Source organism: Paraburkholderia atlantica (genome assembly GCF_009362785.1).
In the GTDB taxonomy this organism is placed as follows: Bacteria; Pseudomonadota; Gammaproteobacteria; order Burkholderiales; family Burkholderiaceae; genus Paraburkholderia; species Paraburkholderia atlantica.
Genome location: NZ_WHNQ01000032.1, coordinates 1 through 56,658 on the forward strand (window position 1 = coordinate 1; position 56,658 = coordinate 56,658).

Consider the following 56,658-nt stretch of genomic DNA (forward strand, 5'->3'; position numbering starts at 1 on the left):
GCCGCGATTCAACATCGCGACGATCGAGCCGATGATCTCGAGATGGCTCAGCTCTTCGGTGGCGATATCGAACAGCATGTCCTTGCGCCCGGGGTCTTCTTCGGCAACGGCCTGCGTGAAGTAGCGCATCGCGGCGGCCAGTTCGCCTTGCGGCCCGCCGAACTGCTCGAGCATCAGATTCGCAAGCCCGGGATTGGTCGTGCCGACGCGGACCGTGTATTGCAGCCTTTTGTTGTGCATGAACATCGTGACCTCCATTGGAGTTGGTACTGTGGGTCTTCCATCCGCCGTGCCACGCATGCGGAGCGCCGTTCGTCGCGAGCGGCGCGTGGATCGCCGCGCATGCCGCGTTCCTGGCCGGCTCTCGCATCGCGTCGTTGGCCGGCCCGCGATGGCGTGCGCAGTGGCCGATGGCGTCTACCCCATGCCGCGCGCTGATCGTCATCGGCATGTCCGTGGCCTTCGGCATATGGACAGCCGGCATCGGTTGGAGCAGCATGGTCGCCTGGGGAGGCTTGAAGCAGCGGGCGAATGCACCAGGAACTTGCATGTGAGCGAGGCACTCGACTCAGATACTCGCGCTGCTACGCGCACGAGCGAGGCAACCAGTCGTCCTACTGCAGGAGGAAACAAATGCTGACGCAGAAAACCAAGGACATCGTAAAAGCGACAGCCCCGGTTTTGGCCGCGCACGGCTATACGATCATTCAACGTTTCTACAGACGGCTCTTCGAAGCGCATCCCGAACTGAAAAACGTTTTCAACATGGCGCATCAGGAGCAGGGGCAGCAGCAGGAAGCGCTCGCGCGCGCCGTGTACGCGTACGCCGAGAACATCGAGGACCCCGGCAGCCTCGCCGCGGTGCTGCGCAATATCGCCAACAAGCACGCGAGCCTCGACGTGAAAGCGGAGCACTATCCGATCGTCGGCGAACATCTGCTCGGTGCGATCAAGGACGTGCTCGGCGACGCCGCGACCGACGACATCATCTCCGCGTGGGCGCAGGCATACGGCAATCTCGCGGACGTACTGATGGGCATGGAGTCCGAATTGCACGAAACGCGCGCGGCGCAGCTCGGCGGCTGGACCGGATGGCGCACGTTCGTCGTCAAGGAGAAGCGGCCCGAGAGCAGCGTCATCACGTCATTCATTCTCGAACCGAAGGACGGACAGCCGGTCGCCAACTTCGAGCCGGGCCAGTACATCGGCATTGCGGTCGACGTGCCCGCGCTCGGCCTGCAGCAGATCCGGCAATACAGTTTGTCCGACGTGCCGAATGGCCATAGCTATCGGATCTCGGTCAAGCGCGAGAGCGGCGAGGCCGGGCGGCCGGCGGGCTATGTGTCGTCGCTGCTGCACGATCACGTGAAGGTCGGCGACGAGGTGAAACTGGCCGCGCCGTACGGCACGTTCTACATCGATGTGCATGCGAAGACGCCGATCGTGCTGATCAGCGGCGGCGTCGGTCTGACGCCGATGGTCAGCATGTTGAAGCGCGCGATTCAGGACCCGCAGCGGCGCGTCGTGTTCATTCATGGTGCACGCAACGGCGCGGTGCACGCAATGCGCGACCGTCTGCAGCAGACCGCCGCCACCCAGCCGAATTTCCGCGCGATCGTGTTCTACGACGCGCCGCTCGATACCGACGTGCAGGGCCGCGACTACGACAACGCCGGTTTCATCGACCTCAGCAAGCTGCGCGACGAGATCCTGTTGCCCGACGCCGACTACTACATCTGCGGTCCGGTTCCTTTCATGCGGCTGCAGCACGACGCATTGAAAAACATGGACATTCACGAGTCGAAAATTCACTACGAGGTGTTCGGACCAGATCTATTCGCTGAATGACGCATACGGCGCGTGCCGCGCGACGGCTGCCGCGGAATCGACAAGCTGGAATGCAGTCACCGAGACGGGGAGTGCGGCATGAAAGTGCACCATCTGAACTGCATTTCGACCTGCCCGTTGTGCGGCATGCTGTTCAACGGGCAACCCGCATCGTTGATCCGCCGCGGGCGTCTGGCCTGCCATTGTCTGCTCGTCGAAAGTCCGGCGGGGCTCGTGCTCGTCGATACCGGTTTCGGTCTGCGCGATGTCGCCGATCCTTATTCGCGCCTCGGCAAATTCTTTTTGAGGCTGCTGAAGCCAGAGTTCCGGAATGAAATGACGGCGATCAGGCAGATCGAGCGGCTCGGCCTCGACCCGGCCGACGTGCGCCACATCGTGGTGACACACCTCGATTTCGACCATGCGGGGGGGCTCGACGACTTTCCGCATGCGACCGTGCATATGCTCGCGAGCGAGCGTCAACACGCGGCACAGCAGAAGACCTGGCTCGACCGGCAGCGCTACAGGCCGCAGCAGTGGTCGTACCAGAACATGTGGCGCGTGCATTCGCCGCAATACACCGAGCGCTGGGAAGGCTTCGCGAAGGTCCATCCGATCGAGGAACTCGCGAGCGAGATCGCACTAGTGCCGCTACGAGGCCATACCTATGGTCACGCGGGCGTCGCGGTGCACGGCGACGGCGGCTGGTTGCTGCTCGCGGGTGACGCCTATTTCGACACGGGCGAACTCGACCCGGTGCGTCCGCATTGCGCGCCCGGCTTGCGCTTCTATCAGTGGATGCTCGAAAAGGACCGCGCGGCACGACTGTACAACCAGCGCCGACTGCGCGATCTGGCGAAGCGCGCGAGTCCCGGGTTGAGGATTTTTTGCAGCCACGACGTCGACGAATTCGAGCGGCTTGCCGGCCGTTCGGTGGCGGTGCCGGCGGAGCAGATGGCGGGATGATCGGGCGACACGCGTTTCGCGTAGCGAACTGTCCGCGGCGCAGGGCTTACGGACAGCCTGCGGTGCGGACGTGTTTCCTATACTGATCTTGTCCTCCGCTTGGACTCGTGGGGACAGCGTTCTCAAATGCGCTTGCGGCGACCATGCCGGGTAAAGGCTGGTCGCTTTTTTTGCGAGCGCAGTCTTCATCGATCGGGCCGCCGCAGCAGCGCGGCCGTGAGCAGGCCGGCGCCGAGCACCACGTAGACGTTGGCGAGCGAGCGACGCGACAGGTGCGCCTCGAATCCCGGCGTGAGCCTGTTGGGCACCACCTTGTAGTCGACCACATACGCGCTTGCCACGGTCGCGGCGGCGGCTACCGCGGTGGCGCCGGGCCGTCGTGACGGGACAGGGCCGGCCATCCGGTCAACGAGCTGCTCGAACAGCAATGCCCAGAAGATGGCGGCCGCCTGATGGATCGCGAAGCCGGTCACCGTATGGCGGATGCTGAAGCCGCGTTCGCGCAGCGCGCGTTGCGGCCACATGGAGTGGGTGACCGCATTGATCGGCGCGAGCGGGCTGCCCGATGCGTCGGTGGATGCCGCCGAGGCCGTCGCCGCCGACAGGCATCCAGCCAATAGCCCCGATGGGACGGCCCGGCGTAGCGTCGCACAGGCGGCCTGATACCACGGCGAACCGATTTTGTACTCGCGCATTTTCATGGCAGCGCTCCAGTGCGGGCGCGCAAACGCACGCCCGATGATCGCGGACAGAGGTATGCGCAAGGAGCAGCATCGCGCGTTCCGCACCGACGGGACGGCGCATCGGCCGGAGCCGACTGCGCCGATTTCCCCCACAGTCAGTGCCTTAGCTGCAAGTGAAACTGCTTGCCGAGTTCACGTCTCCGCTCGTGTAGCGGGCCACCTTCGGATACGCGCAGAGCGGACGCGTGCGCCCGGCACCCCAACTGGTCGGCACTTCGCTATTCGGAATCGCGTTGCTGGTGTCGCGAGCCGTCGCGATGACCCGGTTCGGCGCTTGCCCTTGCTCGACCCATGCCACCATCGGCGTCAGCATGTCGAACTGATCGGCCGTCGGACCGCCGCTGCAGTGATTCATCCCTGCTACCGTAAAGAGCCGCGCGAAATTGCTCGCGTCTCCCCCACTAGCCGTCGACAAGCGCTGATACCAGTCGGTCGTATCGTTCGACGAGAACACCGGATCGCTCGTTCCGTGATAGACGATCAACTTCGCGCCCCGGCTCCGCAGACCGCTCAAATCAGTTTCGTTCGGCGGCGTCATGAATGACCACGAAGACTCGGAATAGACCCCGCTCGTTGCGAAGATCTTCGGCGCATCACTGTCCATGCTGAAGTTCAGACCGTAGGCACCCATCGAACTGAGGATCGAAGCGCTTTGCGGCGGCGACGTAAACACGAAGGCTGCCGCGGCCGGATCAAGACTGATGGAATTGCCTTGCTTCCACGCGGCCCAGCCTGATCCGCTGATACCGACGTCATACGGAAAGCTCGCATAGAGCGCCGTACCAGCGCTGTTTTTCGCCCCAGAGAACATGTTTCCAACGGCCAGCTTTTGAGCCGCCGTAAGACAGCTGCCGTCGCGACCATTGCTCGAACACGTCGGTACGTCAGTGGCCAGATTGAAGTTCGCCTGGCACGCTTTGATGTCCTGGACCATTCCGTCCGCCACACCATCGAGCGAATCACACTTCGCGATGATCTTCGATGCGATCAGCTGCCTTTCGGTAGCCGTCAAGCCGGTGGTGATATCGGCAATGCCGGACGAGGTCGTACCGGTCGCGACGGTAGCGAGCTGTTGCGCGCTCCACAACTCCCCGATCGCCGCCTTCGGCAAATGAAAACCGGGGTCACCGGCAATGATGCCGTCGTAATCCGCGAAAGATCTGGATGCGGCGACCATCGCATGACGGCCGCCGTTCGAGCAGCCTTCGAAGTAGCTGCGGTCGGGGCCCTTGCCATAGGCCAGCCTGATCACCTGCTTGGCCATCGGCGTCAGCGTAGCAACGGCGTTATAGCCATAGTCGAGACGCGCCTGGGGATCGAGACCGAACAGCGGGTTTTGCGACCCGGAATGACCGGCATCCGAACTGATCACGGCGAAGCCCATGTTAAGAGCGTTGTTCAGCGGGCCACCGCCACTGAGCACCCCCGTAGCTGGTGTCACATTGCCGTCGAGACCACCGTTGGCCTGATAGAAAAAGCGACCATTCCACGCGATTGGCAGCCGCATTTCAAAACCGATCGCATAAGTCTGGCCGTCGACGGCGCTCGTGCGTTGATTCATTTTCCCTTCGATCACGCAATGTTCTGGGACGGACTTTCCCGCCACCTTGAGCGTTCCTGCCGGCACGTCGGTGACGGAGGTGAAGGTCGTGTTGGCAAACGTCAACCTGGCGGCGAGCGCGGCGCAGTCTCCCGACAGCGTCGCGGGTTGTGCCGCGGACAGCCGAGGCAATTGCGTCGCATTGGTGGAGAGCGAGTCGGAACCGCCGCCGCAGGCCGCCAGCATCGCGGACACCGCCGATACGCACAGAGCAATTGAGGTTCGTTTCATTTGCGACCCCCATCAGAACATGTGTTTGATGCCGACCATCACGCCCGTTTGACCCATGCCCGCGCCCGGCGTGGTTCCGCTACCGCCGCCACTGACCGAGTAGCGCGCCTTCGCACTGTTCGCCAGATACGCAGCCTGCGCGTAGACCGACGAACGCTTGCTCAGCAGATAGGTGGTGCGTAACGTTCCCATCGTGGCGCGGGTATCGTGGTCGCTATTGATGACGCGAAACACTTCGCCATCGAGGAGGAATGCAGGCGTGACCATGTATGAAGCGCCGAGGAAGAACAGGTCCGAACGGATATTGGGTACGGCCGGCGACTGGGTCACAACGCGGCGTCCAATCCAGCCTGCGCCGATCTTCGCGCCTGCGTACTGTGCATAGGCGCTCAGTTGCGTACGGGCGTCCTTGTCCGCGGCGTTGATCAGAGGTGTTGGCGCAATACCGTCGAAGAAGTTGGCGGCTGCGGTCGCGCCGCCGCGTTGCTCCTCGTACGACGCGGCAGCGCCGAAATATTGCGAGTCGTACTTGAGCATTGCGGACCAATCGCGGCATTCCGTGGCGTGGCCCGGAACGGAGCCGGCACAGGTTCCTTGTCCCGGCGAGTTGCCGGTACCCGCAGCGTCCCGTCCGAATGAATAGCCCACGCCCAACGTGAAGCCTTTGTACGAGCCGAGATAGGTGATCGAATTGTCGGTGCGCGCGTTGGGCACATAGGCATCCAGCGAGCCCATGCCGTAAATGTCCGGACCGATGATGTCGGCGCCTTGAATCGCCAGATAGGTCATCGTGTACTGACGGCCGAACGCGAGCGTCCCATACGGGCTCTTCACGCCGACGAACGCCTGGCGTCCAAACAGCCGGCCGCCCTGTCCAGAACTGCCGTCGCGAAGGTTGAAGCCGCTTTCGAGAGTGAAGACAGCGCTGTAGCCGCCGCCTAGATCTTCGTTGCCACGCAACCCCCAGCGTGAGGGGAACTCTCCGGTAACGGATGGCATGCGAACGATGCTGTCGCCGTTCGCGTTCGCGTGCGACACATACTCGATCCCTGTGTCAACGATGCCGTACAACGTGACGCTCGATTGCGCCAAGGCTCCTGCGCTCATTGCGCAGAGCGCACCGAACATGAGGACGTGAGTCGACTTCAATTGCATGGTGATATCTCCGGACCTGTTGTTTGCTTTTTTTGTTGAACTGCGGTTGTGGATCTTGGGTACGACTCGGTCTTTCGCTCGGGGCCGGCGCAGCAGCATGTGCATGGCTGCTTAATATCAGGTGGGCTGATATTGTGGATAAAATTAAGCGCGTCCTGAAAGACGCGCCCGTCCGTCCGTCGTGATAGTTCCGTATTTGATATCAGGCACCCTGACAACGCAAGCGCGAAGTGTTCGGTAGATTCCCTAGGGTTCGGAGGCGCGGAATTGGCCGCTATCGAAAAAGTGAACGGGCCGGTCGAGCGGTGTCGGCTAATGTCGGCAATGCCGGATTGTCGATTTCGCAGGCGATCAGCCGCGCCGCAGCGCCACTCGCTTCGTCGCCGAGCGCGGCACGGTGAAGAAGCGAGCGCACGGACAGTTCGCGCATGCCGCTGCGCACCGCGAGGTTCAGCATCTCGTCGATCCAGGCCGATGCTTGCGGCATGGCGTGCGCGACCGCCAGACCGCACAGCACATCGAGTGCGTAGCCCTTGCCCCAGAGGTAAGCATCGGGAAGGCGAGAGCTACGCGCAATCGCGTCGATCAGGATTTCGACGGCGCGTCGCGGTTCACCTCGCGCAATCGTCACACGTCCGATGCCGCGACCGGCGATGCCTTCCCAGCAGGGGTCACCAAGCTGACACCCTAGCGCGAAAGCATGTTCGAAGCGCTCAGCGGCGCGGTCCACGTCGCCGCACGCCAGATCTACTTCGGCTCGCAAAGATTGGGGCCACGGCACAAGTGCAGTCCAGACCTGTTGCGCGAGCTTGACCGCTCGATCGAGTGCGTCGCCTGCTGCCTGCACGTCGCCGCACAGTAGTAACGCGCGTCCCGACATCGACAGCGCGAAAGCGAGTTGCTTGAGGTCGCCGACGTTGTCGGCGAGCCTCTCGGCGTCGCGAAGGGTCGCGATCGCCGCGGCATAGTGCGCGGTGTCGCTGAGCGCAGATCCGCGCACAACAGCGATGCGCGCCTGTTCTGCGCGATCGTCGCCGGCGAGCGGCACCGCTTGTCGTAGAAACACCAGCGCCCGCTGATAGCGGCCGCGCAGAAACTCGATATAGCCCAGCTCGCGGCAAGCGGCCGCCGCGTCTGACGGCGAGGCGTCCTGACCGATCGCAAGCGCCTCGTGCAGCGCCGTGGCGCCTTCCTCGTCGCGCCCCCGCGCGGCGTGCACGAGCGCGCCGCCTAGCGCAACGCGCGCACGCGTACGTAATGCAGCATCGCCGATGGCGTCGGCGTCGACGATCCCCCGCCGCAGGCATTGCAGCCCGGCATCGAGCGCGCCACCGCAGATCGCGGCCTCGCCCGCCGCAATCTGCGCCACGGCCGCGGCGCGACCGGTAGCAGGCCGGGCGGTCGGTGCGGCAGTGGCGGTTCGTATCGCGGCTTCGAGCGTCGCGCCCGGCTGCACGCCAAGTTCGCGCTCGAACAGGTCGCGGCACGCAGCAGCCTGGCGCGCGGCCCCTACACCGTCGCCCGCAGCGGCGAGGCAGCGCACGAGCAGCGCCTGAAAGTTCTCGTCCAGTGGATTCTGGCGCACCAGCCGACCGGCCAGATCAGCCGCCTCGGTTACGGCGCCGGCGGCCAGGCGGGCCAGCGCGGCCTCGCGCAAGACCGCCTCAGCGGTCGCCTGAAAGTGCCGCCGTTCGGCCGCGAGCCAAACCTCGAACGTCGGGCTCCCCGAAAAGCGCTTCCCTTCGAGCAATTCGCGCTCGAGACCGGGCACGCACAGCGCTTGCGCCCATGTTCCTTCGGCCACCACGTCGATATCGATGTAAGTCGCCGGCGCTAACGAAAGCTCCGGCATGTCGCCGCGCAAGCCCGCGGTGCCGAGCAGGCGTCGGAGTTCACTCAGATTCCAGCGTAGTGCGGCCAGCGGGTCATCGGCGTCCTCGAACAGAAGCCGCGCCAGTTGTTGGCGACTCACGCGGATATCGCCGCGAATCAGGTACGCGAGCAGGCCCCAGACCTTGTGGCCGCGCGGTGCCGGCACTACCTCGCCATCCCGCTCGATTCGCGGCGCGCCGAGAAGGTGGATCGCAAGGCCCATGAGTCGCTCAGCGCTCAGGGCCTGCAGGCGGGCAGGGGTGCATCAGGCTTCGGCGGTCGTCGGATCGATGATTGTCATGGCCTGTGCGACGCTGTCTGCCGGAAATCCGCCGCGTCGCGCATGTTCCCTGACGAGTTCCTCGCTCGCTGCGTTGTAGACGCAGTAGATCTTGTCGCTTGTCACGTAACTTTGCACCCACTGAACGTCAGGGCCGAGTTCCTGCAGGATGCTGCATGACTTCTGAGCGATGGCGCGCAATTCAGCGGCCCTGGAAGCCCCGATTCCGGGGATGGCTCGTTCTATAACGAATTTGGGCATGACCGACTCCGTTCAAGTAAAGGGAAGCTTCAAATTACGCGGCATGCGTGTGAGCGAGCGTGTGAGGAAGCCAGTCGCGGCAAACTGCGATCGATTCTGAGACCGGCCATTCGACGCGAAGCTCCTAAGCGCGACGCGCGGAGGCGACCCACTGTACAAAGGTGCGAATTGCACTGGACGTCGCATGCTCCGCGAGATGGGCGACATAGAAGCCGTAGCCAGGCAACGCCAACGGAAGCACTTTCACGAGCGCACCGCTCAGCAATGCCCGCTCCAATACGATGTCGCTGCACAAAGCGATTCCCTGGCCGGCGAGCACAGCGTCAATCGCATGGAGTTCTTCCCGAAAGCTCAAATCTCGCTTGCTGCGAAGAGGCGTGAATGCGGACACCGGAACACCCGAAGCAGAAAACCAGCGCGGCCAGGAAGGTGCGTCGGGATCTCCGTTCGTCCACTCGTAATGGATCAGAGGAAATCGAAGCAAGTCCATCGCCGCAATTGGGCGTGTATTTTCTGCCTTAAGCAGGCCGGGGCTAGCGACAGGGTAGAACGCATCTCGCGCGAACTCTTTACATACCAAACCTTTTGGCGCCGCGTGTGCGTAGCGTATCGCGACGTCTGCTTCGCCCGCGTCCAGGTCGAGGACCGCATCGGTACCGATAATCTGCAGCGGAATATCGGGGTGAGACTCGTGCCATTGCGACAGCCGCGGAACCAGCCAGCGACTCGCGAAGGCGTTCGGGCTCGTGATCCGCAACGCGATGGTGCCGCCCATTTCCGCGACCGTGGAAAGCGCATCCGCGAACGAATCGAAGCCCGTGCGCAGCGCTGGATACAGAAGTTGTCCGGCAGCGGTGAGTCGAATGGGCCGCGGCCGACGCGCAAAGAGTTGCCGGCCACACGCTTCTTCCAGCGTGCGGATCTGGTGACTCAGAGCAGTTGGCGTGACGTTGAGTTCTTGCGCGGCGTCCTTGAAACTGCGATGCCGCGCAACCGCCTCGAACGCCTGCAGCGAACGCAGAGGAGGCAACTTTCGCATCTGTTCAGTCTAGATGAAATTCCCTCATCTAAAAGCTGAATTCTTTCATTTTGCTTCGGCGCGTGGAGAGTGCAACCATCGAGCGACCGAACCTTGAAATTCGGCTCAGTGCCAGCGAGCGCGAGGGAGGCAAGATGAGCACCCAAACAACGTCGTCACATATCCTGAACGGCGAAAGCCACGCTGCCTCGCGTCAGGTCGAGCAATTGCGTTGCACGCTTCGCGGCACGCTGGTCATGCCTGACGATCCGGACTACGACGACGCGCGCCGGGTGTGGAACGGGACAGTCGACAAGCGGCCGGCAATGATCATCTATTGTGCTGACGCCGACGACGTGGTCGCAGCCGTGCGCTTTGCCAGGTCGATTGATTCGCGGGTCGCGGTGCGCAGCGGCGGCCACAACGTGGCGGGTCTTTCGGTCTGCGATGCCGGTATTGTTATCGACCTCTCGCGGATGAAGCAGATTGACGTCGACGCCGATCGGCGCGTGGTGCGCGCGGAGGCCGGCCTCAAGCTCGGCGAGTTCGATCGGGCCACATTGGCCCACGGCCTCGCGACGACAACAGGTGTTATCAGCGACACGGGCCTTGCCGGCCTGACGTTGGGCGGCGGTTTCGGCAAGCTTGGCCGTAAATACGGGTTGACTTGCGACAACCTCGTCGCCGTCGAAATGGTCATGGCTGACGGGAAAAAACTGCTGGCGACCGACAGCAAACATCCCGACCTGTTCTGGGCCGTGCGGGGCGGTGGCGGCAACTTCGGCATCGCGACAGCTTTTTACTTACGGCTCCACCCGCTGGACCCCGAGCTGCTCGTTTGCTCGTTGCTATACCCGTTCGAGCAGGCACGCGCCGCATTGCGCTTTTATGATCAATTTGCGCGCAATGCGCCGGATGAGGTGAGCGCGGATGCTGCATTCGTCACCAATCCTTCCGGCGAGCGATTCTTCAGCATAACGGCTTGCTATGTCGGTGCGCCCGAGGCCGGTCGACAGGTTCTCGAGACACTGATGGAGTCCGGTTCATCCGTCGACCGCCGCCTCGAGCGCTTGCCCTATCTCCAGATTCAGTCAAATGGTGACGGGGCGTTTCCGCGGGGCCGGAGGTACTACTGGAAGGCGCAGTTCCTGAAAGAGATCGACGACGGCGCGATCGACGCGGTATTGGGTGCCTATCAACGTTCGCCTTCGCGGTCATCGCTGCTGGTGTTTCAGCATGTAGGGGGAGCCATTGCCCGCGTCGCCGGGTCCGCGACCGCCTACCAGCATCGCGACGCCTGCTTCGACTGCTTTCCCGTTGCCATGTGGGACGAACCAGCAGAAGATGCGGTGAACGTCCAATGGGCGCGCAGCATATGGGAAGCGCTAAGGCCGTACTCATTCGGCGGTGTCTATGCAAACAACCTCGGTGATGAAGGCGACGAACGCGTGAAGGAAGCCTATGGCGACAATTATTCGCGGCTGGCTTCCATCAAACGCCAGTACGATCCCGACAACTTCTTCCGCATGAATCAGAACATTGCTCCTGCCTGAGTACCTTCACGCGGCGTGCAATAGTCGGCGATCGCAACATTCCCCGTAGTTGGAGCGGGAATGCAGGATGCGAGAGCCACAGAACTTGTGTTGCCGGCGCTGGGGAGCGAACAACCAACGAATCGGCTTGGGCCCCGGTATGAAGCAAACAGGATGCTGCTATGAGTAATCTGACTGAAAGCGTCGCACGACACGTTGTATTTGCTATTGCTGGGTTCTCGATGTGCAGCGGCGCCGCCAGTGCTGCCTGCCCCGCGTACGTGGAACTGTCTTCCGGCACCGTCTTCGATCTGGCGAAGCTGATCGCAGACAATGGATCACCGTCGGCAGCGCTGGAAAAGGCTCGCGCCGATCTTGCGCAAGTGAGCCGCGCCGGGGAATGTTCAACGATCGAGCACACCCGTCGTCACGCAGAGTGCGTGGAAATCGTCGAAGCGACCCACAGAGCAGTAGCTGCTTTGGAACGTTGTGCACGGTAATTCGCCTCGACGCGTGCTCCGGTCCGAGCGCCGGCCATTCGACTACGCTATGGTCCGGCGCACTACGCTTCTCTAGTGTCAAAGATCAGAAGATCTACACCTGCCTGCGCGAAGTTGCCGAGGTCTGCCGCAGTCGCCTGTCCTTCGGGCGAGTCAAATGCCGACTTGATGGCGTCGACCGAGTCGAAGCGAAGCATGGCGACGAGATGGTAAGGCGAGTCGCCTTGCGCCAACACCACCGGCCCCGCACTGATCTCGTAACTTTTCAAGCCCGGCAGGGTCTTCGCCAGTGGCGCATGGGTCGACGCGTAATAGTCATCGAACGCTTTGGTATCGATTGGTTTTTTGTAAAGCGCGACAAGCTGGGCCATGGTTCTGTCTCCTGTAAGTGGACCTTGAAAGGATGGTTTGCTTCTCGAACTGGGCGCAGACGCGTAACACCGTCTGCCGTCGAGCCGATGGACAGCTCGTTGAGTCTATGACACCCCCGCGAGAGTTCAAGCCAGCTCTGAGTGCTGCCGCTCAGTGAATCGCGCAATGCGTCGATCAGCTCGGGTCGTGTCAGTTGCTCCGCTGGTGGCTCAGCGATTTGCCCGACGCCGCAGCCGGGAACATGACGTGCTAACCCATCAAGACTTGATATTTCTTGACCAGACGGGTGGACTCATGAGCAATGAAGCCAAAAGCGCTGCATATCCGTACGCATCGGGTGGATGGGGTTCCGTCAAGGCGGTCGCGACGATCCTGCTTCGTGAAAAAGCACCGCTGAAGGATAGCCAGGTTCTGATGCATCAAAACAAGCCCGACGGTTTCATGTGTGTCAGCTGCTCGTGGGCGAAGCCGGCCGATCCGCATACGTTCGAGTTCTGCGAAAGCGGCGCGAAAGCCACTGCGTGGGATCTGACGGCCAAACGCGTAACGCCGGACTTCTTCGAGGTCCACACCGTCAGCGAGCTTGCGAAGTGGCATGACCACGATCTCGAGGAAGCGGGGCGGCTGACCGAGCCGCTGCGCTACGACCCGGCCACCGACCGCTACGTGCCAGTGTCATGGCAGCAGGCATTCGATGCGATCGGCGCCGAGCTGCGCACGCTCGACCCGGACAGCGTGGTGTTCTACACGTCGGGCCGCGCATCGCTGGAAACCTCGTACATGCTGCAGCTTTTCGCGCGCATGTACGGCACCAACAATCTGCCCGACAGCTCGAACATGTGCCACGAGAGCACCAGCGTCGGGCTCAAGGAAGCGATTGGCGTGGGCGTCGGCACGATCTCGCTCGACGACTTCGAGAAGACCGACCTGATGTTCTTCTTCGGCCAGAACGTCGGTACGAATAGCCCGCGCATGCTGCATCAGTTGCAGGAGGCGCGCAAGCGCGGCGTGCCGATCATCACGTTCAATCCTCTGCGCGAGCCGGGGCTGCTTCATTTCGCAAACCCGCAGTCACCGGTCGACATGCTCACACCCACCGATACGCAGATCAGCACCCAATACCACCAGGTGAAGACGGGTGGCGATACCGCCGCGATCCTCGGCATCTGCAAGCTCGTCATCGAAGCGGACGATCGCGCGGTCAGCACGGGCGGCGCGCGCGTCGTCGACGTCGATTTCATCCGCGAGCATACGAACGGCTACGAGCCATTTGCGCAGTACGCGCGCGCGGCGAGCTGGGACGACATCGAGCGTGTGAGCGGCTTGCCGCGCGCCGCGATCGAAGCGGCCGCCGACGAATACATGAAGGCGAACGCGGTGATCATCCACTACGGCATGGGTCTCACGCAGCATCGGATGGGCGTGCAGAACGTGCGCATGCTGAGCAATCTGCTGCTGTTGCGCGGCAATGTCGGCAAGCCGGGCGCGGGGCCGTCGCCGGTGCGCGGCCATTCGAACGTGCAGGGTCAGCGCACCGTCGGCATCACAGAAAAGCCGGAACTCGCGCCGCTCGATCAGCTGGCCAGGCAGTTTTCGTTCGAGCCGCCGCGCGAGAAAGGCATGAACATCGTCGAGGCCTTCGAGGCGATGCTCGACGGCAAGGTCAACGCGATGATCAATCTCGGCGGCAACCTCGTGCGCTCGGTGCCCGACCGGGTGCGCACCGAACCGGCGTGGGCCGCGCTCGGGCTGACCGTCAATGTGGCGACCAAGCTCAACCGCAGCCACCTGGTGCATGGTCAGCGCTCGTACCTGCTGCCGTGCCTGAGCCGCATCGAGATCGACCGGCAGGCGGGCGGCGCGCAGGCGGTGTCGATGGAAGACAGCACGGCGCACTTTCACGGCTCACGCGGCATGGTCGAACCGGCCGCGGCGACGATCCGCTCGGAGCCGTTCATCGTCGCGGGCATCGCGAAGGCGACGCTCGGCGAGCGCTCGAGCGTCGACTGGGATGCATGGCGCGACGACTATTCGCGCGTGCGGCTGGAAATGGCGAAGACGTGGCCCGAGATGTTCGCTGATTTCGAGGCGCGCATGTGGACACCCGGCGGTGTGATACGGCCGCTGCCCGCGCGCGAGCGCAAGTGGAAGACCAGCAGCGGCAAGGCCGAATTCATGGTGCCGACTTCGATCGGCGAAGATCCGGACATGCCCGAGCGTGAGCCCGATTCGCTGCGCTTGATGACCCTGCGCAGCGACAGCCAGTTCAACACGACCATTTATGGCCTCGACGACCGCTTCAGAGGCATCAAGGGTTCGCGCATGGTGATCCTGATGAATCCCGCCGACATGGAGAAGCGCGGGCTCGCGCACGGCGACCGCATCGGCCTCGAGACGATCGCGGACGACGGCGTCGAGCGCCGCGTCGACGGGCTGAGCGTCGTGCCATTCGACGTGCCGCAGGGTTGCATCGGCGGCTATTACCCGGAATGCAATCCGCTGCTGCCGCTGTGGCACTACGCGAAAGAGAGCAAGGTGCCGGGCGCGAAGTCGATTCCGGTGCGCGTGCTGGCGGCCACGCGGTGATTAGCGCTTCGGGTGCAAGCAGAAACAAAAAGGCCGGCATCGTTACCTGTGCCGGCCGCTGAATTACACCCGGGCAGCGCGTGAAGGGCATGATAAGCGCGTGCCCACCTTCATGATAGTCGCGCCAGCGGCGCGTAGCACGTACGCCGCCTGTTGATAAAGCATGAGTTGCGTACGGTACCCGGATCGGCAAGCTTGCAAAGGGCGAGAGGTTTCGCGTGTAGTCCGATGAGGACAGTTTCCGGCCGAAAACGGCTATCGGAGATGCGCCCAGGCTGCCTCGCAAATCGCGCGACGCAAATGGTCCCGAACGGGCCGCCGTCGCGCGCGCAGCGTGATCAGTAGTGTCCGTTACCCAGCAGTTATGAACATCCTACGAAGCCGCCTAGTATTCGTATACTGCGACGTCCCCACGGATTCGGGGACAGCGTTTCTCTAGAAGCGCTTATGGCGATCACGCCGCAATGTCGGCTGATCGCCTTTTTTCACGGTAATGCTCGAAGGAGGCTTGCGCATCGGATTTGAAGGCAAATAACCCGAAGGTTGGGGGAGACGATGACAGAACGCATTGAAGATGTGCTGGTGGAGACGATCAACGTAAGCACCGAGATCAGGGTGCGAACCTCAGCGCTAGCCAAAATGGAAGGAAGCCTCGCCCTGAGTGACGAGCCCCTGCTGCGCGATGCGCTCGATACGACTCGGCGCGAGCTGTCGCTGCTGCATCAGCTCAAGGGCGAGCTCATACACCGCTTGCAGGCACTGGAAAACGGCGGTCGGGACGGAGCGGCCGACAATCGTCCGATGCCGATCCCTTGAGGTCCATGCGCCGCGTCGGCGTCCCTGGCCGATTGCGGTGCGTCGCGGGTCTGCGGCATGCTCACTGACAGGCATATCGAACGAAACCTGAAGGAGCAGACCATGAGCGCAACGCAGCCTTCCGTGCAACAGACGCCCGCCAACGACGACACGGACCTGCCGAACATGCCGGGCCAACCGGAGCCGCCAACCACTGAAGACCTCCCCGATCTGCCCGAGCCGCAGGAAGTGGGCGAGGACGGTTGACGCGGGCAGCCGCGGACCCTACCGCGGCCCATGCCTCACGACCCACATCACATCCTCGGCAGCGAGGGGGCGCGTACCGCCTGCTCGCGCTGCGACGGGGCGCGTGCTTGCGCTCCGCGATCGGAGCGACCATGAACGATCGTCGAACTGTCGATATCTACCGGTACGACCCGGACGCCGACGAGGGCCCGCGTCTGCAGCAATACGACGTCGAACTGGGACCCGGCGAGCGCATTGACGAATCTCGAAGACGCCTACCGGCTGTTTCGTTGCCGCACCATCATGAACTGCGTGGACGTGTGCCCGAAGGGGCTGAATCCAGCGCGCGCGATCGGCGAAATACGCACGATGCTCACGCGTCGCACGGTGTGATCTCGAGACGGCATGGCGATTGCTGTTTTACTGCGCTACGAGACTGCCAAGGAACCGCAATGACCCCCCAGGACTGTATCGACGCGCTCGACCATTGCGCGAGCGCCTGCACCCGGTGTTACTCCGCATGCATCGCGGAGCGGCATATCGATGAAATGGAAAAATGCATCCGGCTCGACATGGATTGCGCGTCGCTGTGCCGGTTGACGTCGGAGGCCCTCGCGCGCGACACGCAGTTCATGCGTGATTTCTGCGACCTCTGCGCGCGCTTGTGCGATACCTGCGCCGACGAGTGCGCGCGTCATCCGGCGCAGCATTGCCAGGATTGCAGCGATGCGTGTCGCCGTTGCGCGGAAGCGTGTCGCGCGCTATGACGGCACACGGGTCCCCGCGCGCCCCGCGACGCCCAACCTTCAGCGCCGTGGCTTCGAGCCCTTCCAGCTCGACTTGCGCGCGAACTCGACGAACGAACCCAGATAGTCGAGCGACGCATCCGCATCGCGCGTGCCGAGAAAAATCTGCTTGGCGATGCCGGCCTTGCCGAGCTTCACGCTGACCACCGGCATACGGTCCGCGTATTCGTCGGCGAGCCAGCGCGGCAGCGCGGCGACGCCGCGATTGCTTGCGACCATCTGCAGCATGATGTCGGTGGTCTCGATCGTTTTGTGACGGCGCGGGGCGACGTCGGCGGGGCGCAGGAACAGGTTGTAGATGTCGAGGCGATCGGTGTCGACCGGATAGGTGATCAGCGTTTCATCGACGAGCTGTTCGGGCTCCACGTAACGCGCGTTGGCCAGCCGATGCCCGTCGGCCACCACCAGCACCTGCTCGTAGTCGAACACGGGTTCGAAGCTGAGGCCGGGCCGCTTCAGCGGATCAGGCGTGACGAGCACGTCGATGTCGTAGCCGAACAACGCGCCGATGCCGCCGAACTGGAAGCGCTGCTTGACGTCGACATCGACATCGGGCCAGCGCGCGAGGTACGGCGACACGACCTTCAGCAGCCACTGATAACACGGATGACATTCCATGCCGATGCGCAGTGTGCCGCGCTCGCCGTTCGCGTACTGCTTCATGCGCGCTTCGGCGTGCTCGAACTGCGGCAGCAGCCGGTCAGCGAGCGACAGCAGATACTGGCCCGCCTGCGTGAGGCGCAGGTTGCGGCCGTCACGGTCCCAGACCGGCGTGCCGAGCTGCTGCTCGAGCTTCCTGACGGTATGGCTCAACGCTGATTGCGTCAGATGCAGCGCACCGGCTGCCGCCGTGAGCGAGCCTAGCCGGTCCACTTCGCGGATCAGGGTGAGATGAAAGCGTTCGAGCATGACGGGGTATGAGATTCGACAAAGTGCGACGCGTATCGTAGCGCGATTATGCGGTCGGGCTGCAAAACTGAAAACGTAACGCAGCCGACGCCGAGGGCATTGAGCGAATACCTACTGCTCGAAGCCAGTCGAAGAACTGGCTCCGAGCACCCGCCTCGTCATTGCGGCGCGTTCGCGTCTAGCGCCGTGGACCAGGTCTGGAAGTCACTGAGTCACGTTCAAGTGAGCATCGATCGAAATGGGACCGTACTTCGAGGAAAGATCGAAGTTTCGGGTATTGCCGGATGTGAGCGCGGGATACGGGCAGGCGGGCGAGCACGTCTGCGTACCGGTCTGATCGACGCCTGCGGAAATTGTCGCCGCATATGAGCCCGACTGAGCATACGTGGCCGGGCCATTCCAGAATCCGACGACGTTATCCCCAACCCCTGTGCCCTGCGAGGTAAGTTCGGCCTGCGTCACGAGCGGCGCAACGTTCGCCACGCGGACGCCGGACGGGAGCGAGTGGCCCGTCCGGTCGGCCTACCTGGCGGGGAGATCGAGCATTTCACGCGCTTTGGCCGCACTTGCCACCGGCCGGCCATATTCGCCACACAAAGCGGCTACCCGTGCAACGAGTTGCGCATTGCTCTTTGCCAGCGTGTCCTTGTCCCAGCGCACATTGTCTTCGAGGCCAGTGCGGCAGTGCCCGCCCATTTCGAGAGTCCAATGATTGACCTCCAACTGATGCCGTCCGATACCAGCGGCGGTCCATGTTGCATCCGGCAATAGCGTCTTGAGTTGCTGGACCTCGAACTCGAGAATCTCGCGACGCGCGGGCAGTGCATTCTTCACACCCATCACGAATTGAACGTGCACAGGAGACTTCAGCAGCCCTTGCTGGACGAGATCTGCCGTGCTGTACAACATCGCCAGATCGAAGATTTCGATTTCCGGCTTGACGTCGTAGTCGAGCATCGTTTGCGCAAGCGCGCGCACGAAGTCCGGCGGATTTTCATAGACGGTCGTCGGGAAATTGACGGAGCCCGTTGCGAGCGACGCCATATCCGGGCGCAGGTCGAGCATCGCGCCGCGTTGCTCGAACGAACGGCCACGACCGCCCGTCGAAAACTGAATGATGATGTCAGGGCAGTGCTTCCGGATGCCGTCCTGAAGTGCGGCGAAACTCGATCGGTCGGAACTCGAGTTCTCCTGTTCGTCGCGCACGTGCAGATGAACCAGGGATGCCCCGGCTTCGTACGCTTCCTGGGTGCTTTCGATCTGCTCGGAGATCGTGATCGGCACGGCGGGGTTGTCCTTCTTGCGCGGAACTGAGCCCGTGATGGCAACGGAGATGATGCACGGTTCACTCATGGCTAACACTCCAGTTCCAGAATTTCGTATTTTCCAAGTCTAGTTCAAACGGGTGCAACTGATAGTGCCGAGGAAGGGGACAAGCCCAGTCACACCGGAGCGCTGCCAGAGGGCTAAACTTATTTATCAGCGTCTGTTCTGTTCGCCAACGCTGTTGGCCTTGGTCGCTTCAGACGTCGGTACGCTGGTATGACGACCGCCTCGGAGGCGCCGTGTTCCGCCGGATCTTGACTCGCACCTTGCTCCATGCTGCCGTGGTAGCTGGACTTCTGGGCGGCTGTCCGTGGCTCTTGCCAGTTGCGATTGCCGCCGACACCGCGTCACCCCAGCCCGCCGAGGGGAAGTTGGTTGCACCGGCCAATGCGGCGACGCCATCTGATTTTCCCACCATCGTCGAGCGATACGGACCGGCTGTCGTTCATATCCGCGCAACGGCTCCAGAGAAGCAGACGTCGGCGCCAGCCCCCGAGGACATCGGCCCTCACGATCCGATAGCCGCGTTTTTCAGCGGCGTTGCGCCGCAATCGCCGGAGCCGCAACGCAATATTGCTCGCGTGACAACGGGCACCGGCTCCGGTTTCATCATCAGCCCCGATGGCCTCATTCTGACCACCGCTCATGTGGTGGATCAGGCGGATCAAGTCACGGTCAGCCTGACCGATCGGCGGGAGTTCAAAGGCAAGGTGCTCGTCGTCGACACAGATAGCGACGTTGCGGTGATTCAGATCGATGCTGCGGCGTTGCCGGCCGTCAAGCTTGGTGACTCGTCGCGCGTGCGCGTCGGTGAACAGGTGCTGACGATCGGATCGCCCGACCGTTACCTGAACACCGTGACGACTGGCATTGTTAGCGCCACTTCCCGAGTGTTGCCGGACGGCAGCAATTTTTCCTTTTTCCAGACCGAGGTCGCCGCCACTCCCGACAATTCGGGCGGTCCTCTGTTCGATCGGGCGGGCGAGGTGATCGGCATCGACGTGCAGGTTTATCCGGACGTGGGGCGGTACCCAAGCCTGACCTTTGCGATTCCGATCAACCTGGCGAGTAAGGTGCGAGCGCAGTTGCAAACCCAGAGCAATGGCCCGGCGGGCATTCCTGGTGTAGAGGTTCAGGACGTCGGACCTGGGTTGGCGGTGGCCATTGGCTTGCCGCGGCCGGCCGGGGCGCTCGTCAACATCGTCACGCCTGGTACGCCGGCCGCCGCGAGTGGCCTGAAGCCTGGCGACGTGATCACGCAGATTGGCGACAGGACGATCGCTCGCTCGGCCGAATTGGCCCAGTATGCCGCCGGGCTGCAGCCCGGAACGAAGACGACGCTCACGCTGATCCGCAGCCAAAAGCCGATGACGACTGAAATCATCGTCGGCGCGGCCGGCGAAATCCAAAGCGCCGTGCAAATCCCTGGCGCAGCGTCGAATCCCGGGCCGGCCCAAAGTGCAAGCGCCGCACCAGATCGCCTTGGCCTGACGATGCATCCGCTGAACAACGACGAGAAGCGGGCGAGTGATCTTCCCGGAGGGATGATGGTGGACCAGGTGACTGGACCTGCAGCGGCTGCTGGCATTCGCACTGGCGATATCGTCCTGTCGCTCAATGGCGAACTGATCGAATCCCGGGAGCAAGCGAGCGCTCTGGAAGCAAAGGCGAAGAAAGGGATATCGGTGCTGATCCAGCGTCAAAATGCGCGCCGGTTTGTCTCCGTCACGCTCAGGTGACCGTCGCTGCGTGATGCGCATGCTCAGCACTTGGCTGACGGGCGGCTCAGAACGGAGCTTCCCGTGCTATGTCCACGATCTCACAACTTCATTGGGGTTCGAGCCAGGCACAGTGAATGCTGCACCTGCATGGTCGACGCCAACTATGGGCGGGATCGCGGAGAGGTGCGCCGGACGGCGATTCCGGCCATCAGTTCAGATCGGCCACGAAGATGGCGGGCGTTTTCATAGCTCAAAGGCTTAGCATAGAAAAGCTGGTACACGGCTCTCCATTGCCGTGGCGGAACCGTGGGCGAACAGGCCGAACCGCGGCTCATTTCGATGAGCACTCCGGAAGGGGACGGCAGATGAACGTAGTGAATGGAAGGACCAGGCGAAACGATCCGAAGCGCGTTGGAATGTTCAGGCAGGCCGGGCTTCGGCGTTCGGGTGCGGGTAGGCCGAATGCAGACATCGATACCGCACAGCCTTCGCGAGGCCGACGTCTTGCGCTTTGGGGTGCGTCGGCAAGCGCGTTGGCTATCGCGGTCATGGGTGTGGTCGCGCACATCGATCGGTTCGACGATGATCAGGCGCTCGGGATCATCGAAACCACGTCACCAGCGGAACACACGACTTGGTCTGGGCATGTCGCGCTGCCGCCGTCGCCTCCCACTCAGCCAACCGCGGTTGGCACTGCTGAACTCGCCCCGCCTGTGTTTTCCGCTCCGTCCGATGATGGCGCCAAAGCTATTCCGGATTCTGCTGCGCCGCAGTCGGTTACACGAAGGCCCGATCAAGCGGGCAATGCCGCCACACCGAATCGCCGCCATTCGGCGCCGTACGTGAGACCAATCGAGCGGCATGCGAGCGGGATCACTCTGCCCGCATCGCCGACGCCGCAAGCATCGTCCGATCATGTCGCCGGATCATCGTCAGCGCCTGCGCGGGGACCAGCAATGAGCGGTGCCGAGCACGCCCCACGCGGGTCTTCCGCTTCGCTCGATCACCGCAGTGCACCGTCTCCGAATACTCGCGGTGCACCTTCTCGGAATTCTGCTTCGCTGCAGCTGGTTCAAAGACAACCTGCGGGCGGTCACGGAGGAGGTGGTTTGGGCGCGGGCGGTTCGGGGGTAGGCACAGCCGGTTCGGGCGCGGGCGGTTCGAATGCCGGCAGCTCGGGGGCAGGCGCGGCCGGTTCGGGCGCACGCGGATCTGGTGCAGGTGCAGGCGGCTCGGGTGCAGGTGCAGCCGGTTCCGGCGCAGGCAGCTCGGGCACAGGCGCAGCCGGTTCCGGTGGTGGTGGTTTGGGTGCAGGCGCAGCCGGTTCCGGTACCGGTGGTTTGGGTGCCGGCAACTCGAGTGCCGGCAGTTCGGGCGCAGGCAGTTCGGGCGCAGGCGGACACGGCTCAGGCAGTTCCTCAGGCAGTTCGGGCGCGGGCAGTTCAGGCGCCGGCAGTTCAGTCGCGGGCAGTTCGGGCGCAGGCAGTTCGGGCGCAGGCAGTTCGGGCGCAGGCAGTTCGGGCGCCGGCAGTTCTGGCGCCGGCAGTTCGGGCGCAGGCAGTTCGGGTGCAGGCGGTCACGGCTCAGGCAGTTCGGGCGCCGGCAGTTCAGGCGCCGGCAGTTCAGGCGCGGGCAGTTCGGGTGCAGGCAGTTCTGGCGCGGGCGGTCACGGCTCCGGCAGTTCGGGCGCAGGCAGTTCAGGCGCAGGCAGTTCAGGCGCCGGCAGTTCAGGCGCAGGCAGTTCAGGCGCAGGCAGTTCAGGCGCAGGCAGTTCAGGCGCAGGCAGTTCAGGCGCAGGCAGTTCAGGCGCAGGCAGTTCAGGCGCAGGCAGTTCGGGCGCCGGCAGTTCGGGCGCCGGCAGTTCGGGCGCGGGCGGTCACGGTTCAGGCAATTCAGGCTCAGGCAATTCAGGCTCAGGCAATTCAGGCGCAGGCAATTCAGGCGCAGGCAATTCAGGCTCAGGCAATTCAGGCGCAGGCAGTTCAGGCGCAGGCAGTTCAGGCGCAGGCAGTTCAGGCGCAGGCAGTTCAGGCGCAGGCGGTCCAGGTGCAGGCAGTTCGGGCGCAGGCGGTCACGGCTCGGGCGGTCCCGGCTCGGGCGGTCACGGGTCAGGGGGGGCGGGCGGAGGCGGTCACGGCGGAGGCGGTTCGGGCTCGGGCGGCTCAAGGTAATCCACCGCCACATTTTCAGCCGCTCTTTCGTGCAAGAGACGAAGGTCAAAGCGGCTATCCGACGGGTAATCCCGATTGTGTGGCGCGACAGTCTGGATGAGAGACGCGCGACAAACAAGGTGAGAATGTCGCGGCGAAGTTGGTGATGCCGAATTGATTGACGCAGCTTTTTTTGATTGTCACCGATGCGGCTCTCATCTCGTTTGATGCACGGCACGATTCGATGGAATATGACGGCTGAAATCCCTCGCGTATGTCCATCTCTATGGTGGAAGCTCCGATGGCTGCAAATGTCAGTTGCCGAAGCGCATCGAAAAGCCAATGACGGGAACTGCCCGGCAGTAGGCGTTCGTCCACCTCGCTGGAAAGCTGCGATTGAAGGCTCCGATGTCGGCTCCCGAGAAAGTCCATCGAACAGGTGCTCTCGGCTGCGGATTCGACCGGCCATTTACACTGACGCAGCAAACGTCCGAAAGCCGAATGGGAACGGTCAGGTATTTCAGTTCAGCGTCACGCTGAACGCTTTACGATCTTTGAAATCAATTCGTCCACTCGCGACAGAAACAGGCTGACAATCGGCGCCGTATTGCTCGGGCTGTAACCCACGGCCAGCTCTATTGTCGGGACGTCCCCTTCTAGCGGCCGGCTCACGACGGACCATGGCATCAGGTTCTGCACATAGGCCGGTATCAGCGTGACGGCGCGCATCGAAGCAATCAGCGACATCACCATCGCCGGATTGTCGACGCTTTGCGCGACGTCCACTTCGATGCCCGATTTGGCCAGCCATGTGTCGATCACCTGTCTCAGCACCTTGGCTTTGTCCGCCATCGCGATGAACGGCTCGTGTCGGAGTTCCTCCGGACGCACCGTTTTGCGCGCAGTTAACGGATGGTCGCTCGGCATCAGCACGACGAGCGGCTCCTTGCCGACGACTTTGTACTCGAGGCCGTATCCGGGCTCGGCTCGCATAAACGCCACGTCGAGCTTGCCGTGCGCCAGGGCGGCGGCCAGTTCCGTCGAATAGTCGCTGGAGACGGTAACCTCGATATTCGGCAACTCCTCGCGCAACAGGTGCATCGCGTCGGGCAGCCATGTCATTTCCTGACCAGTCAGAAATCCCAGCGCAAAGCGCGGTTTCGCCGGCTGCGCCGCACGCCGTGCCGCCTCCACGGCTGCATCCACCTGAGCTATCGCGAGCCGCGCATGATCGATGAAGGCCTTGCCCGCGTCGGTCAGTTCGACGCCGCGCGCGCTGCGTACCAGCAGTTCCACGCCGACCTGATCTTCCAGATCGCGAATTTGCCGGCTTAACGACGGTTGCGAAGTATGCAGCCGTTTTTCAGCCGCCACCGTGAGGCTGCCGGTCTCGGCTACCGCAATGAAGTACCGCAAATGACGCAGTTCCATGGTTTTCCCGCCCCATGCCTGTCAGGCATGTACCCAAGCTTTCAAAGTCTTTTTAATCGACCCGGGAAGTACGTAGATTAAGTCCTGTCGTCTCTTTCCTTGCAGCGAACGCGAATAAGCCATGCGTCCCGGCGATACCTAACAGGAGTTTCTCATGAACAGCCCCGTCGTTCTCATCACCGGCGCGCTGACCGGCATCGGTCGCGCCACCGCCATCGCTTTCGCCCGCTCCGGAGCGCGGCTCGTCGTCTCCGGCCGTCGCCCGGCAGAGGGCGCAGCCCTCGAGGCCGAGTTGCGCGAGCTGGGCTCTGAAGCCTTCTTCGTTCAGGCCGACGTCCGCCATGACGAAGAGGTCCGCAGTCTCATCGATCAAGCCGTTTCCCGGTTCGGCAGGCTGGACATCGCGGTCAACAATGCCGGGACAGAAGGCACGCCTGGGCCGGTAACCGATGTGTCCGCTGACAGCTATGCCGCTACCTTCGACACCAACGTGCTAGGCGTGCTGTTGAGCCTCAAGCACGAACTGCGCGTCATGACGGCTCAACGATCCGGCAGCGTGATCAACATCTCGTCGACTTACGGCCACGAAGGTGCAGCCTATGCCGCCATTTACGCCGGCAGTAAGCACGCAGTCGAAGGGTTCACCAGATCGACGGCGCTCGAAGTGGCCAGCACGGGGGTGCGGGTCAATGCGGTCGCGCCAGGACCGACCGACACCGGCATGCTCGACCGCTTTACCGGCACACCAGAGAGGAAAGCGGCGCTGGCAGGCGGCGTGCCGCTCGCGCGTATAGGCAACCCGGCGGACATCGCCGCAGCGGTGCTCTTTCTGGCGTCCGAAGGCGCCGCCTTCGTGACGGGACAGATCGTCACGGTCGACGGCGGCAAGACGGCGGGCTGATCCGCGCTTTCTTCCTTCCCCTACCTTCTGATGCCGGGAGTATCGAATCATGAACACGTTATCGGGCAAGACCGCGCTGGTGACCGGCGCATCACGCGGCATCGGCCGCGCCAGCGCGCTTGCGCTGGCGAAGGCAGGTGCCCAGGTGCTGGTGCACTATGGCCGAGGCGCGCAGGAGGCCGACGCTGTCGTCGAGGAGATAAGGCAAGCGGGCGGCACATCCGAGAAGATTGCCGCTGACCTGCGCGCCGCTGATGGTCCACACCTGCTCGCGCAGCGGACGCGCGCAATCGTCGGCGGCCGCCTCGACGTCCTGGTTGCCAATGCCGGCATCTCCGGCGCGGCGACGATTGAAGAAACAACAGTCGAACACTTCGACAACCTGTTCGCGGTGAACGTACGCGCGCCGTTCTTCCTTGTTCAGCAACTGCTGCCCGTGATGTGCAAGGGCAGCAGCATCGTGCTGCTTTCGTCGCTAGCCGCGCACGCGGCGCTCGGCACGCTGGCGGCCTATGCAGCCACCAAGGGCGCCATCGACACGCTTGTCAAACATTTCGGCGCGGCGCTCGGTGACCGGGGCATCCGGGTCAACGCTGTCGCGCCCGGTGTGGTGCCGACCGATATGTCCAGCTTCGCGAAGACTGGAGCAGGACAAAACTTCGCGATCGGCATTCAGGCGCTAAAGCGCATGGCGCAACCAGATGACATCGGTGCGGCGGTGGCCTTCCTCGCATCCGATGAAGCGCGCTGGATCACTGGCGATACCTTGCATGTGGACGGCGGATCGAAGCTCTGATCGCAACGTCGTATCCCAATCTCAAATGGAGAAAGAGTCATGAAGCTTTATCACGCCAACGGGTCACCCAATTCGCGCCGCGTTCGCATCCTGCTCGCAGAAAAGGGACTCGACGTCCCGCTCATTCCTGTCGTTCTCGGGACCAGGGAGCAGTTTTCGGATGCCTACCGATCCATCAATCCGCGTGTGGTCGTACCGACTCTCGTGCTCGACGACGGCACGGCCATCGGCGAAACGCCTGTCATCATGCGCTACCTCGACGACGCATTTGCGCAGACACCTTTGTTTGGAACCACGGCGCAAGAAAAGGCCATCGTCGCCATGTGGGAGCGACGCGCGGAAACTGAAGGATTTGCGGCGGTGATGGAAGGCGTGCGCAACGCGGCGGCGGGGCTAAAAGGCCGTGCCGTTTCCGGGCCGCACGGGTACGAACAGATTCCCGAACTGGTCGAACGCAGCAAGCGGCGCGTGGCGAATTTTTACGACGATATCGAGGCGAGACTGTCGAGTGTCCCGTTCGTTGCGGGCGAGTTCTATACCGCCGCGGACATCACGGCGCTGGTTGCGGTGGACTTTGCCATGCGCGCTTTTGCGATGCCGATCCCTGAACAACATGTCGCTGTCAGGAGATGGTACGAACGGGTTTCTGCACGCCCCAGCGCGGCAGCTTGACGAGTTCTTCGCTTCGCCGTGTCCGCTTTGTCGAGTTTTGCACACATGGAGAACCGGAGGGTGGACGGCTCCTGCGGGTCGACACCGGCAGTTCGCACCGTGTGACAAACGGAGTTTGACGCGGTCGCCGCTTCTCAGCGCCATCCAGTTGGCACAGGTCGGTCGTCCGCCGCTCGTCTTCGGTAAGCGCGCATTCGGCGACGGTCCGGCTTGACGCATTTAACGCGTCAAAAAGCTTGCATTTCGCGCGCGAAAAACTATCTTTGGTTAACAAAACGATTCTTCGCCTGGCACCGGAGGAGACTCATGCCGGCTACACGTATGATGATTGCGCGTCGAGCCGGCGTGAGCGTGGCCACGGTCGATCGTGTGCTGCGCGACGACCAGGGGGTTCGTCCGGAGACAGCCGAGCGCGTCCATCTCGCGCTGGCCACGTTGCGTGACGAACGCGCAAGCCGCGGCCGGCCGGCGAAAACCACGTCATTCCGGGTCGCTTTCGTCTTACCGCAAATCAACTCCCGCTTTCTCGATCAGGTCGAGCGCGATATTGCGCTGTCCGCCAGCTTCTTTCGCGAGCATCGTCTCGTCTCGTCGTTCTATCGTTGCGACCTGTCCAGCCAGCGCGACGCAACATCGCTCGCACAGCAACTGATCGACTATGACGCGCTCGTGCTCGTGCCGCTCGACTACCCGTGGGTCGAGCGAATGATCCAGGACATGACCGATGCGAATGTGCCGGTCGTCACCGTCTTTTCGGATTTACCGTCGAGTGCGCGGGCTGCGTATGTCGGCGTCGATAACCGGATCGCTGGAAGAACGGCGGGTCTGCTGATGGGACGCTTCGTGGGCGCGCGCATCGGCACGGTCGCGGTGCTGTCGGCGTCGTCGCGTTTGCACGATCAGCTGGAGCGTCGTACGGGCTTCTCCCAGGTTCTCGAGGAAGACTTTCGCAACCTGCGCTGGCTGACCGAGCCCGACTTCGCCGAGGACGACGACAGCGCCGGTCTTGCTGTGCAAGGGCTGATGGCGGGGCACCCCGATCTCGTCGGCGTGTATGTGACGGGTGGTGGCATTTCCGGCATCGCATCGACGTTGCAGGAATCGGGTGACAAGACGCGCGTCGTGCTGATCGGCCACGAGTGCACGGCCGACACTCGGGCGCAACTGTCGGAGCGGGCGATCGACGTCATCCTCGATCAGGATGTGCGCGGCATCGTCCATTGCGCGGGGCTCGCCGCCATCAATTTACTGAACGACGTGCGCGGCGTGCTCGCCATTCCGACGCCCGAAACCCGTATTTATCTTCGTGAGAATGCGCATGCCTGAAGCTCGCGACACGCGGACGGCTCGCTGAGTCTGCCAGAGCTCTAAATACAGCGTCCGGCGCATGGGCGCTGTCTGTCATCAGGTTGGAGACCCGACGGAGACAAGGAGAAGAGACATGGTACGTCTTACGACAGCAAGGGTAATCGCGGCGCTGCTGGCGTCGCTGGGGCTGAGCTTCGGATCGGCGGCACACGCGCAGGGCAAGCAGTTGACGTTATGTTGGGCTGCATGGGACCCCGCCAATGCACTCGTCGAATTGTCGAAAGACTTTACGGCGAAAACCGGCATTGCGATGAAATTCGAGTTCGTGCCGTGGACGAGCTACGCGGACCGCTTTATCAATGAACTCAATTCGCACGGAAAACTTTGCGACCTCATCATCGGAGATAGTCAGTGGATTGGCGGTGCCGCGGTCAATGGGCACTACGTGAAGCTCAATGATTTCTTCGACAAGAACAAGATTTCGATGAACGATTTCGTGCCGGCGACCGTCGTCGGCTACTCGGAATGGCCCAAGAACACGCCGAATTATTGGGCGCTGCCCGCAATGGCGGACGCCGTCGGCTGGACGTATCGCAAGGACTGGTTTGCAAGGCCCGAACTGCGCGCGGAGTTCAAACAGAAGTACAAGCGCGAACTCGAACCGCCCACTACGATGGATGAGCTCAAGCAGACAGCCGAGTTCTTTCAGGGCCGAAAGATCGACGGCAAAACCGTGTATGGCGTGTATATCTTCACAGAGCGCGGTTCGGAAGGGATCACGATGGGCGTGACCAACATGCTCTATAACTTTGGCTTTGAATACGAGGACCCGAAGAAGCCTTATCGCCTGGACGGCTTCGTGAATTCGCCAGGCGCCATCAAGGGGCTCGAATTCTACAAGGCGCTTTACAAGTGTTGCACGGCGCCGGGCATGACGAACGCCTACATGCAGGAAGGGCTCGATGCGTTCAAGTCTGGCCAGGTCGCGATGCAGATGAACTGGTTTGCCTTCTTCCCCGGACTGTACAAGGACCCGAATGTCGGCGGCGACAAGATCGGCTTCTTCGTCAATCCAAAAGAAACGAAACAGTTCACACAGCTCGGCGGGCAAGGCATTTCCGTCGTGTCGTACTCAGACCACAAGACTGACGCGCTCGAATACATCAAGTGGTTTGCGCAGCCCGATGTGCAGAAGAAGTGGTGGCAACTCGGCGGCTACTCGGCGGCGAAGTCAGTGGTAGATGCGCCGGACTTTCCGAAGAGCGCGCCATTTGCGCCTACATTCCTGAAGTCGATGGCGATCGTCAAAGACTTCTGGGCCGAGCCCGCGTATGCCGAGCTGCTGCTCGACATGCAAAAGCGCGTGCACGACTATGTGGTTGCCGATAAAGGCACCTCGAAGGAAGCGCTCGATCTGCTCGTCAAGGACTGGAACAAGGTCTTCAAGGCTGAAGGGAAGAACTAGCGTCATTGCACATGGACACGCGGACCGGCAAGCCGATCAATCTTGTCGGTCAGCGACAACAAGGAGTCAGGCATGTTGGCAAACAAGCCTTTTCCTCCGGAAGGGTTGCAGACGCAAGCGCAGACGCGCGCTGCCGCACGCCTGCGCGGGCTGTCGGACCGGACGATCGCGTGGCTATTCATTCTTCCGACTATCGTGCTGCTGCTCGCCATCAACATCTTTCCGTTGATCTGGGCATTGCGGTTGTCGTTCACGAACTTCAAGTCGAACATGCCGAGCGTGCCCGCGCGCAATGTCGGTATCAGCAATTACACGGACATACTCACCGACGAAGACATCTGGTACGCCATGCAGGTGACGGCGCGCTTCGTGTTCTGGTCGGTCGGGCTCGAAGTGCTGCTCGGTTTCGGGCTCGCGCTGCTGATCAACCGGCAGTTCCGCGGCCATAGCTTCTGGACCACGCTGATTCTGCTGCCGATGATGCTTTCGCCCGCTGTGGTCGGCAACTTCTGGACCTTCCTGCTGCAACCGCAAACGGGACTTTTCAACGACATCGTCAGCTTTTTCACGGGCATTGCGCCCAACTCGTTCCAGATGATCGGCGACGTGCCGCTCGCGCCGTGGACCATCGTGATGGTCGATACGTGGATGTGGACGCCGTACGTGATGCTGATCTGTCTCGCGGGATTGCGTTCGATTCCGGACTACATCTACGAAGCGGCCGAAGTGGACCGTGCTTCGCCGTGGCGGCAATTCTGGTCGATCACCTTGCCGATGACCCTGCCGTTCCTGATGCTTGCGATCCTCTTTCGCGGTATCGAGAACTTCAAGATGTTCGACATGGTGAACCTGCTGACATCAGGCGGCCCGGGCTCCGTAACGGAAACTGTGTCGATCACGCTCAAGCGCGCTGCGTTCGAGAAGTGGCAGACGGGGTACTCGTCCGCACTGGCGATCATCCTGTTCGTGGTGGTCTTCGGCGCGGCGAATATCTATGTGAAGGCACTCAACCGGGTGAAACAGCGATGACAGACCTTGCGCTTCAACAGTCGGTGGTGGCGGCATCGCCGCGCAGCAAGACGTTCGCCGCCTTCATCGTTATCGCCTACGCACTGATTGCGGCCCTGCCGATCGTATGGATCATCCTGACGAGCTTCAAGACGCAGGAAGACGCGGTTGCCTATCCGCCCGTCGTGGTTTTTCACCCGTCGATGGAGGGCTATGTGAATCTGTTCACCATCCGCTCGCGGCAGACGCCCGAGTTCATCGCGAGCTTGCCACCCGCTCAAACCTGGTATGACCGCGATGTGCGCAAGCGCAATATGGTGATTGCGGGGCCGTCGAAGGTGTTGCCGCGCTTCGTCAATTCGCTCGTGATCGGCTTCGGCTCGACCTTCCTGGCGGTTTTTCTCGGCACGCTCGCAGCCTATGCGTTCTCGCGTTTCAGGATTCCGCTTGCCGACGACTTGCTGTTCTTCATTCTGTCGACGCGGATGATGCCGCCCATCGCCGTCGCGATTCCCATCTTTCTGATGTATCGCGCTCTCGGCCTCTCCGATAGCTACCTCGGCATGATCGTGCTCTATACGGCGGTGAACGTGTCGCTCGCGGTTTGGCTGCTCAAAGGATTCATGGACGAAATCCCGCGCGAATATGAGGAAGCAGCCCTCGTCGACGGATATACGCGGTTGCAGGCTTTCGTCAAGGTCGTGCTGCCCCAGGCGATCACGGGCATTGCCGCGACGGCCATTTTCTGTCTGATCTTTGCATGGAACGAGTACGCGTTCGCATTGCTGCTGACGAGCGGCGATGCACAGACGATGCCGCCGTTCATTCCGTTCATCATCGGCGAAGGCGGACAGGACTGGCCGGCCGTCGCGGCCGCCACGACGCTGTTCGTTCTGCCCATCCTGATCTTTACCGTTGTACTGCGCAAGCATCTGTTGCGCGGGATCACCTTTGGAGCAGTGCGCAAATGAAAGCCCAACCTGCCATGCCGCGCCGCCGCCTGTTCCGACGGCGTTACTGTGAGGGCGCATCGACCGTGCTTATCGGCCTCGGCATTGCGATGCTCGTCCAGCCATTCACGGTCGATCTCTACACCTGGTCGTTTCCCGTGATTCTAGTGGGCGCACTGGCTTTCGTCGTCACCAGTCACTTCCCGGAGTGAGCCATGTCGACGATCGTTCTCTCCAACCTTCATAAACGCTTCGGCGCCTTCACTGCGGTGCACGATACGAATCTCACCGTGAGCAACGGCCGCTTCGTCGTGCTGCTCGGACCGTCCGGCTGCGGCAAAACGACGACGTTGCGCATGATTGCCGGGCTCGAACTGCCGACCTCAGGCCAGATTTTGATCGACGGCGAAGATGTGACGGGATTGCGGGCGCGTCAACGCGACATTGCGTTTGTGTTTCAGATGTTCGCGCTCTATCCCCATATGACTGTGCGGAACAACATCGCCTTTCCGCTGAAGAACGAAGGCATTTCGCGCCGTGAGATTGCGGCGCGTGTCGATGCGGCCGCGCATATGCTGCGCATCGAAAGTCTGCTCGACCGAAAGACGGGTGGGCTGTCGGGCGGCGATCGTCAACGCGTCGCCTTGGGCCGCGCGATTGTCCGGCACCCGAAGGCTTTTCTGATGGACGAGCCGCTGGGCACGCTCGACGCGGATTTCCGCGAACTGATGTGCCTTGAGTTGCGCAAGCTGCACAATGCGCTCAACGCAACGACGGTCTACGTGACGCACGACCAACGGGAAGCGATGGCGATGGCCGACGACATCGTTGTGATGAGCGGCGGCGAGGTGCTGCAATCCGCGTCGCCGCATCAGGTCTATCACTTCCCAGCGACCGTGTTCGTTGGGAGCTTTATCGGCAGCCCCCCGATGAATTTTTTGGCCGTGGACGGCGGCGTCGAAGCGGGCGTGGAATCGGTCTCGCTCCGCGGTGTGGCCGTGTCGGTGCCGCGCACTGTTGCATCCGCCGCGAAAGCGCTGCTTGGCGTGCGGCCCGAGCACGTCGTGATCGACGAGCACAGTGCGTTGCGTGGACGCGTGATTGCCGACGAGTATCTCGGCTCGCATCAGATTCTGGTCGTCGAAACCGCGCTCGGCGTGGTGCGCGTGCGGGTCGGCAAGAACGAAGGAAGAGCGGCGGGAGCGCAGGTCGGGTTGTCGTTTCACAAGGAGCGCACGCTGATGTACGACGCATCCAGCGGCGTGCTGCTGCCCGGCGCTGTGCGGCAGATGGCCGTCAACGGACGCAGCAACGGAGGCGCTTATGTCTGAGATTCGCCTGCATGGGGTGACGAAGCGATTTGGCGATATCGTCGCGGTGGATGATGTGTCGTTCGACGTGAAAGAGGGCGAGTTCGTCGTGTTGCTCGGGCCGAGCGGCGCGGGCAAGACCACCACGTTGCGGCTGATCGCTGGTCTCGAACGCCCCGACGAAGGCGAGATATTCATCGACGGTGCCGCCGCGAAGGACATGCATCCGGCGGACCGAGACGTCGCCTTCGTCTTTCAGCAGTATTCGCTGTACCCGCATCTGACGGTGTTTGGCAACCTGGCGTTTCCACTGCGCTCCCCGCGGCGGCGCGTGAGCGAGGCGGAAGTCACCGCGCGCGTGCAGATGGTCGCGCAGATGCTGCACATCGAGTCGAAACTTGGCAATCTGGCGACGCATCTGTCGGGCGGCGAGATGCAGCGAGTCGCCATCGGACGCGCGCTAGTGCGTCAGCCCAAGGTGTTTCTGATGGATGAGCCGCTGTCGTCGCTCGATGCGAAGTTGCGCGAGGAGATGCGAATCGAACTGAAGCGTCTGCATCGCACGATCGGCGCGACGATCATCTACGTGACGCACGATCAGGTCGAAGCGACCACGCTTGCGGATCGCATCGGCATACTCGAGCAGGGACGCATCGTGCAGATTGGTGCGCCGCGCGATGTGTATGGCAATCCCGCTTCACTTGGCGCTGCGCAACGTCTCGGCTCGCCGCCCATCAACCTGCTGCCGCCCATGTTGTTCGATCCTTCCACGATGCCGGCCGGCGCGTCGACGGTCGCGATCCGGCCTGAAGACATCGTGCTGCACGCGCCTGATACGCGCGACGTGATCAATCTTCGCGTGCTTGAATATTCCCCGCTGCGACATCTGCTGATCATGGAGCGCGACGGCACCGCCATCGTCGCGACGACCATGACCGAGCGCAATTTCACGCCTGGGCAAACAGTCGGCGTGTCGCTGCCTCCGCGCAGCCTTCTCTATTTCCGCTCCGACGGCAGGAGGATTCCGGCATGAACGGGAAAACGGTCATGGCGTGCATCGAGGCCGCGCATGCGACGCTAAAGAAACACACGGACGAGATCGCCGCGCTCGATCAGCAGATCGGCGATGGCGATCATATCTTCAACCTGTTGCGGGGCGTCGATGCGCTGCTTGCGATGCGCGCCAATATCGAGGCCGAGGCGTTTGCGCCCGCGCTGGAACAGGCCGCCTCCAAATTGCTGTCGACGGTGGGCGGTTCGTCGGGGCCGCTGTTTTTTTCGTTGCTGCATGGCATGGCAAAGGCCGCGCAGAACGCGGACACAATGAGTGTGGAGGACGCGGCGCGGATCTTCGCCGCGGGTGTCGACGCCGTAGCCCAACGCGGCAAAGCCGGCATCCGCAGCAAGACGATGATGGACGTGCTCATCCCCGTCTCGTCACGCTTCGTGGAACTAGCCGAAGATAGTGCGGCGCCCGAAGCCGTGCTCGATGCGCTGCCGCTGACGGCCGAAGAGGGCATGCGCGCGACGCGCGACATGCTCGCGACCAAGGGGCGCGCGTCGTTTCTCGGCGAGCGTGCGCGCGGGCACATCGATCCCGGCGCACGGTCGAGCCAGTTGATGATCAGTGCGATATGCGCGCGGCTCGCGCAGGACAGAGAGTGAAAGGAGCGCAGACCATGAAAAAATTTATCAACCATGTCGACGACTTTCTAACTGAGAGCCTTACTGGATTCGCCGCCGCGCATGGTGATCTCGTCGTGCTCGACAACGATCCTGTGTTCGTGCGGCGCAGTACGCTGAAGCCAGGCAAGGTTGCGCTCGTCTCGGGCGGCGGCTCGGGACACGAGCCTTTGCATATCGGCTTCGTCGGGTACGGGATGCTGGATGCCGCGTGCCCCGGCCAGGTATTCACTTCGCCGACGCCCGATCAGATGATGGCAGCCGCCAAGGCCGTCGATACGGGCGCGGGAACGCTCTTCATCGTGAAGAACTATTCCGGCGATCTGATGAACTTCGAAATGGCGTCCGAGATGTCGGAGTTGCCGAATGCGATGGTGTTGATCAACGACGACGTCGCCGTCGAAAACTCCAGTTATACAACGGGGCGGCGCGGCGTCGCCGGTGCCGTGATCGTCGAGAAACTGGTGGGTAGTCTCGCCGAGAGCGGCGCCAATCTCGAACAATGCAAGGCGTTCGGCGACCGGATCAACAAGCGTACGGCGTCGATGGGCGTCGCGTTTTCCAGTTGCACGGTGCCCGCGGCGGGCACGCTGACGTTCAAGATCGGCGACGATGAAATCGAGGTCGGCGTTGGCATTCATGGCGAGCCAGGGCGGCGTCGCGCGCGCTTTGCCACAGCCGATGCGATCGCGGCAGAGCTGCTGACGGCGATCATCGCCGATTTGAAGCCGGGGAACGGCTCCGAGTTGCTGGTCTTGATCAATGGACTGGGCGGAACGCCGCTCGGGGAACTGTACCTGTTGTTCAATTCCACACGCTCGTGGCTGCACCAGCGCGGTCTCGCGGTCGCGCGCGTGCAGGTCGGATCGCTTACGACGTCGCTGGAAATGGCCGGCGCGTCGATCACCTTGTGCGTGCTGGACGACGAAATGAAGCGGCATTGGGATAGCCCGGTGCATACGCCATCGCTCAGATGGGGAATGTAGCCTGTCGCCACATGGCCGTCAGATTTGCGCACGCGGCGGCAGCGGAACCGCGCGCGGGCCGCGAGCCGGCGTTAGCGCCCACCAACCCCCCGGCTATCGAGGTGTCGGGCACGGAGCTTGTGCCAGCTCCGCCTTGAAGAACCGTGCCGGACCTGTTCACCCGCAAGACCGTGCCGTTGTTCATGCCGGCCAGCAAGCCGATGTCGACGGTCGCCGCCGGTCCGGGAGCCGTGCTCGCCGAGCCAACAATGTTGAGGTTGCGCACGACGCCTTGGGTGCCGATCACGGCGAACAGGCCCATCACCCGGAAGAACGGCTCCTCCATGTCTCTCCGACATGGATTACCCCGCGTCGGCGGGCTTTTTTTCGTTTGCCTCAAACATCGACCGCCGCTGTTCGCCACCAGCCAACAGGTGAGACGGCTCCGTTTGTCCGGGCCGAACCAGGCGCGTGTTCAGATCGGAACCTGCTAGCCAATATATTTCTTGAGAGCTCAAATTTATCCCTTTTGAATCATGAGGTTATCAATCTTGGATCACTGCTCTTGCATTCCTTGGCACGCCGCTCGCATAAGGAGTCGCGAGCGCAACAACTGGTGCTCATCCACTCAACCCGATTAGGAGATTCATCATGCTGAAGATCGACAACCTCGCCATGGACAGTAAAGAACTCGACCGCGCCGCAATGAGCGACATTCGCGGCGGCCAAGGCGTGAGCGCCCCCACCTCGATCGCCCAACAAGTTTTTGGCGATAACATCGGCAGCCCGATCATCAACGCGCCGACCAACGTCAATGCTCCCGTGAGCGTTGATCTGACGAACATCAACAAGACGGTGAACAAGTACAGCAGCAGCTACGGCTACGGGTACCCCGTGCTGTTCTAATCTGCCTCCGGCAGCAAGAGGGAAGGGACGGGGGTTTGTTTCCTTCTCCTCTCTCCGAGCCAGCCTTGGTTGACGCCGAGATGGCTCAGAGAGAGGTCCGCATCTCCGGCGCGGCCTCTCTCCTGAGAAAGTATTGGCCCACTTCGGTGGGCCTCTTTTTGTCTGCCTCAAGTATCGAATTGTCTTGCCTCGCGATCGCACGCGTAAGGCGCAAGTAAATTCGGGCGATTGAGTGTGACAGTGCGAATCAGCGGAGTTAGCTGATTCCGCATGTCTTGCCCGGAATCTCATCGCGACGGTATCGTTGGCGTACGTAAACGTCCGAATCTTTGCCAACGCTCGCCGCGCCGATCGAAAGAGCGCCGGCCACCGCCGCCACCACAATTGCCGTCTTCGGGCAGGAAGGGAAGGCGCGCAAAAAAGAAATAGATGCCTACGAGCACCGTTGCGACGCCCACGGTCGCGAGCAGCCACGCATACAGAAGGCAGGCTGGTCGCGACGCCGATACGCCGCCACCGTCTGCGGAATGATGATGTGCGCCAGAGCTTCTTCCGCTAGCGAATCCGGGTACTCCTTGCCTTCGGCGATCCAGTCGCGGAACGTCGACCGGAATCCATGGAACACGGTCCCATGCGGCGACATGCGTCTCGTCTCCGCATCGAGGCTAGTCTTGATGCGGTCGCGCACCCGGCGCGCGGTTCGCCTTTTTCGTCCAGATCGGCTGGAGAATCCGCACGATCATCGCTGTGTCGATGTCGCCCATTCGAACCTCACGGGTCACGGGGTACGCGTACGTTCCGAGCGTGTTCCCCCACTGCTGGCCATGCTTGCGATTGCGCCATCGAGGTTCCTGCACGCGGATAACCGCTTCGGCTGCCTCGCGAAATGTCACGTTGACATCGGACGAGATATCGAGCAAATGTCTGCGCTGCTGGTCACGTCGCGTGAGGATGGGACGATCCGGTTTCTGACCATATCGCGGTATCCCGCGGCCAGTTTCCGCGCCTCGCCAGGTGAAAATTGAGGCAGACAAAAAGAGGCCCACCGAAGTGGGCCAACGCTTTCTCAGGAGAGAGGCCGCGCCGGAGAATGCGGACCTCTCTCTGAGCCATCTCGGCGTCAACCAAGGCTGGCTCGGAGAGAGGAGAAGGAAACAAACCCCCGTCCCTTCCCTCTTGCTGCCGGAAGCCGATTAGTACAGCACCGGGTACCCGTAGCCGTAGCTGCTGTACTTGGTCACCGTCTTGTTGATGTTCGTCAGATCAACGCTCACGGGAGCATTGACGTTGGTCGGCGCATTGATGATCGGGCTGCCGATGTTATCGCCAAAAACTTGTTGGGCGATCGAGGTGGGGGCGCTCACGCCTTGGCCGCCGCGAATGTCGCTCATTGCGGCGCGGTCGAGTTCTTTGCTGTCCATGGCGAGGTTGTCGATCTTCAGCATGATGAATCTCCTAATCGGGTTGAGTGGATGAGCACCAGTTGTTGCGCTCGCGACTTCTTATGCGAGCGGCGTGCCAAGGAATGCAAGAGCAGTGATCCCAGATTGATAACTACATGATTCGAAAGGGATAAATTTGAGCTCTCAAGAAATATATTGGCTGGCAGGTTCGATCTGAACACGCGCCTGGTTCGGCCCGGACAAACGGAGCCGTCTCACCTGTTGGCTGGTGGCGAACAGCGGCGATGAAGTTCATGATGAATGGCGCAATCACGATCGGAACATGGGACGGTGCAAATATCGAGATCTGTGAGGAGAGGGCGCGGAAAACTTCTTTCTTTTCGGTTTGTCCGCTGAAGACGTGATGAGTATCAAACGCGAGGGCTATCACCCTGAAGTTCACGTCGAGGGCGATGCGGAGTTGCACGAAGCGCTGGATCTAATCTCGTCAGGATACTTCTCGCGCGGCGACAGGAACCATGGTCACAAGCCGCAGCGATCCCCCGGAGCACTCGGTGTACCGATGTCTTCACCGCTCGATCATAGTGGTGTCAATGCGCGTGCCGCGCTTGATGAAGAGTGTGACGGGGGTCTTTTCGCAGATCTCCGCGAGTCGGGCCCGTTGCGTGGCGTCGAGCGGCGCATCCACGTTGACGGTGCGACGGATGTACGGGTTGCGCTCCTGGTCGGCATGCAGGGTCGTGGTCACATCGATGGCGCCGTCGGGCCAGCCCTTGCGCTGCATGTACATGCGCAGCGTCGCGGATGTGCACGCGGCGAGACCCGCGAGCACGAATTCGAAAGGGGCAGGCCCGCGATCCTGACCGCCTTCGTGCGGGCCCTCGTCGCCAGCGAGCGCATGGCGGCCGGCTTCGAGGGCCACGAGGTAGTTGGGGGCATCGGCGGCGAGCCGTGCGGAGGCGGTGGCGAGCGGCATGGTAACTCCTCGGAACTGGGCGCCACCGCAGCGGGGGTCGATTGCGGCGGGACGCGTTGAATTTCGCCGGCTGCGTGCAGGACCCGGCGCTGGTGGGAACGATTGTGCCACCCTCAGCGAGGCTCGCGCTGAGTGCGGGTCATACGCTCTCAGGCGGCTTCGCGCCGTGCGTCGGCTGCCGACGTCTGACCCACGGCGAATCGATCCTCGCGATGCTTGCCTGGTAGATGAAGCTGCGCGGCTTGCTGTCAGTGAACGCGCCACGCGAATACACGCGTAGATGATGTCCTCCTCGTGGCGTTCCTCGGGCGCACACGGATGAGCCGCCGCCCTTGCGTTAGCTATACGGTCTTCGGTCCGCCACCGAGATGTGTCAGCAGGCTTCGCATCGGCGCGGCTAGAGTCTGCCATTGCTGAAAACACAAACAAAGCCGTCTGCGTGCCCAGCTATAGGCACCTGGCGACAGCCAGTGGGATGATCGCTACACCCACCCCCTGCTGGGACTCGCCCTGATCGCCTATGCGGCCTATGCGCTGTTCTTGCCGACACTTTCGGTCCCGCAACGGCGCGAGTCCTGGCTTTCGCCCGTCATCGGCATGGTTACCGGGTTGCTGACCGGTGCCACCGGCGTCTTCACGATTCCCGCCGTGCCTTATGCGCAGTGATTGGGTCTTCAGAAAGACGAGCTCGTGCAGGCTCTTGGCCTTTCGTTCACCGTCTCCACGGTTGCTCTCGCAAGAGGGCTCTTCACCCATGGTTGGGCTCGATCGTGCGGTAGAAGATCAGTCCAAAAACCTTCCGCCGTTGCTCTCTCCTATTCCTCATCGTCCTGAGTCTCGAACTAGCGCTGCATCCGTTCTCTTGAGTCTTGCAAAATATGTGCTGGCGGCAACTCGCAAAGCTAGTGGAAAATCACGGATGAAAATTCGCCGCCTTCGATACGCGTAACTTTGGAGTTTTCGATGCCCAATCTGAGCCATTTCCTTTCATTCGGTCTCGTTGCACTCGGCATGGTGCTTACACCCGGACCGAATATGGTTTATCTGATTTCACGCTCCATCTGCCAAGGTCGTCAAGCTGGACTGATCTCCCTGGCTGGCGTCGCCCTTGGCTTCGTCTTCTACATGCTGTGTGCCGCATTGGGCATCACCGCTCTGGTTCTCGCTATACCCTACGCTTACGATGCCCTCCGCTTTGGCGGCGCGATGTATCTGCTCTATCTTGCGTGGCAGGCAGTGAAGCCCGGCGGACGCTCACCATTTCAGGTCCGCGATCTTCCCATGGACAGCCCTCGCAAACTGTTCCTGATGGGGTTCACCACCAATCTGCTGAACCCCAAAATCGCCGTGCTTTACCTTTCGCTACTGCCTCAGTTCATCGATCCGTCGCACGGCAGCATATTTCATCAATCACTTGCCCTAGGCGCAATGCAGATCGCGATCAGCGTCTGCGTGAATGCAGCCATTGCGACTATGGCCGGTTCGATTGCGGGATTTCTCTCAAGCCGCCCGACGTGGATTACGCTTCAACGCTGGTTGATGGGCACAGTGCTAGCGGGTCTTGCAATCCGCATGGCCACGGAAGCCCGTCGGTAGTCTCTTCAATTGCATCAAAGCCACTTCACCTTTCCTGTCCCGCGCGCACGAATGGCGGGGGGAAGGTGGAGACTCGGCCTTCCCTGAATCCTCATGGACGAACCTGGATGACCGTCTTCCCACGGATCCGCTCAGTCGGATTGAAAGCGGCGACGGCTTCGTCGAGGGTCGCGATCTTGCCGATGAGGACGCGCTGGCCCGCCTGAAGGCGCCCGTACTGAAACAGCCCTTGCCACGGTTTTAGGACTTCCTCGACAATGAACCGTCTGCTAGCGGAGGGCGCTTCATACTCACAAGCTCCATCACCTCATGCCGAACATCTGCGGATGAGATCGCAATGGTCAACCATTTCCCGTCGGGATATGCTCTTGCTTCATCGTAGAGCTTGACCAACTGCGGGCTCGCGTTCGGGAGGCGATGACCGTTGGCATGGCGCCATCGCCTTTGTCAACATGGTTCGGGACCCCGTGCTGGGCGTTACCCGGCCTTTTGCTCGGGGTTGCCACGGCGCCTGAACAGCACGTCCCGGCGGCGTGCCGTCGACTGTTCGAGATCATCGACCGGTATCGCTAGCCTCATCACCGCATGAGATGTCTGCTAACGGGCCAGCCCGCAAGTGGTGGCCGGTTGCGCGCTACTGGGACGGAGGAAGACACTCGTGCAACGGCGGCGCACTTCCGTTGAGGCGCAGAGCAAGGAACCTGGCCGTTCCGGTCGGGGCGCCGACCTTGACCGTCGAGCCCGTCCTGGCGTTGGCGACCTGGCTTTTGCAGAAGCGGAAGTACGAATTGTCGCAAGGATATGGGCCGGCGATCTGGAAGCCAACCGGAGAGCCCGGGGTCACGCTTATCGGACACGCGCAGATGATCTCCGCGCGGTCGAGCGGCTCGTCGAACCCCGGGAACGAGCTGCCCTTGCTGCTGGTGAAGCACATGCCGCCGTCGCATTGCGCGTAGCCGCCGTCGGACCCCGCTGGACAGTTATAGAGCGCCTGATTGCCCTGCGGCGCGACGACGGACTCTGGCACGCTGAACGTGCTCACCATGTAGCCATTGTCGACGCCGTTGGCGTTTATCGAGCAGACGTCCTCGCTGTCGACCCGAAGAGGCAAGCTGATGCTGTCCCCCTTTCTGACGTCGCATTGGCAATAGGCCACCTGGTTCAGCACCGTGCAGCTTGCGGTCGCGCAGAGTGCGTACGTCTGCCCTTTGCAGATCTTGAAGAATCCGGAGGCAGCCGCGCTGGCAGGCATCCCGGGCGGAGGGATGCTCGCGGAAGGCGCGGGCGCGACAGTCTTCCCTCCGCAGCCGGTCAGTGCGTCGAGTGCCCCGCCCAACATCAGCGCTACGAGGAGAAAGTTCACTAGCCTGTGTGCCATGATTCCCTCCTGCTATCGGAAGCGGTGGTACGGACAAGTATGTCCCGATGTCCGTATCGCGTCGGACATTGTGTCGGCGCCGCACGCGCCACATCCTGAAGCAAGAATCAGAGTGGGAGCGTTGCTGCTCTTCGCGAACGACACCCGGCCAAACGCTCGACACTGGCCGCACACTTCTCGAATTCGCACCCCTGCTGGTAGAGCTGCTGGCGTCGTACCCCGAGGTGGAGATTGTGCTGATGTCATCACCAGCCACGGACAAAACAATTGCTGCCAGGATGTCGGTCGCGGATTGGGGGAGCGCGGACTTGGTTGGTTCACCGACCAGCAAGCGCTTCGAATTTGACTTCATAAGCATAAGTGATAATAATATCAACTAGGCAGACTGATTAACGTTTTGAAAGGCCCCGCCGGCACTCCACGTGCCCGATACAACGGCATTAGCTGAGTGGTCGTTCGAAGCGAATCACGCGACGTCCCGGGCGTGAATCCAGTAAGGTCCGATCAGGCATCCTATCGTCTTGCCCTCTCACTGCTCCCGAGCATTGAGCGCATGGTTCACACCGCCGAATACCATGCACCACGATGCGCGGACACCATCCCTGAGGCCGCTGCTTGCATCGAAACAACCATGTGATTGAACAGCCGAAGGGCCGAAGGTGCACCCATGACCAACTACCATCGCCAATCCCTCATTTGGGGCGCCGTCGCCTTATCGGCCGGTATTCTTCTCTGGAGCCTGCGCGCGGTGCTGACGCCATTTCTTCTCGGGGCAATGATCGCGTACATCCTGCAGCCAGGCGTCGAATGGCTTGCACGTCATCGCACGCCAAGAGGACTTGCCGCGCTTCTTATGATCTCTGTATTCGCGTTGGTGATCACGTCGGTCGCCTTGCTTGCATTCCTGGTCATCCAGCAGGAAGTGCCTGAATTCGCAAGACAAGGCCCGTCACTCGCGGCCAAGCTCGAGGCCATTCTCAAACCGCGGCTCGCATGGCTGGGAGTCAGCTACTCGCTTGATCTGGCGAGTGTCCGTGATTGGGTCGCGGCTCATCTGATCGCAAGCGAGCAGGGCGCAGCTCTCACCGTGTGGCGGTACCTTGGCACAAGCGGCAATGTAATGATCGCCGTCGTGGGAAATGCAGTGCTGGTGCCACTTGTACTCTTTTATCTGCTCTACGACAGGCACGAGGCTTTCGCGCGCCTGGAAAGCTTCGTGCCGCGGCGCTGGCTAGATAGGACGCGCGACTTCGTCGCAGAGATCGATCACATGATGTCGCAATATCTGCGTGGGCAACTGCTTGTCGTCGCGATACTCGCTGCGTTTTACCCCGTTGCGCTGGCGCTCGCCGGATTGTCCGTCGCGCTGCCCATCGGTCTTTTGACGGCGTTTGCCGTTTTTATCCCTTACTTCGGATTCGCGTCGGCGCTGGCGATGGCGCTGCTGGCTGCGTTGCTGCAATTTCCCGACTGGTATGGCCTCGGTGCGGTGATTGTCGTGTATGGCGTTGGGCAGATTCTCGAAAGCGCTATTCTTACGCCCCGGTTCGTCGGTGAGCGTATCGGTTTGCATCCGCTGGCGGTCATTTTCTCGTTATTGGCTTTCGGGAAACTATTCGGTTTCTTCGGTGTTCTGCTTGCGCTGCCCGCCAGCGCCGTCTTCGCCTTGGCCTTGCGAGAACTGCGTCGCCGTTATCTGACAAGTACGTTTTACCAGGCGTGATCGGCTAGAGACCAGGTCCCGCTGTGCGGCGCGCTACGGGAAGACAACCGCCGCCACAGCACTATTCCAGTTCAGACTCCTGCGCCGCGGGCAGCGGACGCCGGGCGATCTTTTCCGCCTCCAGCCGATTGAGGCCAAACCCTTGCAGGACGATGGACGCTGTACGTTCGCCAAACCTGTCAACTTTGGACCGTAACACCTTCCGCGCGCGAATCGTCCGCTTCGATGATGCTGACACATCGAGCTCAGCAGCGACTCCTGCGAGCACAGTGCCGATTGCGGAAACGACGCACATCAACTCGTCCGCGATCATAAAGCGCTTTTTTGAAATTCCTATCGCCGCATCTCGCAGCAGCCGCTGACCAAGACCCGTGCTTAACGCGCGTGTAGACAGCCCCTCGCGTATCAACAATTGTCCCCAGACCGGCTCGCGGCAGGCACGCAGCAGCGTATGGCGCACTGAGACGGCTATCACTTCCGCCGGGTCGGCCAATCCGGTGGTGAGTCCGTCAAGCCTGTTCGCGAAGTCTTCGAAGAGCCAGTCCACGAGCGCTGCGAGGATGCCTTCCTTTGATTCGAAGTAGTTGTAGAAAGACCCGAAACCCACGTCGGCGGCATGCGTGATCTCGCCGATCGTGACGCTCTCCATTCCTTTTTCCGTCAGTAGTCGGAAGGCGGCGTCGAGCAACCGGACTCGAGTCTCATGCTTGCGCCGGGCTAAACGGGGTGATTGCCCATGCACCGACTCCCGAGTTGCGATGTGCGCATGGATCGCCGACTGACCGCTTGCACGCTTGTTACGGACATCTGGCACGTTGCCTCCCGATTCTTTGTTCCATCAGATTTTAGATTTATACGTCATGATTGACAATAATATCAAACATGGGTCTAATGTCACCTGATGCGGATAGCGTCATGCACCGGGATCGTGATTCGCAGGTTTCCTGCATATAGGGCGCCTGGGCATGAGCCGACGCGACTACTGGTGTTGCTGTCCCGCTGCCAGTTGCAGCCTGGCGGTCGCGATGACGCGCCACAACGTTTCGGAACAACGTTCAGTAGCGTTGTAAGCGGATCAGTAACACATCGGATGGCATTCCGACTTTTGCGCTGGTGACAAGGCGTGCTTCTCACGCACACCACGGCTCCCGTCAGCGCGGATCACTTTTCTTCCTGGATTCATCACCTGCCTTGTGAACATCGTGAAACATTCCGGTCCTGTCGCGCTGAAAAGGGCGCACTCCTCGTTTCCTTCCGTCTTCCGGCCAACGCACCGGATACCCGCTGTCATCATGGTGTGCGGCGCACTTCTCCTTAGCGCGTGCCATCAGCGCGAAGCGCTCGTACCGCAGCCAAAGCCCGTCGTGGCGCGGGTGGTTCATCCCGATGGACGAATGGCCGACGCATCGTTGCCGGCGCAGGTGCAGGCGCGCTATTCCACGCCTCTGTCGTTCCGGGTCGGCGGCAAGGTGATCGAACGGCGCGTGCGTATCGGCGACACCGTGAAGGCCGGACAAATCGTTGCGCTCCTGGACCCGACCGATCTGCAGAACAATCTCGTCAACGCGCGCGCGCAACTCGACGCTGCAGAGCATCGTCTCGTGTTCGCGAAGCAGCAGCTCGATCGTGACGAGGCGCAGGCCCGCGCGAACCTGATTGCAACCGCGCAGCTGGAGCAGACCCAGGACGCCTACGCTTCCGCGCTCGCACAGCGCAATTCCGCTCTCGCACAGATGGCGCTTGCGACGGATCATCTTCGCTATGCGACGCTCACGGCCGAGCACGACGGGGTCGTCACGTCGGAAGATGCCGATACTGGCCAGAACGTGCAGGCCACCCAAGCCGTGTACCACCTCGCCTGGACGGGCGACGTCGACATCGTCTGCGACGCGTCGGAAAACACGGTGAACGCGCTGAGAGTCGGCAGCAAGGCGAGCGTCTCGTTGTCCGCGCTGCCTGGCAAGTCATTCGATGCGTCCGTGCGCGAGGTTTCCGCCGCCGCAGATCCGGAAAGCCGCACATGGCGGGTCAAGCTGACATTGACCGCACCCACTGCCGAAGTGCGTCTCGGCATGACGGCCAACGTCGCATTCGATGACTCACGCGAGGGCGCCAACGGTGAAGCCTTTACGCTGCCGGTGACCGCGCTGTTTCACGAAGGTGAAAAGCCTGCCGTGTGGGTGGTCCGTAACGGTAGCGACGCGCTTGAACTGCGCCCGGTCACGATCGCGCAATACGGCGAACGCTCAGTGTCGATCGCTGCCGGTCTGCACGATGGCGACCGCGTTGTGCTGCAAGGCGTGCATGCCGTAAGTTCGGGTCAACACGTGCAGGTGGTGCCTCCACTACATCCGGAGGAGTTTGCGTCATGAACGCGCGTGACCAGCAAAGCGCGCGCGATGGCGCGCCCGCGAGCGCCTCGAGCGAGACAGGCACAAGCGGAACCGGTTTCAATCTCTCGGCCTGGGCGTTGCGGCACCAGCAGCTCGTGATCTTTCTGGTCGGCCTCGCCACGCTGTTTGGCGTGATCGGCTATACGCACCTCGCGCAGTCGGAAGATCCGCCATTCACGTTCCGCACCATGGTCATCAAGACTTACTGGCCAGGCGCGACCGCGCGCGAGGTGCAGGAGCAGATCACCGACCGGATCGGCCGTCAATCGCAGGCGGCGCCTTATGTCGACAACATCAAGAGCTACTCGCGGCCCGGCGAGTCGATGATCTTCTTCGCAATGAAAGATTCGGCGCCCGTCAAGGATGTGCCCGAGACGTGGTATCAGGTCCGTAAAAAAATCGGCGACATCGCGGCGACGCTTCCGAAAGGAACAATCGGCCCGTTCTTCAACGACGAGTTCGGCGACGTCTACACGAATATCTACGCGCTGGAAGGCGATGGCTTTTCTCCCGCGCAACTGCACGACTATGCGGACAAACTGCGCACGGTGCTGCTGCGCGTACCCGGCGTCGCGAAGGTCGACTACTTTGGCGACCCCGATCAGCACATCTTTGTCGAGATCTCGAACGCGCAGCTGACGCGGCTGTCGATTTCGCCGCAGCAATTGGCTCAGGCCATCGACGCGCAGAATGCCGTTGCCCCCGTCGGCACCATCACGACGGAGGATGACCGCGTGTTCGTACGTCCGAGCGGCGCGTTCAAGGACGAACAGGCGCTCGCGGATCTGCTGCTAACGATCAACAAGCGCACATTCCGCCTCGGCGACATCGCGGCCATCAAGCGTGGCTACGATGATCCGCCTGTCACGCAAATGCGTGCCGGCGGCCAGGCGGTACTCGGCATCGGCGTGACGATGCAAAAGGGCGGTGACGTCATCGACCTCGGCAAGGCGCTCGACGCAAAGACCGCTGAACTGCAGGCGACGCTTCCGGCGGGTCTCAAGCTCACGCCGGTCTCGAGCATGCCCCATGCGGTCAAGCACTCGGTCAACGAGTTCGTGCGCTCGGTCGGCGAAGCGGTGGCGATCGTGCTGGTCGTCAGCCTCGTTTCGCTGGGACTGAGAACCGGCATGGTAGTCGTGATCACGATTCCGATCGTGCTGGCGATGACGGCGCTGTGCATGCATCTGTTCGGCATTGGCCTGGACAAGGTGTCGCTCGGCACGCTCGTGCTGGCGCTCGGGCTGCTCGTCGACGACGCGATCATCGCCGTCGAAATGATGGCGGTGAAACTCGAACAGGGCTGGAGCCGCATGCGCGCTGCCGCCTTTGCCTATACGAGCACAGCCTTTCCGATGTTGACGGGAACGCTCGCGACGGTCGCCGGTTTTCTGCCGATCGCGCTCGCCAAATCGAGCACGGGCGAGTACACGCGCTCGATCTTCGAGGTGTCGGCGATCGCACTGATCGTCTCGTGGTTCGCGGCGGTCGTGCTCGTGCCGTTGCTCGGCTTTCATATGCTGCCCGAACGCAAAGGTCACGAGGGCGCGGCTCACGTGCACGAGCACGATGTCTACAACACAGGTTTCTACCGGCGCCTGTCGGGCTGGGTCTCGTGGTGTATCGACCGGCGCTGGGTGGTGCTAGGCGTCACCGCCGTGCTGTTCGCATTCGCAATGGCGGTGTTCACACGCGTGCCGCAGCAGTTCTTTCCGAACTCGGAGCGCCCCGAGCTGCTGGTCGACCTGAGGCTGCCGGAAGGCGCTTCGTTCGAGGCGACGCTACGTGAAGCGAAGCGGCTCGAAAAGGTGCTGGACGGCAAGGCGGAGATCGAGCATTACGTCGACTTCGTGGGGACAGGCGCGCCGCGCTTTTATCTGCCGCTCGATCAGCAGCTGCAACAGCCCAACTTCGCGCAGTTCGTCATCACCGCGAAGGACGTCGAGACGCGCGAGGAGTTGATGCACTGGCTCGACGCGAAACTCGAGAAGGACTTCTCTGGCGTTCGTACGCGTGTCGCTCGACTCGAAAACGGTCCGCCCGTGGGCTTCCCGATCAAATTCCGCGTCAGTGGTGACGACATTGCGACGGTGCGCTCGATCGCGGATACGGTGGCCGGGCAGGTCCGTGCGGACCCCCGCACGCGTAACGTCCAGTTCGACTGGGACGAGCCGGCCGAGCGTTCCATGTCATTCGAGATCGATCAGAACCGGGCGCGTCAGCTTGGCGTCACCTCGCAGGACGTCTCCAGCTTCCTCGCGATGACGCTTTCCGGCTACACGGTCACCCAGTATCGCGAACGCGACAAGCTGATCAACGTCGATCTGCGTGCGCCAAAGAGCGAGCGCGTCGATCCGGCAAAGCTCACGAGCCTGGCGATCCCCACGCCCAACGGCCCGGTGCCGCTCGGCTCGCTGGGACACGTCCGCGACACGCTGGAATACGGGGTCATCTGGGAGCGCGACCGCCAGCCGACCATCACCGTGCAGGCCGACGTGCGCGGCGACGCGCAGGGCATCGACGTGACTCGCGACATCGAGCATGCACTCACCGCTGCGCGTGCCAAATTACCCGTCGGTTACCGGATCGAGGTAGGCGGCGCGGTGGAAGAGAGCGTCAAGGGCCAGACATCGATCAACGCGGAAATGCCGTTGATGATCATCGCGGTGCTGACGCTGCTGATGATCCAGCTGAAGAACTTCGCACGAACTTTCATCGTCGTGCTGACCGCGCCGCTTGGCTTGATCGGCGTGGTGACCGCGCTGCTGCTGTTCGGCAAGCCGTTCGGCTTCGTCGCGTTGCTGGGCGTGATCGCGATGTTCGGCATCATCATGCGCAACTCCGTGATTCTGGTGGACCAGATCGACCAGGACATAGCAGCGGGGCAGCCGCGCTTCGACGCGATCATCGGCGCAACCGTGCGGCGGTTCCGGCCGATCATGCTGACGGCCGCCGCCGCAGTGCTCGCGCTGATACCACTGCTTCGCTCGGGCTTCTTCGGCCCCATGGCAACCGCACTGATGGGCGGCATCACCATCGCCACACTGCTGACGGTGTTCTTCCTGCCGGCGCTCTACGCGACCTGCTTCAGGGTCCGGCGTGACGAGCGCGACGCGCAACCAGTCGTCGTCGAGCATACGGAGGTTTGATCATGAGCTTTACCTGCAAGACATCCGTGGCGGCCGCGGTTGCGGCACTCGCCATGTCGGCGTGCTCGTTCGGGCCGAGCGGCGAACCGCCAGCCATGCCGTCGCCCGGGCACTATGGCGCTGCGGCGCAGCCATCGAAAACGGTGGCTGCGGGTGGCGTTGCGCAGACGTTCGATGTCGGCGCGGCTCCCGTGCCTCAATGGTGGCGGCTTTACCGCTCAGATGCGCTCGACGCCTTCGTCGACGAAGGCTTGCGCAACAGTCCGACACTTGCCGCGACACAGCGCACGCTCGCGTCAGCGCGGGAGGAACTGCGCGCACAGATCGGCGCATCGACGCTGCCGTCGATCGACGGCGCCGCGCAGGTCGAGCGCGCGCGTACGCCTATCGTGCCGGGGCTTGGCCCCGAGCAGGTGCAATACAACTTTTTTGCCGGGCAGATCTTCACCCATTACACGTTCGACCTGTTCGGCCAAACGCGTTACATGAATTCGGCGAGCGCGGCGCGTGTGAACGTGCAGGCGTTCGAACTGGAGGCGTCACGTCGCGCGCTCACCGCGAACATCGTCGGTACGGCGATCAATGTGGCGGCGCTCGATCGGCAGATCGCGCTTACCGAGCGGCTGGTTGTGGTGTCCGACGACGCTGCGAACGAAGATCAGCAGCGCTACACGCTCGGCTCGGCCTCGCGCGCACAGGCGCTTGAGTCGAAACAGAGCGCGGCTGCGATCGCGGCGACGTTGCCGTCGCTGCGTCAGCAACGCGCGTGCGCTATCCACGCGCTGGCCGTGCTGATGGGGCGCACGCCGGATGACGCGCCGAGCGTGCCGGAACTCGAAAGCCTGTCGCTGCCGCAGCACTTGCCCGTGGCCGTGCCGTCGGATCTGCTGCGCTCGCGCCCGGACATCGAGGCAGCCGACGCCGCCGTGAAGGCCGCCGCCGCGGATGTCGGCGCCGCGACGGCCCAAATGTTCCCGAGCCTGTCGCTGACGGCCTCGATGGGCCGAGGCGGTTTCAACTGGCCGGCGGTGACGTCGGGCGCGGGCGCACTGTGGGCGATCGGCGCCGGCCTGTCGCAGCCAATCTTCCATGGCGGCGCGCTGTTCGCACAGCGTCGCGCGTCTGTCGACGCCTACGACGCCGCCGTGCTGCACTATAAGGCGACGGTGCTGTCCGCTTTCCAGGATGTGGCGAATTCGCTGGCCGCGCTGGATAACGACGCCCAGACGCTCGCTTCGTCGGACGAAGCCGCGGTCGCCGCTCGCGCGGCATTCGAAGATACGGCGTCGCGCCAGCGCATCGGCTCGCTGCCTTCGACGGCACGACAGGCGAGCGAGTCGCGTTACCTGAACGCGCAGATCGCCGCCGTGCGCGCAGCCGGTCAGCGCATGAGCGATACGGCGGCGCTGTTCCAGTCGATGGGCGAGTTGCCCGCCACCCCGCAGAGCGCAGCGTCGGCGCAATGACCGGGTGTTCGTGACAGTGGCGAGGACAGTCGGGCCGGACCGGCGCCGGGCAATCGGTTCAAATATGAGGAAGCCTTGCGCGGAGCGGAGAGGACCGCACTGTCCTGTCCGCAATCCGCACATTGCATGAATACAACGCAGTTGCGCGCTTTGAGGAATGAGTCGGTGCGAACGGCGGGGAAACCATGCCTTCGCTTTATCTGCTGGATGCCTCGCTGATTTTTCCGTCGACGCAGAATGCGGTCCGGCTCATATGTTCAGCGCTTCGCGAAATAGCGAGGTATCACTGCGAGACGCTCGACAACCACGGCCGGGACACTACCAACTCAGCCCTGATCGACGGCTTCCTCGACGGTGGGCAATGGACGGGAAGCGATCTTTTCCGCCTCCGCGCGCTTCAGTCCGAGCGTTTGCAGCAACATTGCTGCCGTGCGCTCGGGAAAATGCTCGCCGCTAAAGCCCAGTTCTGTCAGCACGCCCGCCGCGCTCGCGCCCGGCACGACAAAGTTCAGCTCGGCGGCGATGGCACACAGCACCGTGCCGCCCACTGCGAGAAATCCGATAAAGGGGTCGGCCACGACGAACCGTTTCGCCGCAATCCCGCTGCCGATGTCGCGCAGCAGTCGCTGACCGAGTCCGCGGCTCATTGCGCGCGCAGAAAACCCTTCACGGATCAAAAAACGTCCCCACACGGGATCATGCCGCGCCCGAAGGACCGTATGGCGCACAGAGACGGCGACTACTTCTGCGGGGTCGGAAACGCCGCCTGTAAGGCGATCGAGCATGTTCGCGAATTCTTCAAACACGTTGTCGACAAGCGTCGCATAGATCGCTTCCTTCGATTCGAAGTGGTTGTAGAACGAGCCGAAGCCCACGTCGGCGGCCTCGGTGATTTCGTTGATCGCCACGCCCTCCATGCCCTTTTCGGCCATCAGCCTGAGAGCAGCGTCGAGCAGACGGGTTCGCGTCTCACGCTTGCGACGTGCACCGCGCGGCTCCCGTTCTTCGGCAACCGGTACGGGGGCGACGGACGTGGCAACGGTGGAACGCTTGCCTGCCCGGCGATTTGTCGTGTTGGTCATCGTGATTCCTGATCTGGACATACCGCGCAGTATAGATTCGATTCTCTATATTGACAAAATCATCAGCGATGAGTTTAATGTCATCAAAGGTCTCGACGAGCCGATTCGACCAGAACCGATGGAGTGATGATGGAGACAGCAGCCACAAACGGCGCCACGCCTTGCCTTGCCCGCCCGCCCGCCGATGCGGGCATCCGAACCCGCTATCGATAGCGCCTCGGCGAAGCGTCGATCGCCGTTCGATCATGCCGCCAGTGAGGGATCTTTCGAACCCGCATCGGCCATCGCAACCGCCTGATCAGGTTCCGATATGAAACTGACTACCGCACAGCCCGCCCGTCACCCCAATCCAACGGCGAAAGCGACCGCTTTGGCCTATCTGGTATTCGAACGGCCGGACCTCGAGCAAGCCGAGCGTTTTCTCAATGACTTTGGGCTTCAAACGGTATCGCGGGACGAGGCGCTGCTGCTTCTACGCGGCACGGACGCTGCGCATTTTTGTTATGTGGTGCGTAGGGCGTCGAAAGCGCGGTTTGTGGGCTTCGGCCTGCAAGTCGGCAGTCGCGAGCAGCTTGATGTGCTGGCGAAGCTGCCGGGCGCGTCCGAGGTCGAAGACTCCGCGCTGCCGGGCGGCGGCTACGTGGTGCGAATGACGGACCCTTCCGGTTTCGCTATCGATGCGATCTGGGGCCAGGCACCCGCCTCTGCCTTGCCGCACCGGCTGCCACTGCCATTCAATTCCGTCGATGCCACCGTTCGCGTCAACGATACGCAGCGACCGCCCGAGCGCGCGCCAGAGGTGATCCGGCTAGGGCATGTCGTACTCGAACTCGCCGACTTTCAGGAAACCTGTGCCTGGTACACGCGGCACTTCGGGTTCATCCCGAGCGACGTACAGGCGCTTCCCGACGGCTCGCCGGCGGTCGCATTCATGCGTCTCGATCTTGGCAACAACCCGGCCGATCATCACACGCTAGCGCTTGCTCAGGGATTCGCTGCGACATACAGCCATAGCGCCTACGAGCTCATCGACGCAGACGCGGTCGGTATGGGCCAGCGCGTCTTGCGCGACAGTGGCTGGACGCACGCGTGGGGAATCGGCCGACATATCCTGGGGAGCCAGATTTTCGACTACTGGCAGGACCCGTGGGGCGACAAGCACGAACACTATTGCGACGGCGACCTGTTCACGTCCGATGAGCCGACGGGAATCCATGCCGTGAGTCGCCAGGCAATGGCTCAGTGGGGGCCGACCATGCCGCGCAGCTTCACGAAGCCCAGATTCACGCCCACGAGCGTTGTGTTGCTTTTCAGAAACCTGCGTTACAGCCCTGACCTGACTCTGAGCAAGCTGCGAACGCTGGCAAAGATCTTCGCCTGAACCAGGCTTTCCTACTGATCCGGAGAATTGAACAATGGCACTACACGTCCTGCATTACCTACATCATGGCCGTGCCCAGTGGGGCGTGGTCGCAGAGGGCGCCATCACACCGATTCCAGGCGAGTACGAATCAACCGCCGCGTTCATCGAGGCCAATCCGGTCGAGCGGCTCATGATACTCAGCGGTCCATCGATTCCCGAATCGGAAGTGCAGTGGCTGTCGCCCATCACCGCCAACCAGCAGTTCATCTGCCAGGGCGCGAATTACCGCCAGCATATGATCGAGTCCGGCATGGACCCGGACGTCAAGAAGTTCAACATGATTTTCACGAAGGCACCCAGCTGCATCGTTGCGGCGGACTCGGCCATCGTGAAACCACGCGCGGTGCGATTCCTCGACTATGAGATCGAACTCGGTCTCGTGCTCAAACGCGATATCACTTCGGGTGAGACTGTCACCGAGGCAAACCTGCACGAGTACATCGCGGGCGTTGTGATCGTCAACGATTATTCAGCGCGTGATATCCAGATTCCGCAGATGCAGTTTTACAAGGGCAAGAGCTTTCGGACATTTGGCCCTGTCGGCCCTTATCTTTGCCTGCTCGAGAAGCATGACATTCCGAAGCTGAAAGAGCTCGTGCTGACGCTCACGGTCAACGGAACCGTTCGCCAGAACGACACTACTGCTGGCCTTGTCTATGGCCCGGCAGAGACTCTGACCGAGCTCTCCCGTGTGCACGACCTGCGCACGGGTGACCTGCTTGCAACCGGCACGCCATCTGGATGTGCGCTGAGCATTCCTTCACCGGAGAAGCAGCGCGCTGCGGCGCAGTTGTCGGAAGAGGATAAATGGCGGCTTTTCCTGAAGATGCAGGAGGACAGGCCTCAGTATCTTCAGGTGGGAGACGTCGTCGAGGCATGGATTGTCAGCCTCGACCGCTCAATCAACCTGGGCGTGCAGCAAAACGTCGTCGTTGAAGAGGCAGTATGAAAGACGCCGCAAAAGGACAGGATGTTCTCGCTATCGAAGCACCGGGACAACTGCCGGATCTTCCGTCGAGCACCTACCAAATGATCTGCAGGGGCGCTGCCATCAATCCATCGGCGCCCGCGCTTTCCTTCTTTCGAACAGCCGATGAGTATGCCAGCCCGGAGTGCTGGACGTACAGCGACCTGTTCCGTGATATCACGTGCACCGCAAACATGTTCTCGCGGCTGGGCGTGGAAAGGAACACCGTCATCGCCTATGTGCTGCCGAATCTGCCAGAGACACACTTCGTGATCTGGGGAGGCGAAGCGGTGGGAATTGTCTGCGCGATCAATCCGCTGCTTGAAAGCGAGGCGATCGGCGAATTGCTGAAGGCGTCGGGTGCCAGCGTGCTCGTAACGCTCGCGCCGTTCCCCGGGACTGACCTATGGCAAAAAACGCAAGCGGTGTTGCACCACGTCCCTGCCATAAAAGATCTGGTTCTCGTTAATCTAGCCGACCGGATACCGGGGGAAAAAGGATTGGCAGCCCGGATACTACAACGTGGCGAAACCGCAAGTCTGCATGGCAAAGGCGGCGTGCGCAGCGCGGTTCCCACGCAGATCCGGGTCCATGATTTTGGCACCGCAATGGCGAACGAGTCCGGAATATCGCTCGACGACTCGCCCTCGGCGCGGATCGACGATATCTCGTCCTGCTTCTGCACGGGCGGAACCACGGGACTGCCGAAGATCGCGATGCGCCGGCACCGCAATGAGGTTGCCAATGCGTGGAACGCCGGTCGGTTTCTCGGCGAAAGCATCGGTCCGGGCAAAACAATATTTTGCGGACTGCCGCTATTTCATGTGAATGCCGTGATGGTGACGGGTCTACTAGCGTTCTCGCGCGGCGCTCATGTCGTTCTCGGCACACCACAAGGATATCGCGGCGACGGTGTTGTAAAGCGCTTCTGGGAAATCGTTGAACATTACGGCATCAATTTCTTCAGCGGTGTGCCAACGCTTTATGGGTCACTGCTCGAGGTTCCTATTGGCGGACACGATATCAGTTCCCTCGAGTACGGGCTGTGCGGTGCCGCGCCGATGCCAGTGGAATTGCTTCGCAATTTCGAGCATCGCACGGGGGTCCGAATTCTCGAAGGCTACGGACTCACTGAAGGCGCCTGCGTGAGCAGCGTCAATCCGCCGCTCGGTGAACGCAGGGCCGGCTCGATTGGCCTTTGCCTTCCCGGTCAGGCTATGAAGGTCGTGGTGGCCGATGAAGCCGGCCGGTATTCGCGCGATTGCGCGGCAGATGAAGTCGGCCAACTGGTGATCTCCGGACCGAATGTGTTCGTTGGATATTCCAGGCCAGAGCAGAACAGTGGAATCTGGATGGACCTCGGCGACGGCGAACGTTGGCTCAATACTGGCGATCTCGGGCGCCGCGATGCCGACGGATACTTCTGGCTCACAGGCCGGAAAAAGGAGCTGATCATTCGGGGCGGTCACAACATCGACCCTGCGGCTATCGAAGAAGCCCTGCATCGTCATCCCGCGGTTCAGATTGCCGCCGCCGTCGGCCGGCCCGACGCGCATGCGGGCGAGTTGCCGGTTGCCTATGTCCAGCTCAAGCCAGGCGCCACGACAACCGAAGCGGAACTGGCCGTATTCCTGCGCGCCTGCATTAGCGAGCGGGCTGCGCTTCCTAAGGCAATCCGCGTCATCGATGCCATGCCGCTGACAGGGGTCGGCAAGATCTACAAACCGGCGCTGAAATGGCGAGAAATAGCGGACGCATTGCGATCCGCACTCGTTGAGGCCGGTGTCAACGATGCGGCGGTGAGCATCGTCGAAGACACCGCTCGCGGGCTGACTGCTCATGTCGAGCTCAGTAGCGTCGAGCTCGAAGAACTGGCGCGCGCGACGCTCGCTCGCTTTCCGTTCGGCTTTTCGCTTTCCATCCCGGCGAGTTCGGGCGGAAGAGCGGGTCACGCCTGAACGCCAGTGGCATTTGTTTTCGAGCTAGAGCAGTGGTTTTTAAAAATGGCTCGGCCCCGTTTCGGCAACGCCACTGCGGATTACCCGCTCGGGTCGCACGCCGTCGACTCGGGGTGTCTACGTACACATCGAACTTACGTCAGGCATAGACCTGTAGCCGCGCGATTTTGCTGGGGGCACGAAGAAGAGCGGTGGAAAGCGCCATCAGAAACGCACGAAAGCGCGTCATTTCATTTAGTACGACTGCATGAGACGCGGGCCTGACGTCGTTCGATGCAAACGAGCCAGAGCTATGCCGACACCACGCGGTCACGGGCGCCTCATGAAGCGCCCTGACCGGCAGGGCGACAAAAACTATTCAGCCAATGAGACAGGAGAAGACACGTGATGAACGACAGGAGAACGGTTCGCCCCGCTGGTTTCGCGGTGTGCCTCTGCGCGGCGGCGTTTGCTGGCAACGCGAATGCGCAGACAGCCGGGAGCTTCACCGTGGCGACCGGGTGGCTCCACGTCGCGCCACAGAGTAGTGCAACACCGCTGACCGTGGAAAGCGTGGGTGGCATGACAGTGAATCAGCAACTGCCCGGTACTGGGGCGCATGCGACGTCCACGGACACAATGGGGATCACGACCGAGTATTACGTCACCGACCACATTGGCATTGCGACGCTCATCGGACTCCCGCTCACGGTGGATCTGGTCGGGGATGGCGCGCTCGCGAAGTATGGAACCCTGGGCTCGACGCGGCCGATTCCGCCCGCGCTTGTCTTTCGATATCACCTGCTTTCCGCCCAGTCGAAGTTCCGTCCTTTCATCGGACTAGGCGTGAACTATACGTGGTTCACCCAGGTGC

52 protein-coding genes and 5 pseudogenes (1 of these 57 only partly in view) are annotated in these 56,658 nt (G+C 62.0%); 36 read left to right on the top strand and 21 right to left on the bottom strand.

What is annotated here, in order from left to right; genetic code table 11:
• On the bottom strand, positions 1-246 hold a 246-nt coding region (locus GCT19_RS31650), incomplete at its 3' end, for a manganese catalase family protein (RefSeq protein WP_193727468.1).
• Positions 247-633: 387 nt separating this feature from the next.
• On the opposite strand from GCT19_RS31650, the gene hmpA reads away from it, so the two are divergent.
• Positions 634-1,848, top strand: coding sequence for an NO-inducible flavohemoprotein (gene hmpA, locus GCT19_RS31660; RefSeq protein ID WP_152854112.1), 1,215 nt, complete (start codon positions 634-636; stop codon positions 1,846-1,848).
• A 78-nt stretch (positions 1,849-1,926) separates the two neighbouring features.
• Positions 1,927-2,793 carry an MBL fold metallo-hydrolase gene (locus GCT19_RS31665; RefSeq protein ID WP_152854113.1) on the top strand — a complete coding sequence of 289 codons (867 nt, stop codon included), beginning with the start codon at positions 1,927-1,929 and terminating at the stop codon, positions 2,791-2,793.
• A gap of 185 nt (positions 2,794-2,978) precedes the next feature.
• On the opposite strand, the gene GCT19_RS31670 is transcribed toward GCT19_RS31665, so the two are convergent.
• The 6 genes from GCT19_RS31670 to GCT19_RS31695 form a co-directional block, all read right to left on the bottom strand.
• A complete protein-coding gene (locus tag GCT19_RS31670) occupies positions 2,979-3,494 on the bottom strand; it encodes a hypothetical protein (protein ID WP_013094020.1) in 516 nt (171 codons plus the stop codon).
• Positions 3,495-3,639: 145 nt separating this feature from the next.
• Positions 3,640-5,367: a tannase/feruloyl esterase family alpha/beta hydrolase gene (locus tag GCT19_RS31675; RefSeq protein WP_152854114.1), complete on the bottom strand. Its 1,728-nt coding sequence runs from the start codon at positions 5,365-5,367 to the stop codon at positions 3,640-3,642.
• Between the two features lie 12 nt (positions 5,368-5,379).
• Complete coding sequence (locus GCT19_RS31680; protein WP_026228615.1) at positions 5,380-6,522, bottom strand: porin; 1,143 nt, start codon at positions 6,520-6,522, stop codon at positions 5,380-5,382.
• Positions 6,523-6,796: 274 nt separating this feature from the next.
• Positions 6,797-8,617: a BTAD domain-containing putative transcriptional regulator gene (locus GCT19_RS31685; RefSeq protein WP_152854115.1), complete on the bottom strand. Its 1,821-nt coding sequence runs from the start codon at positions 8,615-8,617 to the stop codon at positions 6,797-6,799.
• 42 nt (positions 8,618-8,659) lie between these two features.
• A complete protein-coding gene (locus GCT19_RS31690) occupies positions 8,660-8,935 on the bottom strand; it encodes a DUF4242 domain-containing protein (RefSeq protein ID WP_152854116.1) in 276 nt (91 codons plus the stop codon).
• A 124-nt stretch (positions 8,936-9,059) separates the two neighbouring features.
• Positions 9,060-9,974: a LysR substrate-binding domain-containing protein gene (locus GCT19_RS31695; protein ID WP_018435050.1), complete on the bottom strand. Its 915-nt coding sequence runs from the start codon at positions 9,972-9,974 to the stop codon at positions 9,060-9,062.
• A gap of 134 nt (positions 9,975-10,108) precedes the next feature.
• Between GCT19_RS31695 and GCT19_RS31700 the strand changes: the two genes are divergently transcribed.
• Both GCT19_RS31700 and GCT19_RS31705 read left to right on the top strand, forming a co-directional pair.
• Positions 10,109-11,506, top strand: coding sequence for an FAD-binding oxidoreductase (locus GCT19_RS31700; protein WP_152854117.1), 1,398 nt, complete (start codon positions 10,109-10,111; stop codon positions 11,504-11,506).
• A gap of 161 nt (positions 11,507-11,667) precedes the next feature.
• Positions 11,668-11,985: a hypothetical protein gene (locus GCT19_RS31705; protein ID WP_152854118.1), complete on the top strand. Its 318-nt coding sequence runs from the start codon at positions 11,668-11,670 to the stop codon at positions 11,983-11,985.
• Between the two features lie 62 nt (positions 11,986-12,047).
• On the opposite strand, the gene GCT19_RS31710 is transcribed toward GCT19_RS31705, so the two are convergent.
• Positions 12,048-12,356, bottom strand: coding sequence for an EthD family reductase (locus GCT19_RS31710; protein ID WP_152854119.1), 309 nt, complete (start codon positions 12,354-12,356; stop codon positions 12,048-12,050).
• Positions 12,357-12,651: 295 nt separating this feature from the next.
• Between GCT19_RS31710 and GCT19_RS31715 the strand changes: the two genes are divergently transcribed.
• The 5 genes and pseudogenes from GCT19_RS31715 to GCT19_RS31735 all read left to right on the top strand — a co-directional run bounded on the left by GCT19_RS31715 (position 12,652) and on the right by GCT19_RS31735 (position 16,751).
• The gene (locus tag GCT19_RS31715) at positions 12,652-14,943 is read left to right on the top strand and encodes an FdhF/YdeP family oxidoreductase (protein ID WP_152854120.1); all 2,292 of its coding nucleotides are present in this window, start codon (positions 12,652-12,654) and stop codon (positions 14,941-14,943) included.
• A gap of 555 nt (positions 14,944-15,498) precedes the next feature.
• Positions 15,499-15,759: a hypothetical protein gene (locus GCT19_RS31720; protein ID WP_152854121.1), complete on the top strand. Its 261-nt coding sequence runs from the start codon at positions 15,499-15,501 to the stop codon at positions 15,757-15,759.
• A gap of 102 nt (positions 15,760-15,861) precedes the next feature.
• The gene (locus tag GCT19_RS31725; RefSeq protein WP_013094027.1) at positions 15,862-16,005 is read left to right on the top strand and encodes a hypothetical protein; all 144 of its coding nucleotides are present in this window, start codon (positions 15,862-15,864) and stop codon (positions 16,003-16,005) included.
• Between the two features lie 225 nt (positions 16,006-16,230).
• Positions 16,231-16,377 (top strand): annotated as a pseudogene (sdhB, locus tag GCT19_RS31730) (succinate dehydrogenase iron-sulfur subunit); the annotation flags it as partial.
• Positions 16,378-16,436: 59 nt separating this feature from the next.
• The gene (locus tag GCT19_RS31735) at positions 16,437-16,751 is read left to right on the top strand and encodes a four-helix bundle copper-binding protein (RefSeq protein ID WP_013094029.1); all 315 of its coding nucleotides are present in this window, start codon (positions 16,437-16,439) and stop codon (positions 16,749-16,751) included.
• A 39-nt stretch (positions 16,752-16,790) separates the two neighbouring features.
• Here GCT19_RS31735 and GCT19_RS31740 read toward each other — a convergent pair whose 3' ends face one another.
• Positions 16,791-17,699, bottom strand: coding sequence for a LysR family transcriptional regulator (locus tag GCT19_RS31740; protein WP_018435057.1), 909 nt, complete (start codon positions 17,697-17,699; stop codon positions 16,791-16,793).
• Positions 17,700-18,221: 522 nt separating this feature from the next.
• On the bottom strand, positions 18,222-19,052 hold the full coding sequence (locus GCT19_RS31745) for a BKACE family enzyme (RefSeq protein ID WP_018435058.1): 831 nt from the start codon (positions 19,050-19,052) through the stop codon (positions 18,222-18,224).
• Positions 19,053-19,264: 212 nt separating this feature from the next.
• Here GCT19_RS31745 and GCT19_RS31750 point away from each other — a divergent pair, with 212 nt between their 5' ends.
• Complete coding sequence (locus tag GCT19_RS31750; protein WP_184246157.1) at positions 19,265-20,764, top strand: trypsin-like peptidase domain-containing protein; 1,500 nt, start codon at positions 19,265-19,267, stop codon at positions 20,762-20,764.
• Between the two features lie 855 nt (positions 20,765-21,619).
• On the opposite strand, the gene GCT19_RS42945 is transcribed toward GCT19_RS31750, so the two are convergent.
• Both GCT19_RS42945 and GCT19_RS31760 read right to left on the bottom strand, forming a co-directional pair.
• Positions 21,620-22,966 carry a hypothetical protein gene (locus GCT19_RS42945; protein ID WP_193727470.1) on the bottom strand — a complete coding sequence of 449 codons (1,347 nt, stop codon included), beginning with the start codon at positions 22,964-22,966 and terminating at the stop codon, positions 21,620-21,622.
• Positions 22,967-23,427: 461 nt separating this feature from the next.
• Positions 23,428-24,327, bottom strand: coding sequence for a LysR family transcriptional regulator (locus GCT19_RS31760; RefSeq protein ID WP_152854122.1), 900 nt, complete (start codon positions 24,325-24,327; stop codon positions 23,428-23,430).
• 154 nt (positions 24,328-24,481) lie between these two features.
• Between GCT19_RS31760 and GCT19_RS31765 the strand changes: the two genes are divergently transcribed.
• From GCT19_RS31765 to dhaK, 12 genes are all read left to right on the top strand, one after another.
• Positions 24,482-25,228: an SDR family NAD(P)-dependent oxidoreductase gene (locus tag GCT19_RS31765; protein WP_018435061.1), complete on the top strand. Its 747-nt coding sequence runs from the start codon at positions 24,482-24,484 to the stop codon at positions 25,226-25,228.
• 49 nt (positions 25,229-25,277) lie between these two features.
• Complete coding sequence (locus GCT19_RS31770) at positions 25,278-26,024, top strand: SDR family NAD(P)-dependent oxidoreductase (RefSeq protein ID WP_152854123.1); 747 nt, start codon at positions 25,278-25,280, stop codon at positions 26,022-26,024.
• A gap of 39 nt (positions 26,025-26,063) precedes the next feature.
• Entirely contained in the window at positions 26,064-26,696 is a 633-nt protein-coding gene (locus GCT19_RS31775) for a glutathione S-transferase family protein (RefSeq protein WP_152854124.1), read from the top strand.
• A 306-nt stretch (positions 26,697-27,002) separates the two neighbouring features.
• Positions 27,003-28,022, top strand: coding sequence for a LacI family DNA-binding transcriptional regulator (locus tag GCT19_RS31780; protein WP_013094034.1), 1,020 nt, complete (start codon positions 27,003-27,005; stop codon positions 28,020-28,022).
• Positions 28,023-28,137: 115 nt separating this feature from the next.
• Positions 28,138-29,469: an ABC transporter substrate-binding protein gene (locus tag GCT19_RS31785; RefSeq protein ID WP_018435065.1), complete on the top strand. Its 1,332-nt coding sequence runs from the start codon at positions 28,138-28,140 to the stop codon at positions 29,467-29,469.
• A 72-nt stretch (positions 29,470-29,541) separates the two neighbouring features.
• Complete coding sequence (locus GCT19_RS31790; protein ID WP_013094036.1) at positions 29,542-30,498, top strand: carbohydrate ABC transporter permease; 957 nt, start codon at positions 29,542-29,544, stop codon at positions 30,496-30,498.
• Positions 30,495-31,448, top strand: coding sequence for a carbohydrate ABC transporter permease (locus GCT19_RS31795; RefSeq protein WP_152854125.1), 954 nt, complete (start codon positions 30,495-30,497; stop codon positions 31,446-31,448). Before GCT19_RS31790 ends, GCT19_RS31795 begins: the two co-directional genes overlap by 4 nt.
• Positions 31,445-31,639, top strand: a complete 195-nt coding sequence (locus tag GCT19_RS31800) for a hypothetical protein (protein ID WP_013094038.1) — start codon at positions 31,445-31,447, stop codon at positions 31,637-31,639. Before GCT19_RS31795 ends, GCT19_RS31800 begins: the two co-directional genes overlap by 4 nt.
• A 3-nt stretch (positions 31,640-31,642) precedes the next feature.
• Complete coding sequence (locus tag GCT19_RS31805) at positions 31,643-32,758, top strand: ABC transporter ATP-binding protein (RefSeq protein WP_152854126.1); 1,116 nt, start codon at positions 31,643-31,645, stop codon at positions 32,756-32,758.
• Positions 32,751-33,770 (top strand): ABC transporter ATP-binding protein, encoded by a 1,020-nt coding sequence (locus GCT19_RS31810; RefSeq protein ID WP_152854127.1) that lies wholly within the window; start codon positions 32,751-32,753, stop codon positions 33,768-33,770. Before GCT19_RS31805 ends, GCT19_RS31810 begins: the two co-directional genes overlap by 8 nt.
• Complete coding sequence (gene dhaL / locus GCT19_RS31815) at positions 33,767-34,402, top strand: dihydroxyacetone kinase subunit DhaL (protein ID WP_152854128.1); 636 nt, start codon at positions 33,767-33,769, stop codon at positions 34,400-34,402. The genes GCT19_RS31810 and dhaL overlap by 4 nt, the downstream gene beginning before the upstream one ends.
• 14 nt (positions 34,403-34,416) lie before the next feature.
• Positions 34,417-35,406, top strand: a complete 990-nt coding sequence (gene dhaK / locus GCT19_RS31820; protein WP_018435071.1) for a dihydroxyacetone kinase subunit DhaK — start codon at positions 34,417-34,419, stop codon at positions 35,404-35,406.
• Here dhaK and GCT19_RS31825 read toward each other — a convergent pair.
• Positions 35,390-35,731 (bottom strand): hypothetical protein, encoded by a 342-nt coding sequence (locus tag GCT19_RS31825; protein WP_152854129.1) that lies wholly within the window; start codon positions 35,729-35,731, stop codon positions 35,390-35,392. The genes dhaK and GCT19_RS31825 overlap by 17 nt on opposite strands.
• A gap of 305 nt (positions 35,732-36,036) precedes the next feature.
• Between GCT19_RS31825 and GCT19_RS31830 the strand changes: the two genes are divergently transcribed.
• The gene (locus GCT19_RS31830; protein ID WP_013094043.1) at positions 36,037-36,291 is read left to right on the top strand and encodes a hypothetical protein; all 255 of its coding nucleotides are present in this window, start codon (positions 36,037-36,039) and stop codon (positions 36,289-36,291) included.
• Positions 36,292-36,724: 433 nt separating this feature from the next.
• Here GCT19_RS31830 and GCT19_RS31835 read toward each other — a convergent pair whose 3' ends face one another.
• From GCT19_RS31835 to GCT19_RS31840, 3 genes are all read right to left on the bottom strand, one after another.
• Entirely contained in the window at positions 36,725-36,934 is a 210-nt protein-coding gene (locus GCT19_RS31835) for a hypothetical protein (protein WP_152854130.1), read from the bottom strand.
• A gap of 22 nt (positions 36,935-36,956) precedes the next feature.
• A complete protein-coding gene (locus GCT19_RS44845) occupies positions 36,957-37,337 on the bottom strand; it encodes a phage integrase central domain-containing protein (RefSeq protein ID WP_408582403.1) in 381 nt (126 codons plus the stop codon).
• Between the two features lie 147 nt (positions 37,338-37,484).
• On the bottom strand, positions 37,485-37,736 hold the full coding sequence (locus GCT19_RS31840; RefSeq protein WP_152854131.1) for a hypothetical protein: 252 nt from the start codon (positions 37,734-37,736) through the stop codon (positions 37,485-37,487).
• A gap of 233 nt (positions 37,737-37,969) precedes the next feature.
• Here GCT19_RS31840 and GCT19_RS31845 point away from each other — a divergent pair.
• Positions 37,970-38,208, top strand: a pseudogene (locus GCT19_RS31845) (glycogen/starch/alpha-glucan phosphorylase); the annotation flags it as partial.
• Between the two features lie 54 nt (positions 38,209-38,262).
• Here the strand turns inward: GCT19_RS31845 and GCT19_RS31850 are convergent.
• The gene (locus GCT19_RS31850; RefSeq protein WP_018435075.1) at positions 38,263-38,670 is read right to left on the bottom strand and encodes an OsmC family protein; all 408 of its coding nucleotides are present in this window, start codon (positions 38,668-38,670) and stop codon (positions 38,263-38,265) included.
• Between the two features lie 498 nt (positions 38,671-39,168).
• Here GCT19_RS31850 and GCT19_RS45100 point away from each other — a divergent pair.
• Together GCT19_RS45100 and GCT19_RS31865 are read left to right on the top strand one after the other, a co-directional pair.
• Positions 39,169-39,429, top strand: a pseudogene (locus tag GCT19_RS45100) (sulfite exporter TauE/SafE family protein); the annotation flags it as partial.
• A gap of 204 nt (positions 39,430-39,633) precedes the next feature.
• The gene (locus tag GCT19_RS31865; protein ID WP_152854132.1) at positions 39,634-40,266 is read left to right on the top strand and encodes a LysE family translocator; all 633 of its coding nucleotides are present in this window, start codon (positions 39,634-39,636) and stop codon (positions 40,264-40,266) included.
• 240 nt (positions 40,267-40,506) lie between these two features.
• On the opposite strand, the pseudogene GCT19_RS31875 reads toward GCT19_RS31865, so the two are convergent.
• Positions 40,507-40,668, bottom strand: a pseudogene (locus tag GCT19_RS31875) (DUF3788 family protein); the annotation flags it as partial.
• 3 nt (positions 40,669-40,671) lie between these two features.
• Here GCT19_RS31875 and GCT19_RS43660 point away from each other — a divergent pair.
• Positions 40,672-40,839 (top strand): annotated as a pseudogene (locus tag GCT19_RS43660) (PLP-dependent aminotransferase family protein); the annotation flags it as partial.
• Between the two features lie 61 nt (positions 40,840-40,900).
• Here the strand turns inward: GCT19_RS43660 and GCT19_RS31885 are convergent.
• Positions 40,901-41,644, bottom strand: a complete 744-nt coding sequence (locus GCT19_RS31885; RefSeq protein ID WP_152854133.1) for a hypothetical protein — start codon at positions 41,642-41,644, stop codon at positions 40,901-40,903.
• A gap of 667 nt (positions 41,645-42,311) precedes the next feature.
• On the opposite strand from GCT19_RS31885, the gene GCT19_RS31895 reads away from it, so the two are divergent.
• Positions 42,312-43,367 (top strand): AI-2E family transporter, encoded by a 1,056-nt coding sequence (locus GCT19_RS31895; RefSeq protein WP_152854135.1) that lies wholly within the window; start codon positions 42,312-42,314, stop codon positions 43,365-43,367.
• 61 nt (positions 43,368-43,428) lie between these two features.
• Here the strand turns inward: GCT19_RS31895 and GCT19_RS31900 are convergent, their stop codons facing one another.
• Positions 43,429-44,181, bottom strand: a complete 753-nt coding sequence (locus GCT19_RS31900) for a TetR/AcrR family transcriptional regulator (protein WP_321576900.1) — start codon at positions 44,179-44,181, stop codon at positions 43,429-43,431.
• Between the two features lie 478 nt (positions 44,182-44,659).
• Here GCT19_RS31900 and GCT19_RS31905 point away from each other — a divergent pair, with 478 nt between their 5' ends.
• Genes GCT19_RS31905 through GCT19_RS31915 form a run of 3 tightly spaced genes read left to right on the top strand, consistent with a single transcriptional unit; the run spans position 44,660 to position 50,375 of the window.
• Positions 44,660-45,739 (top strand): efflux RND transporter periplasmic adaptor subunit, encoded by a 1,080-nt coding sequence (locus tag GCT19_RS31905; RefSeq protein WP_152854136.1) that lies wholly within the window; start codon positions 44,660-44,662, stop codon positions 45,737-45,739.
• Positions 45,736-48,909, top strand: a complete 3,174-nt coding sequence (locus tag GCT19_RS31910) for an efflux RND transporter permease subunit (protein ID WP_152854137.1) — start codon at positions 45,736-45,738, stop codon at positions 48,907-48,909. Before GCT19_RS31905 ends, GCT19_RS31910 begins: the two co-directional genes overlap by 4 nt.
• A 2-nt stretch (positions 48,910-48,911) precedes the next feature.
• A complete protein-coding gene (locus GCT19_RS31915; protein WP_152854138.1) occupies positions 48,912-50,375 on the top strand; it encodes an efflux transporter outer membrane subunit in 1,464 nt (487 codons plus the stop codon).
• 326 nt (positions 50,376-50,701) lie between these two features.
• Here GCT19_RS31915 and GCT19_RS31920 read toward each other — a convergent pair whose 3' ends face one another.
• Positions 50,702-51,457 carry a TetR/AcrR family transcriptional regulator gene (locus tag GCT19_RS31920; RefSeq protein ID WP_013094061.1) on the bottom strand — a complete coding sequence of 252 codons (756 nt, stop codon included), beginning with the start codon at positions 51,455-51,457 and terminating at the stop codon, positions 50,702-50,704.
• Here GCT19_RS31920 and GCT19_RS42950 point away from each other — a divergent pair.
• The 5 genes from GCT19_RS42950 to GCT19_RS31940 all read left to right on the top strand — a co-directional run.
• Positions 51,447-51,584 (top strand): hypothetical protein, encoded by a 138-nt coding sequence (locus GCT19_RS42950; protein ID WP_193727471.1) that lies wholly within the window; start codon positions 51,447-51,449, stop codon positions 51,582-51,584. The genes GCT19_RS31920 and GCT19_RS42950 overlap by 11 nt on opposite strands.
• A gap of 183 nt (positions 51,585-51,767) precedes the next feature.
• A complete protein-coding gene (locus GCT19_RS31925) occupies positions 51,768-52,838 on the top strand; it encodes a VOC family protein (protein ID WP_152854139.1) in 1,071 nt (356 codons plus the stop codon).
• A 34-nt stretch (positions 52,839-52,872) separates the two neighbouring features.
• Positions 52,873-53,829 carry a fumarylacetoacetate hydrolase family protein gene (locus GCT19_RS31930; protein ID WP_018435087.1) on the top strand — a complete coding sequence of 319 codons (957 nt, stop codon included), beginning with the start codon at positions 52,873-52,875 and terminating at the stop codon, positions 53,827-53,829.
• A complete protein-coding gene (locus tag GCT19_RS31935) occupies positions 53,826-55,805 on the top strand; it encodes an acyl-CoA synthetase (protein ID WP_152854140.1) in 1,980 nt (659 codons plus the stop codon). Before GCT19_RS31930 ends, GCT19_RS31935 begins: the two co-directional genes overlap by 4 nt.
• Before the next feature lie 387 nt (positions 55,806-56,192).
• Positions 56,193-56,658, top strand: partial view of an OmpW/AlkL family protein gene (locus GCT19_RS31940; protein ID WP_018435089.1) — the 5' portion only. The gene runs 272 nt beyond the window's last position; the window shows 466 of its 738 coding nt (coding positions 1-466); its start codon is at positions 56,193-56,195; the stop codon falls past the right edge of the window.

Coding starts and splice junctions, on each gene's coding strand:
- hmpA (WP_152854112.1), top strand. CDS start 634: ATGCTGACGCAGAAAACCAAGGACATCGTAAAAGCGACAGCCCCGGTT.
- GCT19_RS31665 (WP_152854113.1), top strand. CDS start 1,927: ATGAAAGTGCACCATCTGAACTGCATTTCGACCTGCCCGTTGTGCGGC.
- GCT19_RS31670 (WP_013094020.1), bottom strand. CDS start 3,494: ATGAAAATGCGCGAGTACAAAATCGGTTCGCCGTGGTATCAGGCCGCC.
- GCT19_RS31675 (WP_152854114.1), bottom strand. CDS start 5,367: ATGAAACGAACCTCAATTGCTCTGTGCGTATCGGCGGTGTCCGCGATG.
- GCT19_RS31680 (WP_026228615.1), bottom strand. CDS start 6,522: ATGCAATTGAAGTCGACTCACGTCCTCATGTTCGGTGCGCTCTGCGCA.
- GCT19_RS31685 (WP_152854115.1), bottom strand. CDS start 8,617: ATGGGCCTTGCGATCCACCTTCTCGGCGCGCCGCGAATCGAGCGGGAT.
- GCT19_RS31690 (WP_152854116.1), bottom strand. CDS start 8,935: ATGCCCAAATTCGTTATAGAACGAGCCATCCCCGGAATCGGGGCTTCC.
- GCT19_RS31695 (WP_018435050.1), bottom strand. CDS start 9,974: ATGCGAAAGTTGCCTCCTCTGCGTTCGCTGCAGGCGTTCGAGGCGGTT.
- GCT19_RS31700 (WP_152854117.1), top strand. CDS start 10,109: ATGAGCACCCAAACAACGTCGTCACATATCCTGAACGGCGAAAGCCAC.
- GCT19_RS31705 (WP_152854118.1), top strand. CDS start 11,668: ATGAGTAATCTGACTGAAAGCGTCGCACGACACGTTGTATTTGCTATT.
- GCT19_RS31710 (WP_152854119.1), bottom strand. CDS start 12,356: ATGGCCCAGCTTGTCGCGCTTTACAAAAAACCAATCGATACCAAAGCG.
- GCT19_RS31715 (WP_152854120.1), top strand. CDS start 12,652: ATGAGCAATGAAGCCAAAAGCGCTGCATATCCGTACGCATCGGGTGGA.
- GCT19_RS31720 (WP_152854121.1), top strand. CDS start 15,499: ATGACAGAACGCATTGAAGATGTGCTGGTGGAGACGATCAACGTAAGC.
- GCT19_RS31725 (WP_013094027.1), top strand. CDS start 15,862: ATGAGCGCAACGCAGCCTTCCGTGCAACAGACGCCCGCCAACGACGAC.
- GCT19_RS31735 (WP_013094029.1), top strand. CDS start 16,437: ATGACCCCCCAGGACTGTATCGACGCGCTCGACCATTGCGCGAGCGCC.
- GCT19_RS31740 (WP_018435057.1), bottom strand. CDS start 17,699: ATGCTCGAACGCTTTCATCTCACCCTGATCCGCGAAGTGGACCGGCTA.
- GCT19_RS31745 (WP_018435058.1), bottom strand. CDS start 19,052: ATGAGTGAACCGTGCATCATCTCCGTTGCCATCACGGGCTCAGTTCCG.
- GCT19_RS31760 (WP_152854122.1), bottom strand. CDS start 24,327: ATGGAACTGCGTCATTTGCGGTACTTCATTGCGGTAGCCGAGACCGGC.
- GCT19_RS31765 (WP_018435061.1), top strand. CDS start 24,482: ATGAACAGCCCCGTCGTTCTCATCACCGGCGCGCTGACCGGCATCGGT.
- GCT19_RS31770 (WP_152854123.1), top strand. CDS start 25,278: ATGAACACGTTATCGGGCAAGACCGCGCTGGTGACCGGCGCATCACGC.
- GCT19_RS31775 (WP_152854124.1), top strand. CDS start 26,064: ATGAAGCTTTATCACGCCAACGGGTCACCCAATTCGCGCCGCGTTCGC.
- GCT19_RS31780 (WP_013094034.1), top strand. CDS start 27,003: ATGCCGGCTACACGTATGATGATTGCGCGTCGAGCCGGCGTGAGCGTG.
- GCT19_RS31785 (WP_018435065.1), top strand. CDS start 28,138: ATGGTACGTCTTACGACAGCAAGGGTAATCGCGGCGCTGCTGGCGTCG.
- GCT19_RS31790 (WP_013094036.1), top strand. CDS start 29,542: ATGTTGGCAAACAAGCCTTTTCCTCCGGAAGGGTTGCAGACGCAAGCG.
- GCT19_RS31795 (WP_152854125.1), top strand. CDS start 30,495: ATGACAGACCTTGCGCTTCAACAGTCGGTGGTGGCGGCATCGCCGCGC.
- GCT19_RS31800 (WP_013094038.1), top strand. CDS start 31,445: ATGAAAGCCCAACCTGCCATGCCGCGCCGCCGCCTGTTCCGACGGCGT.
- GCT19_RS31805 (WP_152854126.1), top strand. CDS start 31,643: ATGTCGACGATCGTTCTCTCCAACCTTCATAAACGCTTCGGCGCCTTC.
- GCT19_RS31810 (WP_152854127.1), top strand. CDS start 32,751: ATGTCTGAGATTCGCCTGCATGGGGTGACGAAGCGATTTGGCGATATC.
- dhaL (WP_152854128.1), top strand. CDS start 33,767: ATGAACGGGAAAACGGTCATGGCGTGCATCGAGGCCGCGCATGCGACG.
- dhaK (WP_018435071.1), top strand. CDS start 34,417: ATGAAAAAATTTATCAACCATGTCGACGACTTTCTAACTGAGAGCCTT.
- GCT19_RS31825 (WP_152854129.1), bottom strand. CDS start 35,731: ATGGAGGAGCCGTTCTTCCGGGTGATGGGCCTGTTCGCCGTGATCGGC.
- GCT19_RS31830 (WP_013094043.1), top strand. CDS start 36,037: ATGCTGAAGATCGACAACCTCGCCATGGACAGTAAAGAACTCGACCGC.
- GCT19_RS31835 (WP_152854130.1), bottom strand. CDS start 36,934: ATGTCGCCGCATGGGACCGTGTTCCATGGATTCCGGTCGACGTTCCGC.
- GCT19_RS31840 (WP_152854131.1), bottom strand. CDS start 37,736: ATGCTGAAGATCGACAACCTCGCCATGGACAGCAAAGAACTCGACCGC.
- GCT19_RS31850 (WP_018435075.1), bottom strand. CDS start 38,670: ATGCCGCTCGCCACCGCCTCCGCACGGCTCGCCGCCGATGCCCCCAAC.
- GCT19_RS31865 (WP_152854132.1), top strand. CDS start 39,634: ATGCCCAATCTGAGCCATTTCCTTTCATTCGGTCTCGTTGCACTCGGC.
- GCT19_RS31885 (WP_152854133.1), bottom strand. CDS start 41,644: ATGGCACACAGGCTAGTGAACTTTCTCCTCGTAGCGCTGATGTTGGGC.
- GCT19_RS31895 (WP_152854135.1), top strand. CDS start 42,312: ATGACCAACTACCATCGCCAATCCCTCATTTGGGGCGCCGTCGCCTTA.
- GCT19_RS31905 (WP_152854136.1), top strand. CDS start 44,660: ATGGTGTGCGGCGCACTTCTCCTTAGCGCGTGCCATCAGCGCGAAGCG.
- GCT19_RS31910 (WP_152854137.1), top strand. CDS start 45,736: ATGAACGCGCGTGACCAGCAAAGCGCGCGCGATGGCGCGCCCGCGAGC.
- GCT19_RS31915 (WP_152854138.1), top strand. CDS start 48,912: ATGAGCTTTACCTGCAAGACATCCGTGGCGGCCGCGGTTGCGGCACTC.
- GCT19_RS31920 (WP_013094061.1), bottom strand. CDS start 51,457: ATGACCAACACGACAAATCGCCGGGCAGGCAAGCGTTCCACCGTTGCC.
- GCT19_RS31925 (WP_152854139.1), top strand. CDS start 51,768: ATGAAACTGACTACCGCACAGCCCGCCCGTCACCCCAATCCAACGGCG.
- GCT19_RS31930 (WP_018435087.1), top strand. CDS start 52,873: ATGGCACTACACGTCCTGCATTACCTACATCATGGCCGTGCCCAGTGG.
- GCT19_RS31935 (WP_152854140.1), top strand. CDS start 53,826: ATGAAAGACGCCGCAAAAGGACAGGATGTTCTCGCTATCGAAGCACCG.